At 70.0% G+C, this 54,770-nt stretch carries 54 protein-coding genes and 1 riboswitch (1 of these 55 running past the window's edge); of the genes, 23 read left to right on the top strand and 31 right to left on the bottom strand.

What is annotated here, in order from left to right:
* The 3 genes from ACWEPL_RS21385 to ACWEPL_RS21375 all read left to right on the top strand — a co-directional run.
* On the top strand, positions 1 to 51 hold the 3' end of the coding sequence (locus ACWEPL_RS21385) for a hypothetical protein (protein ID WP_185069048.1). It extends 198 nt beyond the left edge of the window; only the last 51 of its 249 coding nucleotides appear in the window; the start codon falls outside the window, past its left edge; its stop codon occupies positions 49 to 51.
* Between the two features lie 97 nt (positions 52 to 148).
* Entirely contained in the window at positions 149 to 1,003 is an 855-nt protein-coding gene (locus ACWEPL_RS21380; protein WP_452437216.1) for an N-acetylmuramoyl-L-alanine amidase, read from the top strand.
* Positions 1,000 to 2,601, top strand: coding sequence for a beta-N-acetylhexosaminidase (locus ACWEPL_RS21375; protein WP_452437215.1), 1,602 nt, complete (start codon positions 1,000 to 1,002; stop codon positions 2,599 to 2,601). The genes ACWEPL_RS21380 and ACWEPL_RS21375 overlap by 4 nt, the downstream gene beginning before the upstream one ends.
* A 1-nt stretch (position 2,602) precedes the next feature.
* Here ACWEPL_RS21375 and ACWEPL_RS21370 read toward each other — a convergent pair whose 3' ends face one another.
* The 3 genes from ACWEPL_RS21370 to ACWEPL_RS21360 are packed head-to-tail and all read right to left on the bottom strand — an operon-like array spanning position 2,603 to position 4,886.
* On the bottom strand, positions 2,603 to 3,157 hold the full coding sequence (locus ACWEPL_RS21370; protein ID WP_452437214.1) for a GNAT family N-acetyltransferase: 555 nt from the start codon (positions 3,155 to 3,157) through the stop codon (positions 2,603 to 2,605).
* A gap of 19 nt (positions 3,158 to 3,176) precedes the next feature.
* Positions 3,177 to 4,229 (bottom strand): quinone-dependent dihydroorotate dehydrogenase, encoded by a 1,053-nt coding sequence (locus ACWEPL_RS21365; protein WP_452437213.1) that lies wholly within the window; start codon positions 4,227 to 4,229, stop codon positions 3,177 to 3,179.
* A 6-nt stretch (positions 4,230 to 4,235) separates the two neighbouring features.
* Complete coding sequence (locus tag ACWEPL_RS21360) at positions 4,236 to 4,886, bottom strand: response regulator transcription factor (RefSeq protein WP_350737450.1); 651 nt, start codon at positions 4,884 to 4,886, stop codon at positions 4,236 to 4,238.
* Between the two features lie 18 nt (positions 4,887 to 4,904).
* Between ACWEPL_RS21360 and ACWEPL_RS21355 the strand changes: the two genes are divergently transcribed.
* Together ACWEPL_RS21355 and lpdA are read left to right on the top strand one after the other, a co-directional pair.
* Positions 4,905 to 5,279, top strand: a complete 375-nt coding sequence (locus ACWEPL_RS21355; protein WP_363983950.1) for a tautomerase family protein — start codon at positions 4,905 to 4,907, stop codon at positions 5,277 to 5,279.
* Between the two features lie 20 nt (positions 5,280 to 5,299).
* Entirely contained in the window at positions 5,300 to 6,679 is a 1,380-nt protein-coding gene (gene lpdA / locus ACWEPL_RS21350; RefSeq protein WP_355207656.1) for a dihydrolipoyl dehydrogenase, read from the top strand.
* A 759-nt stretch (positions 6,680 to 7,438) separates the two neighbouring features.
* Here lpdA and ACWEPL_RS21345 read toward each other — a convergent pair.
* From ACWEPL_RS21345 to ACWEPL_RS21335, 3 genes are all read right to left on the bottom strand, one after another.
* Positions 7,439 to 7,996, bottom strand: coding sequence for a dihydrofolate reductase family protein (locus ACWEPL_RS21345; RefSeq protein WP_452437212.1), 558 nt, complete (start codon positions 7,994 to 7,996; stop codon positions 7,439 to 7,441).
* 154 nt (positions 7,997 to 8,150) lie between these two features.
* Positions 8,151 to 8,282: a hypothetical protein gene (locus tag ACWEPL_RS21340; RefSeq protein ID WP_452437211.1), complete on the bottom strand. Its 132-nt coding sequence runs from the start codon at positions 8,280 to 8,282 to the stop codon at positions 8,151 to 8,153.
* Between the two features lie 271 nt (positions 8,283 to 8,553).
* Positions 8,554 to 9,666, bottom strand: coding sequence for a helix-turn-helix domain-containing protein (locus ACWEPL_RS21335; RefSeq protein WP_452437210.1), 1,113 nt, complete (start codon positions 9,664 to 9,666; stop codon positions 8,554 to 8,556).
* A gap of 351 nt (positions 9,667 to 10,017) precedes the next feature.
* Between ACWEPL_RS21335 and ACWEPL_RS21330 the strand changes: the two genes are divergently transcribed.
* Positions 10,018 to 10,236 (top strand): hypothetical protein, encoded by a 219-nt coding sequence (locus ACWEPL_RS21330; RefSeq protein ID WP_452437209.1) that lies wholly within the window; start codon positions 10,018 to 10,020, stop codon positions 10,234 to 10,236.
* Between the two features lie 171 nt (positions 10,237 to 10,407).
* Here ACWEPL_RS21330 and ACWEPL_RS21325 read toward each other — a convergent pair whose 3' ends face one another.
* The 4 genes from ACWEPL_RS21325 to ACWEPL_RS21310 form a co-directional block, all read right to left on the bottom strand.
* Positions 10,408 to 10,629 (bottom strand): hypothetical protein, encoded by a 222-nt coding sequence (locus tag ACWEPL_RS21325; protein WP_452437208.1) that lies wholly within the window; start codon positions 10,627 to 10,629, stop codon positions 10,408 to 10,410.
* Entirely contained in the window at positions 10,626 to 10,925 is a 300-nt protein-coding gene (locus ACWEPL_RS21320) for a hypothetical protein (protein WP_452437207.1), read from the bottom strand. Before ACWEPL_RS21320 ends, ACWEPL_RS21325 begins: the two co-directional genes overlap by 4 nt.
* 83 nt (positions 10,926 to 11,008) lie before the next feature.
* A complete protein-coding gene (locus tag ACWEPL_RS21315) occupies positions 11,009 to 12,631 on the bottom strand; it encodes a DHA2 family efflux MFS transporter permease subunit (protein ID WP_452437206.1) in 1,623 nt (540 codons plus the stop codon).
* A 6-nt stretch (positions 12,632 to 12,637) separates the two neighbouring features.
* Positions 12,638 to 13,231 carry an NADPH-dependent FMN reductase gene (locus ACWEPL_RS21310; protein ID WP_363983966.1) on the bottom strand — a complete coding sequence of 198 codons (594 nt, stop codon included), beginning with the start codon at positions 13,229 to 13,231 and terminating at the stop codon, positions 12,638 to 12,640.
* Between the two features lie 106 nt (positions 13,232 to 13,337).
* Between ACWEPL_RS21310 and ACWEPL_RS21305 the strand changes: the two genes are divergently transcribed.
* Positions 13,338 to 14,063, top strand: coding sequence for a TetR/AcrR family transcriptional regulator C-terminal domain-containing protein (locus ACWEPL_RS21305; RefSeq protein WP_363983968.1), 726 nt, complete (start codon positions 13,338 to 13,340; stop codon positions 14,061 to 14,063).
* A 7-nt stretch (positions 14,064 to 14,070) separates the two neighbouring features.
* Here the strand turns inward: ACWEPL_RS21305 and purM are convergent, their stop codons facing one another.
* From purM to ACWEPL_RS21285, 4 genes are all read right to left on the bottom strand, one after another.
* The gene (purM, locus tag ACWEPL_RS21300; protein WP_449908266.1) at positions 14,071 to 15,096 is read right to left on the bottom strand and encodes a phosphoribosylformylglycinamidine cyclo-ligase; all 1,026 of its coding nucleotides are present in this window, start codon (positions 15,094 to 15,096) and stop codon (positions 14,071 to 14,073) included.
* A complete protein-coding gene (gene purF / locus ACWEPL_RS21295) occupies positions 15,093 to 16,529 on the bottom strand; it encodes an amidophosphoribosyltransferase (RefSeq protein WP_452437205.1) in 1,437 nt (478 codons plus the stop codon). The genes purM and purF overlap by 4 nt, the downstream gene beginning before the upstream one ends.
* A gap of 51 nt (positions 16,530 to 16,580) precedes the next feature.
* Positions 16,581 to 17,327 (bottom strand): SDR family NAD(P)-dependent oxidoreductase, encoded by a 747-nt coding sequence (locus tag ACWEPL_RS21290; protein ID WP_363983973.1) that lies wholly within the window; start codon positions 17,325 to 17,327, stop codon positions 16,581 to 16,583.
* A gap of 91 nt (positions 17,328 to 17,418) precedes the next feature.
* Positions 17,419 to 17,826: a MarR family winged helix-turn-helix transcriptional regulator gene (locus tag ACWEPL_RS21285; protein WP_452437203.1), complete on the bottom strand. Its 408-nt coding sequence runs from the start codon at positions 17,824 to 17,826 to the stop codon at positions 17,419 to 17,421.
* Between the two features lie 138 nt (positions 17,827 to 17,964).
* On the opposite strand from ACWEPL_RS21285, the gene ACWEPL_RS21280 reads away from it, so the two are divergent.
* A complete protein-coding gene (locus tag ACWEPL_RS21280; RefSeq protein WP_452437202.1) occupies positions 17,965 to 18,900 on the top strand; it encodes a DUF4190 domain-containing protein in 936 nt (311 codons plus the stop codon).
* Here ACWEPL_RS21280 and ACWEPL_RS21275 read toward each other — a convergent pair.
* The gene (locus ACWEPL_RS21275) at positions 18,897 to 19,343 is read right to left on the bottom strand and encodes a sterol carrier family protein (protein WP_350737399.1); all 447 of its coding nucleotides are present in this window, start codon (positions 19,341 to 19,343) and stop codon (positions 18,897 to 18,899) included. The genes ACWEPL_RS21280 and ACWEPL_RS21275 overlap by 4 nt on opposite strands.
* Positions 19,344 to 19,457: 114 nt before the next feature.
* Here ACWEPL_RS21275 and ACWEPL_RS21270 point away from each other — a divergent pair, with 114 nt between their 5' ends.
* A complete protein-coding gene (locus ACWEPL_RS21270; RefSeq protein WP_363983977.1) occupies positions 19,458 to 21,521 on the top strand; it encodes a PhoX family protein in 2,064 nt (687 codons plus the stop codon).
* A gap of 35 nt (positions 21,522 to 21,556) precedes the next feature.
* Positions 21,557 to 23,431, top strand: coding sequence for an ABC transporter ATP-binding protein (locus tag ACWEPL_RS21265; RefSeq protein WP_363983979.1), 1,875 nt, complete (start codon positions 21,557 to 21,559; stop codon positions 23,429 to 23,431).
* Here ACWEPL_RS21265 and ACWEPL_RS21260 read toward each other — a convergent pair.
* On the bottom strand, positions 23,398 to 24,816 hold the full coding sequence (locus tag ACWEPL_RS21260; RefSeq protein ID WP_452437201.1) for a DHA2 family efflux MFS transporter permease subunit: 1,419 nt from the start codon (positions 24,814 to 24,816) through the stop codon (positions 23,398 to 23,400). The genes ACWEPL_RS21265 and ACWEPL_RS21260 overlap by 34 nt on opposite strands.
* 67 nt (positions 24,817 to 24,883) lie before the next feature.
* On the opposite strand from ACWEPL_RS21260, the gene ACWEPL_RS21255 reads away from it, so the two are divergent.
* Positions 24,884 to 25,522 carry a TetR/AcrR family transcriptional regulator gene (locus ACWEPL_RS21255; protein WP_350737639.1) on the top strand — a complete coding sequence of 213 codons (639 nt, stop codon included), beginning with the start codon at positions 24,884 to 24,886 and terminating at the stop codon, positions 25,520 to 25,522.
* A gap of 10 nt (positions 25,523 to 25,532) precedes the next feature.
* Positions 25,533 to 26,279, top strand: a complete 747-nt coding sequence (locus ACWEPL_RS21250; protein WP_363983983.1) for a methylenetetrahydrofolate reductase — start codon at positions 25,533 to 25,535, stop codon at positions 26,277 to 26,279.
* Here the strand turns inward: ACWEPL_RS21250 and ACWEPL_RS21245 are convergent.
* Genes ACWEPL_RS21245 through ACWEPL_RS21235 form a run of 3 tightly spaced genes read right to left on the bottom strand, consistent with a single transcriptional unit; the run spans position 26,240 to position 30,467 of the window.
* A complete protein-coding gene (locus tag ACWEPL_RS21245; protein WP_355207748.1) occupies positions 26,240 to 27,709 on the bottom strand; it encodes an MFS transporter in 1,470 nt (489 codons plus the stop codon). The two genes, ACWEPL_RS21250 and ACWEPL_RS21245, sit on opposite strands and share 40 nt — an antisense overlap.
* Positions 27,710 to 27,758: 49 nt before the next feature.
* Complete coding sequence (locus tag ACWEPL_RS21240; RefSeq protein WP_363983987.1) at positions 27,759 to 28,421, bottom strand: Crp/Fnr family transcriptional regulator; 663 nt, start codon at positions 28,419 to 28,421, stop codon at positions 27,759 to 27,761.
* Positions 28,422 to 28,454: 33 nt separating this feature from the next.
* Positions 28,455 to 30,467, bottom strand: a complete 2,013-nt coding sequence (locus ACWEPL_RS21235; RefSeq protein ID WP_452437200.1) for an adenylate/guanylate cyclase domain-containing protein — start codon at positions 30,465 to 30,467, stop codon at positions 28,455 to 28,457.
* Between the two features lie 193 nt (positions 30,468 to 30,660).
* On the opposite strand from ACWEPL_RS21235, the gene ACWEPL_RS21230 reads away from it, so the two are divergent.
* Positions 30,661 to 31,578: a hypothetical protein gene (locus ACWEPL_RS21230; RefSeq protein WP_452437199.1), complete on the top strand. Its 918-nt coding sequence runs from the start codon at positions 30,661 to 30,663 to the stop codon at positions 31,576 to 31,578.
* Positions 31,579 to 31,630: 52 nt separating this feature from the next.
* On the opposite strand, the gene purL is transcribed toward ACWEPL_RS21230, so the two are convergent.
* From purL to purS, 4 genes are all read right to left on the bottom strand, one after another.
* Complete coding sequence (gene purL, locus ACWEPL_RS21225) at positions 31,631 to 33,880, bottom strand: phosphoribosylformylglycinamidine synthase subunit PurL (protein WP_452437198.1); 2,250 nt, start codon at positions 33,878 to 33,880, stop codon at positions 31,631 to 31,633.
* Positions 33,877 to 34,560, bottom strand: a complete 684-nt coding sequence (gene purQ, locus ACWEPL_RS21220) for a phosphoribosylformylglycinamidine synthase subunit PurQ (protein WP_355207756.1) — start codon at positions 34,558 to 34,560, stop codon at positions 33,877 to 33,879. The genes purL and purQ overlap by 4 nt, the downstream gene beginning before the upstream one ends.
* Before the next feature lie 138 nt (positions 34,561 to 34,698).
* Entirely contained in the window at positions 34,699 to 35,085 is a 387-nt protein-coding gene (locus ACWEPL_RS21215) for an ATP-binding protein (RefSeq protein ID WP_350737367.1), read from the bottom strand.
* A gap of 219 nt (positions 35,086 to 35,304) precedes the next feature.
* Positions 35,305 to 35,550, bottom strand: coding sequence for a phosphoribosylformylglycinamidine synthase subunit PurS (purS, locus tag ACWEPL_RS21210; RefSeq protein ID WP_350737364.1), 246 nt, complete (start codon positions 35,548 to 35,550; stop codon positions 35,305 to 35,307).
* Positions 35,551 to 35,783: 233 nt separating this feature from the next.
* Between purS and pdhA the strand changes: the two genes are divergently transcribed.
* The 4 genes from pdhA to ACWEPL_RS21190 all read left to right on the top strand — a co-directional run bounded on the left by pdhA (position 35,784) and on the right by ACWEPL_RS21190 (position 39,673).
* A complete protein-coding gene (gene pdhA, locus ACWEPL_RS21205; protein WP_355207761.1) occupies positions 35,784 to 36,878 on the top strand; it encodes a pyruvate dehydrogenase (acetyl-transferring) E1 component subunit alpha in 1,095 nt (364 codons plus the stop codon).
* Positions 36,875 to 37,855 carry an alpha-ketoacid dehydrogenase subunit beta gene (locus tag ACWEPL_RS21200; RefSeq protein WP_355207764.1) on the top strand — a complete coding sequence of 327 codons (981 nt, stop codon included), beginning with the start codon at positions 36,875 to 36,877 and terminating at the stop codon, positions 37,853 to 37,855. Before pdhA ends, ACWEPL_RS21200 begins: the two co-directional genes overlap by 4 nt.
* A gap of 16 nt (positions 37,856 to 37,871) precedes the next feature.
* A complete protein-coding gene (locus tag ACWEPL_RS21195; RefSeq protein ID WP_452437197.1) occupies positions 37,872 to 39,260 on the top strand; it encodes a dihydrolipoamide acetyltransferase family protein in 1,389 nt (462 codons plus the stop codon).
* A 119-nt stretch (positions 39,261 to 39,379) separates the two neighbouring features.
* Positions 39,380 to 39,673: a Dabb family protein gene (locus ACWEPL_RS21190; RefSeq protein ID WP_363983999.1), complete on the top strand. Its 294-nt coding sequence runs from the start codon at positions 39,380 to 39,382 to the stop codon at positions 39,671 to 39,673.
* Here ACWEPL_RS21190 and ACWEPL_RS21185 read toward each other — a convergent pair.
* The 3 genes from ACWEPL_RS21185 to ACWEPL_RS21175 form a co-directional block, all read right to left on the bottom strand.
* Positions 39,670 to 39,894, bottom strand: coding sequence for a hypothetical protein (locus ACWEPL_RS21185; RefSeq protein WP_192788390.1), 225 nt, complete (start codon positions 39,892 to 39,894; stop codon positions 39,670 to 39,672). The genes ACWEPL_RS21190 and ACWEPL_RS21185 overlap by 4 nt on opposite strands.
* Before the next feature lie 71 nt (positions 39,895 to 39,965).
* Positions 39,966 to 40,904 carry an MBL fold metallo-hydrolase gene (locus tag ACWEPL_RS21180; RefSeq protein ID WP_452437196.1) on the bottom strand — a complete coding sequence of 313 codons (939 nt, stop codon included), beginning with the start codon at positions 40,902 to 40,904 and terminating at the stop codon, positions 39,966 to 39,968.
* Positions 40,905 to 40,945: 41 nt separating this feature from the next.
* Positions 40,946 to 42,751 carry an acyl-CoA dehydrogenase gene (locus ACWEPL_RS21175; RefSeq protein ID WP_397372532.1) on the bottom strand — a complete coding sequence of 602 codons (1,806 nt, stop codon included), beginning with the start codon at positions 42,749 to 42,751 and terminating at the stop codon, positions 40,946 to 40,948.
* A gap of 103 nt (positions 42,752 to 42,854) precedes the next feature.
* Between ACWEPL_RS21175 and ACWEPL_RS21170 the strand changes: the two genes are divergently transcribed.
* The 3 genes from ACWEPL_RS21170 to ACWEPL_RS21160 all read left to right on the top strand — a co-directional run bounded on the left by ACWEPL_RS21170 (position 42,855) and on the right by ACWEPL_RS21160 (position 44,504).
* Positions 42,855 to 43,652, top strand: coding sequence for a class I SAM-dependent methyltransferase (locus ACWEPL_RS21170; protein ID WP_452437195.1), 798 nt, complete (start codon positions 42,855 to 42,857; stop codon positions 43,650 to 43,652).
* Positions 43,653 to 43,677: 25 nt separating this feature from the next.
* Positions 43,678 to 43,736: riboswitch (guanidine-III (ykkC-III) riboswitch) on the top strand.
* Between the two features lie 32 nt (positions 43,737 to 43,768).
* Positions 43,769 to 44,083 carry a DMT family transporter gene (locus ACWEPL_RS21165; protein WP_350737341.1) on the top strand — a complete coding sequence of 105 codons (315 nt, stop codon included), beginning with the start codon at positions 43,769 to 43,771 and terminating at the stop codon, positions 44,081 to 44,083.
* Positions 44,084 to 44,120: 37 nt separating this feature from the next.
* On the top strand, positions 44,121 to 44,504 hold the full coding sequence (locus ACWEPL_RS21160) for a VOC family protein (RefSeq protein ID WP_452437194.1): 384 nt from the start codon (positions 44,121 to 44,123) through the stop codon (positions 44,502 to 44,504).
* Between the two features lie 2 nt (positions 44,505 to 44,506).
* Here ACWEPL_RS21160 and ACWEPL_RS21155 read toward each other — a convergent pair whose 3' ends face one another.
* Positions 44,507 to 44,956 carry a hypothetical protein gene (locus ACWEPL_RS21155; protein WP_350737336.1) on the bottom strand — a complete coding sequence of 150 codons (450 nt, stop codon included), beginning with the start codon at positions 44,954 to 44,956 and terminating at the stop codon, positions 44,507 to 44,509.
* Positions 44,957 to 45,032: 76 nt separating this feature from the next.
* Between ACWEPL_RS21155 and ACWEPL_RS21150 the strand changes: the two genes are divergently transcribed.
* Complete coding sequence (locus ACWEPL_RS21150) at positions 45,033 to 45,497, top strand: N-acetyltransferase family protein (RefSeq protein WP_452437193.1); 465 nt, start codon at positions 45,033 to 45,035, stop codon at positions 45,495 to 45,497.
* On the opposite strand, the gene ACWEPL_RS21145 is transcribed toward ACWEPL_RS21150, so the two are convergent.
* Positions 45,476 to 46,018: a PadR family transcriptional regulator gene (locus ACWEPL_RS21145; RefSeq protein ID WP_452437192.1), complete on the bottom strand. Its 543-nt coding sequence runs from the start codon at positions 46,016 to 46,018 to the stop codon at positions 45,476 to 45,478. The genes ACWEPL_RS21150 and ACWEPL_RS21145 overlap by 22 nt on opposite strands.
* Before the next feature lie 69 nt (positions 46,019 to 46,087).
* Between ACWEPL_RS21145 and ACWEPL_RS21140 the strand changes: the two genes are divergently transcribed.
* Positions 46,088 to 46,861 (top strand): alpha/beta hydrolase, encoded by a 774-nt coding sequence (locus ACWEPL_RS21140; protein ID WP_452437191.1) that lies wholly within the window; start codon positions 46,088 to 46,090, stop codon positions 46,859 to 46,861.
* On the opposite strand, the gene ACWEPL_RS21135 is transcribed toward ACWEPL_RS21140, so the two are convergent.
* Positions 46,839 to 48,854, bottom strand: a complete 2,016-nt coding sequence (locus ACWEPL_RS21135; RefSeq protein WP_452437190.1) for a molybdopterin-containing oxidoreductase family protein — start codon at positions 48,852 to 48,854, stop codon at positions 46,839 to 46,841. The two genes, ACWEPL_RS21140 and ACWEPL_RS21135, sit on opposite strands and share 23 nt — an antisense overlap.
* A 201-nt stretch (positions 48,855 to 49,055) precedes the next feature.
* Here ACWEPL_RS21135 and ACWEPL_RS21130 point away from each other — a divergent pair, with 201 nt between their 5' ends.
* Positions 49,056 to 51,431, top strand: coding sequence for a lysylphosphatidylglycerol synthase transmembrane domain-containing protein (locus ACWEPL_RS21130; RefSeq protein WP_452437189.1), 2,376 nt, complete (start codon positions 49,056 to 49,058; stop codon positions 51,429 to 51,431).
* Here ACWEPL_RS21130 and mgrA read toward each other — a convergent pair whose 3' ends face one another.
* A complete protein-coding gene (gene mgrA, locus ACWEPL_RS21125; RefSeq protein ID WP_452437188.1) occupies positions 51,432 to 52,424 on the bottom strand; it encodes an L-glyceraldehyde 3-phosphate reductase in 993 nt (330 codons plus the stop codon).
* A complete protein-coding gene (locus ACWEPL_RS21120; RefSeq protein ID WP_452437187.1) occupies positions 52,421 to 54,511 on the bottom strand; it encodes a S9 family peptidase in 2,091 nt (696 codons plus the stop codon). Before ACWEPL_RS21120 ends, mgrA begins: the two co-directional genes overlap by 4 nt.
* Positions 54,512 to 54,770 lie beyond the last annotated feature (259 nt).

Here is a 54,770-nt window from a genome sequence, read left to right as displayed (position 1 = left end):
GAGCTGGCCGCCCTGCTGGAGCGCCAGGAGATCGGCGAGCGTGTCTGGTGAGGGGCTAGGGGCCCGGCCAGGATGTAGCATTCCCCGCCACTCGCCGTAGTTGGCATAAGAAGGGCTTGAGCTCCGGGCTTGCCGTAAGTTGGATGCCATGCGTGCTCTGCCAGCCTCAGCTCTCGTCGTTTGCGGCCTGATCGCCTCCGCGTGTGGCGGCACCGGCACCGGTGGCGCCGCGGCAGGTCAGGCCGCTCCCGCGACCAGCGCGGAGCAGACCGCCGAGCAGACTCCCTCCGAGCAGACTCCCGCCAAGCGGACTTCCGCCAAGCAGTCCCCGCCCGACGCCAAGCCCATGGAGGGCAAGGTCGTCGTGATCGACCCGGGCCACAACGGCGGCAACTACCGCGACCCCGCGGCCGTCAACCGCAAGGTCAACGTGCTGACCAAGTGGAAGCCCTGCGACACGACGGGCACCCAGACCAACAGCGGCTACACCGAGGCCGCCTTCTCCTTCGACGTCTCCAAGCGGCTCGTCAAGATCCTCGAATCCCGTGGGGCCACGGTCAAGCTGACCAGGACGAGCAACGACGGCGTGGGCCCGTGCATCACCCAGCGGGCCGCCATCGGCAACAAGGCCCGCGCCGACGCGGCGATCTCCATCCACGGCGACGGCGCGGCCCCCGCCAACCACGGCTTCCACGTCATCATGCCGAAGAAGATCAACGGCCCCGTGGACAAGGTCGTGGGCGCCTCCAGCAGGCTCGGCATCGACGTGCGCAACGCGTTCGCCAAGGGCACGGGCCTGCCGTACTCCACCTACATCGGCCGCAACGCGCTCGACTACCGCAACGACCTCGGCGGCCTCAACCTGTCGACCGTGCCGAAGATCTTCATCGAGTGCGGCAACATGCGCAACGCCGCCGAGGCGGCCAAGTTCCAGGATCCCGGCTTCCGGCAGAAGATCGCGCTGGCGCTGGCGAACGGATTGCAGCACTATCTCGAAACATGATTCCTCGCCCAGAGCTGCTCAGCGATCTTTCCGGTTCCTTCGAGCTGACCTCGGGCGCGACCGTGTCCGGCGACCTGGTGGACGCCGTACGCCTCGCGCTTCCGCGGCTCGACCTGCGGCCCGGCGACGCCGGTGAGATCGACGTCCGGCGGGATCCGGCGCTCGGCGAGGAGGCGTACCGGCTGACGGTGGGTTCGCGGGGCGTGGAGATCGTGGCCGGCGGACGGGCCGGGGCCTTCTACGCGGCGCAGTCGCTGCACCAGTTGCTGCCCGCCGCCTCCTACCGGTTCTCCACCGGGGCCTCGTGGCTCGTTCCAGGGGTGCGGATCGAGGACGCGCCGCGCTTCGCCTGGCGCGGGCTGCACCTGGACGTGGCGCGGCACTTCTTCCCCAAGCGGGAGATCTTCCGCCTGCTCGACCTGATGGCGACGCACAAGCTCAACCGCCTCCACCTGCACCTGGTGGACGACCAGGGGTGGCGGGTGGAGAGCAGGGCGTACCCGCTGCTGCACGAGGTCTCCTCGCACCGGCCGCGTACGGCGTCCAACTACTGGCGGGAGCCGGACACGTACGACGACCTGCCGCACGGGGGCTACTACACGCTCGACGACCTGGCCGAGATCGGCGCCTACGCCCGCGCCCGGTGCGTCACGGTCGTCCCCGAGATCGACGTGCCCGGGCACGCGTCGGCGATCCTGGCGGCGTACCCGTCGCTCGGGGCCACCGGGGAGCGGTACGACGTGCTCGACCGGTGGGGCATCTCCTCGGCGATCCTGTCGCCGCTGCCGCCGACCGTCGAGTTCCTGACCACGATCTTCGACGAGCTGGTCGGGGCGCTGGGCGAGACTCCCTACGTGCACATCGGCGGTGACGAGGTCGTGCTGGACCATTGGGGCGAGTCCGCCGAGATCACCGCGTACCGCGACTCGCTCGGGCTGGCCACCTCCAACGACCTGCAGGCGTGGTTCCTGCGGCGGCTCGCGGACGCGCTGGCCGAGCGGGGCGCGCGGGCCGTGGTGTGGGACGAGGCGTTCGTCAGCGGTGGGCTGCGGGAGGACACCGTGGTCATGCCGTGGCGGGGCATGGGGGTGGGCCGCCGGGCCGCCGCGGCCGGGCACGACGTGGTGGCGACCCCGGTGTTCCCGCTGTACTTCGACTACGCGGAGGCCTCTTCGGCGGACGAGCCCATGGCCATCGGCGACGCCACCACAGTCTCGGACGTGGCCGCCTTCGACCCCGCGCCGGCCTCGTGGACGGAGGAGGAGCGCGCCCGGGTCCTGGGGGCCCAGGCGCAGCTCTGGACCGAGCGCGTGCCCGACGCCCGCACGGTCGACTACCGCCTGTGGCCGCGGGCGTGCGCGCTGGCGGAGATCGCGTGGGCCGGCCCCACGGACGGCTTCACGGGCGGCTTCGAGGGACGGCTGGAGGAGCACCTGGGGCGGCTGGACGCGCTCGGGGTGGAGTACCGCCCGCCGGCGGGGCCGCACCCTTGGCAGCGCCGGCGCCCGCACCGGCCGGGCGTGTTGCGCGTCCAGGAGGCGATGGCCCACATCGAAGGCATGACGCACGACGCGGAGTCGACCCGCCCCAGCGTGTGACTTACAGGGCCGGGCGGTCGTTGAGGATGCGCTGGAAGAGGCGGCAGGTCTGCCACCTGCCGTCGATCTCGAGGTAGCGGTCGGCGGTGCCGTACGGCTCGAACCCGGTCTTGACCAGCACGTTCTGCGAGGCCGCGTTGTCGAGCAGGACGCTGGCCGCGATCCGGTGCAGCCGCAGCTCCTCGTCGGCCATCCGGCACACCTCCCGCACGGCGCCGGTGGCCAGGCCGCGCCCGATGTAGCCGCCGTCCACCCAGTAGCCGAGGTCGGCGCTCAGCCAGGGGCCGCGGACGATGCCGCTGAGCGTCGCGCGGCCCACGATCTCCTCGCCGTCCGCGAGCACCCAGGCCATCGCCCGGCCCTGCGCCTGATCTTCGAGCAGGCCCTTGAGCCGCTTGGCCTGTCCGTCCGCGGTGAAGAACTCGTCAGGCCTGCGGGGCTCCCACCGCTTGAGGTGGTCGCGGTTGCGGTCGTAGGCGCGTACCAGGGCCTCGACGTCCTGTTCGGCGGCCGGGCGCAGGGTGATGCCGTCCGCTAGTGGTACCTCTTCGATCATTCGCCCCACGATAAGGGATTCAGGCGGTACGGCCGATGGCGTCCGTAATGGACTTGAGGCCGTGACGGCGCACGCGCCGGGAGAGCTGACGGTGGATGCGCGAGGCCCAGAGCGGGCCGCCGTAGACCCAGCCCGTGTAGCCCTGGACCAGGGTGGCCCCGGCGAGCAGGCGCTCCCAGACGTCGTCCACGTCCTCCACCCCGCCGACCGACACCAGCGTGAGCCGGTCGCCGACCCTGGCGCGCAGGCGCCTGAGCACCTCCAGCGAGCGGCCCTTGAGCGGGCGGCCCGACAGCCCGCCGGTCTCGCCGTCGTGCCTGATCGTGGTGTTGGTGGCGATGATGCCGTCCAGGCCCAGCTCCAGCGCCAGGTCGGCGACCGCGTCCACGTCCTCGTCCGCGAGGTCGGGCGCGATCTTCACCAGCAGGGGAGTGGCACGGGGCGTGCCGTCCGCCACCTCCTTGACCGCCGTGAGCAGCGGCCGCAGCAGCGAGACCGCCTGGAGGTTGCGCAGCCCCGGGGTGTTGGGCGAGCTGACGTTGACCACCAGGTAGTCGGCCAGCGGCGCGAGCTCCTTGGCGCTGGCCACGTAGTCGGCCACGGCCTCCGACTCGGGCACCACCTTGGTCTTGCCGATGTTCACCCCGACCACGACGGGGACGCCGCGGGCGCGGCGCAGCCTGCGGGCGGCGGCGGCCGCCCCGGCGTTGTTGAAGCCCATCCGGTTGATCACCGCGCGCTCTCCGACCAGCCTGAACAGGCGCGGGCGCGGGTTGCCCGGCTGGGCGTGCGCGGTGATCGTGCCGACCTCGACGTGGCCGAAGCCGAGCGCGGCGATGCCCTCGGCGCACGCGGCGTCCTTGTCGAACCCGGCGGCCAGGCCCAGCGGGCCCGGGAAGTGCACGCCGAACGCGGTCACCCGCAGGGCCGGGTCGCGGGGCGCGAGCGCGCGGAAGAGCAGCCGCTTGACCACGGGCAGCTTTGCGAGGAGCGCGAGGGCGCTCACGGTCTGATGGTGCACGGCCTCGGCGTCGAAACGCCGCAAGACCTGCGTGAACACGAGGCGATACATCACGGGTCAGGCTACCAATCCGGCCTCGTGGGCGATGATTGCGGCCTGCACGCGGTTGCGCACGCCGAGTCTGGTGAGGATGGCGCTCACGTACGCCTTCACCGTGCCCTCGACGATGTGCAGCTCGCGGGCGATCTCGGCGTTGGACATGCCCGCGCCGACCAGGGCGAGCACCTCGCGCTCCCGGTCGGTGAGCGGGCCGACGCGGTCGCGGGCCTGCGCCCCCTTGGTCATCTTTCCGCCCGCGAAGTGTGCGATCACCCGCTGGGCGACCCTGGGCGACAGGTACGCGGCCCCGTCGGCCACCGCGTGGATCCCGGCGATCAGCTCGCGCGGATCGCCCGACTTGAGCAGGAACCCGCTCGCCCCGATGTCGAGCGCCTTGGCGATGTAGTCGTCCTCCCCGAATGTGGTCAGCATCACCACGGCCGTGCCCGGCGCGACCCGGCGCATCTCGCTCGCCGCCCCCAGACCGTCGAGCCTGGGCATGCGGATGTCGAGCAGCGCCACGTCGGGGCGGTGGCTGATGGCCAGGTCGACGGCCTGCCTGCCGTCCCCGGCCTCGGCCACCACCTCAAGCGACGGGTCGGAGGCGAGGATGGCCTTGACCCCGGCCCGGATCATGGCCTCGTCGTCGGCCAGGAGTACGCGGATCACGCCCTCTATATTGCCGATATGGCACAGGTGAAGGTGTACGGGCGCAGGGATGTGTGGGCCGGACGGCAGCGGGAGATCTCGGATCTGGTGCAGTCGTGCCTGGTGAGCGCGTGGGGCGTGCCGCCGGAGAAGCGGTTCCACCGGTTCCTGCTGCTGGAGGAGGACGACTTCGTCTGCCCTGGGCGCAGTGACAATTACCTCATCATCGAGGTGATCTGCTTCACCGGGCGCAGCGACGACGCCAAGCGGGCGCTGATCAGGGAGATCTACGACAAATCCGGCTACGAGCCCGAGGACGTGGAGATCACGATCATCGAGATGCCCAAGGTGAACTGGGGGATCCGCGGGGTGCCCGCCGACGAGCTCACCCTCTCGTACAAGGTCGAGGTCTAGCTGACGGTATGGTCCGACTCATGAGCACTCACTATGACGTCGTCGTTCTCGGCGCGGGTCCCGGAGGGTATACGGCCGCCGTCCGCGCCGCCCAGCTCGGACTGCGCGCTGCGGTCGTCGAGGAGAAGTACTGGGGTGGCGTCTGCCTGAACGTGGGCTGCATCCCGTCCAAGGCGCTGCTGCGCAACGCCGAACTGGCCCACATCTTCAACAACGAGGCCAAGACGTTCGGCATCAGTGGCTCGGTCACCTTCGACTACGGAGCGGCCTTCCAGCGCAGCCGCAAGGTGGCCGACGGTCGGGTCAAGGGCGTTCACTACCTGATGAAGAAGAACGCCATCACGGAGTACGACGGCCGCGGCACGTTCCTGGACGCGAACACGATCCAGGTGAACGGCGAGACGATCACGTTCTCCCACTGCATCATCGCGGCGGGCGCGACCACCCGGCTGATCCCGGGCACGCGGCTTTCCGAGCGTGTGGTGACGTACGAGGAGCAGATCCTCACCGAGGAGCTGCCGGAGAGCATCATCATCGCGGGCGCGGGCGCCATCGGGGTGGAGTTCGCGTACGTGCTGCACAACTACGGCGTCAAGGTGACGATCGTGGAGTTCCTCGACCGGGTGGTGCCGCTGGAGGACGAGGAGGTGTCGGCCGAGCTGGCCAAGCGCTACAAGCGGCTCGGCATCGAGGTGCTGACCTCGACCCGCGTGGACGCCATCGAGGACACCGGCGCCTCCGTCAAGGTCACCGTCACCCGCGGCGGCGAGACCCGGGTGCTCGAGGCCGACAAGGTGCTGCAGGCCATCGGGTTCCAGCCGCGCGTCGAGGGCTACGGCCTGGAGAAGACGGGCGTGGCGCTGACCGACCGGGGCGCCATCGCGGTCGACGGGCGCTGCCGTACGAACGTGCCGCACATCTTCGCCATCGGCGACGTCACCGCCAAGCTGATGCTGGCGCACGCCGCGGAGTCCATGGGCATCATCGCCGCCGAGACGATCGCCGACGCGGAGACCATGGAGCTCGACTACGTGATGATCCCGCGGGCCACGTACTGCCAGCCGCAGGTGGCCAGCTTCGGCTACACCGAGGCGCAGGCGCGCGACCTGGGCTACGACGTGAAGGTGGCGAAGTTCCCCTTCACGGCCAACGGCAAGGCGCACGGCCTGGGCGACTCGGCCGGCTTCGTCAAGATCATCAGCGACAACACGCACGGCGAGCTGCTCGGCGCCCACCTGATCGGGCCCGAGGTCACCGAGCTGCTGCCGGAGCTGACCCTGGCCCAGCAGTGGGACCTGACCGTGCACGAGGTCGCCCGCAACGTCCACGCCCACCCGACGCTCGGCGAAGCGGTCAAGGAAGCCATCCACGGCCTCGCCGGCCACATGATCAACATGTGACCGTACCGAAAGCATGGTCCTCACCCGGGAGGCGCTACGCGCCGGGCCCTGCCTCCCAAGGGGGCGAGCCCCCTTTCGATCCCCCAAAGGCGCGGTCCTCGCTGACGCTCGGGCGTGCTGATGGGGGATCGGGGCCTCGCCCCGATCCCCGGCAGGGCACCTCGCGCTCCCCCGGCTGTGGGCCGCGTCTCCCATGGGTGATTTCGTTCGGTGAGTGAGTAGCAGCAGCGTTTGACGGTCGGTTTGAACAGCGCTCGAGGCCCGATTGGGCCAGGAAAATCAGTGAGAAGCAACAGCGCCCCTTCGCCTGTTCGGCCGCCCGTATCGCGGTCAACGTGGCCGATCTTGGCAAGCTGCTTGCCGATCATTGCGGCGCTGCCCGCTGGTGCCAGGCGGCGCGCTCAGGACGCTGGTCGATGAGCCCGATATCAAGGGCGGCGCATTGCCGCTGCAGTGCCGCGGCTCTGTCCTTGCAGATCGCCACCCGCCTGACCGACGCCCGGGAGGTTATCCGAATTCGTCCTGCCCGGGAGCGCTCCAGGTCGGTGCCGAATCACACCGCCGCCGCCCGCACAACGCCCCGACACCGTCAAGGTAAAGCTTGACCAGGTCAGGAGCTACTGGGCCGATCAATGGCGAGCGAACGCCAACGATCAAGGACCAGCGGCCGGTACGACCTGGCCCGAGAACTGAACGGCACCGGGGACGGGCAGGCGCCTGCTCCTGGTGCCACCGTGACTGTGTGTCGCTTGCTGGGTCTTACTTGTCGGCTGGCACGTACACCAGTTCGAGGATTCCGGACGGGAAGGCCGTGCTTTTCACCAAGCGCAGGTTCACAGCCTGAGCCAGCTCGGGGAACAGCGGCGCGCCCTTGCCGGTGACGGCGGGCAGCACCCACAGCCGGTACTCGTCGACCACGCCGAGCTTGATCAGGGAGTGCATGAACGCGGTGCCGCCGGCGGCGACGAGGTCCTTGCCAGGCTCGGCCTTGAGCCTGGCGATCTCCTCCGCCGTGTCACCGCCGGCGATCCGGGTCTCGGGCCAGTCGTCGGCCGATTTCAGGGTGCGGGAGAACACGACCTTGGGGATCTCGTTCATGGCCTTGGCAGAGGGGTGGTCGGAGGTGGGCCAGTATCCGGCCATGATCTCGTAGGTGTTGCGGCCCATGAGGAAGGCCCCGGCCTCCCACAGTCGGCTGACAAAGTACTCCTCCTGCTTCGGGTCGTCGATGCTCATCATGACGTCCCGGATTCCGTTGTCCCCGTCAGCGCTCTTGCCGTCGAGCGAGACGTAAAAACCAAGAATCAACTTCCGCATCGGGTGCCTCCATGTGTTTCTTCCCACGCCGGGACGGTCCCAGCACGGGCCCAACACCCCCAGGGGGCGCTTGCATGAGCTCCGATCGGCGTCCACCGCTCGATCAGCTCGTGCTCAGTGATTGGTCACTCACACACTCAGACCGCCGGTTACCTCAAAACTCATCGCGCTCAGCGCCATCGATACCGCTCACTCGCAGCAGCAGGAAGCTGCTCCCGGCGGCGGCACGGTCGCGGCGCGCCCGGAGCAGGCTGGGCCGCAGGTCCTGCGCGGTGGCCACGAACATAGCCGCAGAGCGTAGCCGGGCGCCGGGACGGTCAGGCAGCAACCAAAGTCGCGTTTCCGAGGTGACCTAAGTGGCCACGGTCCGGCCGCCCGGGAGTAGCGGCCGTGCCGACCCGGCCCTGCCCATTGCGTCTCGGGTGTGACGGTGCCCCGAAGCCGGATTGGTGGGGGCGACTTCCTTATGGGGCGGCTCTCTCAACAGATATGCCGCGACGGGTATATTCGCAATGGCTGCCAGATTCAGAAAGCCGATGTATGAATGCGATGATCAGTCAAGCGGAAGGGTGCTCGGGGGGCAGCATGGACTGAAGATGCTCGCGTGCTACGCGAATATCCGAAATACGCTCCCATTTGGCCGATGCTGCAATGATCTCTTTCGCTCGTGCATTCACGCGAGCAGAGCTGATGAAGGGTAGTGCTCGGGTGAGGTTCTGCATGTATTGGCCTACAAGTGCTGGTTTGCCCCCTCGTATAGCTGTCTGTGCTTGCCGGCCGAGATATTGAGCATGAAAGAGCGGTGACCATTGCCCCATGGCCTGAGCTGCTTCGTGCAGGAGCCGGTCGGCCTCGTTGTACTGGCCCAGCTGGCTTAAGCCGATGGCCACATCGCCGCCGAGAGCAGCCTCGGCGAACGGACTCAGCCCGCGAGTGTCCAAGGCTCGATCCAGGGATTCGCGAGCTTCCCTCTGATTCCTCTTGATGCCCGCCAGCGCACGCCCCAGCCGCATATGCAGGCTGGACAGGCGGCTTGGGGAAAGGTCGGCGATTCGTAGTCCGCGCTGGGCATACTTCACCGCTCGGAACTGGTCGCCGCGATAGAGGCTGACGCGGCTCAGCACGTCATAGGCCCGCGCCCGCGCTGACGGATCCCCGGCATGGTGCGCCAGTTCGAGAGCGATCACGCCGGCATGCTCCGCCTGGGGAAGCCTGCCGGCGTCATACAGAGCGATGCTGGCCTGGTACAGCAGATCCGATGCCGCCGCTTGCAGATCGCAGCCAAGAGAGCTGGCTCGAAGGCCGTCCATTTGCTTCACATGGCCCAGGGCGCGGGCCGTGAGGGGTAGCCCTCCAAGTTCGTAGCGGCCTCGCGCCATACTGCCGGCCAGTGCTCGCACATAGTCGGGATCAAGATAAGGGTTTGAGCTGGCAGCGGACGGGACGAACACGACTGATGCCGCGGCTGCCAGGAACTCCCTGCGCTCCACAGGTCCCTCCACAGAAGGCGTAAATCGCACCTCCCAGCCGACACGCGCAAGCAACTCCTTTGCCTTGGCCAGGCCCGTATCGGCGACACCTCGGCACACGCGAGAGATCCATGCTTGCGACACACCTAACTCATGGCCGAGCTGGGCTTGGGTCCAGCCGCGTTCTTGCATGATCGCCATGAGGGCTTCGGGGGTGTCCGAACTTCCACTAGCTGAGTTTATAGCGGAGAGGTATTAGCCAAATAGTGCCCTATACCTCTGAAGAATACCCGCGCTGGCGTCGTGGAAACGGTTGGGGAAACCTGGCCGTCGGCCGGTGGCCTACATCAGATCTATTCCCGTGACGCGACGACGGAGGCGAACGGTGCGACTCGAGCTTGACGAGCTGGCGGAGAAGCTGGCCGCGCAGGAGGCGACGCAATGAGCGCTCGGGCCGAGGGCAGGCAGGAACCGAGGACCAGAGCGCCCGAGATCGGATGGAAGCCGTCCCCCGGTTCCATGACTTGCGAGAAGGGCTGGGTCGGCGCTCGAATGCTGTTCTCGATCATCGACGAGCGCTACAAGCTGACACTGCATCATCGGCTCCCCGGGCGTGACGGTCTCCCGATGGGCAGTGAGACGTTCGAGGTGAATGGCAGCACGTCCATGGAGCAGGCGCGCACCAAGGCGCACGAGCGTGCGCATGCGATCTGGGTGGAATTCCTGCGCGATGTCGTAGCGCCTCGGGCAGGGGCGAAACGGGCATCCTAGACGCCCCGGCTATGTGAGCCTGGCCGCCACGCAGTCGGGTGCTCAAAGTCCGCGACCAGCCGGCCAGACGGGATCGGCTGTAACGGTTTGCTGCCCCGGCCAAGGGATGTGAAGGCCGATCGCGTGGCTCCAGGACATCGGGCAAGAAGTCACATCGGGAGACGTCCCGTATCAAACTGTTTTTCCGCCGAGCAGGCCGAAAATCACGCCCAGACCCGCCCACGCGGCTCTCTGCAGCCATTCCGCCGTTGACGCCTGTGAGGGAGTGGGATTGGCGATGAAAAAACCTGAATAAATAGCCCCACCCACGAAGAGGACGGTAAAGCCGAGCACCACGAAGAACACTAGCCGGAAATTCCGGTCCACGGTCGTCGCGCCGCCGCCCGGGCTCATTCCGGCCCTCCTGCGTACCGGCGGGAGCGCGCCGCCGGGCTCGGCGTGGGTGGGCCGTTCCGGTCCGCATCGACCTTGATGATCAGCCCGTCTATGGGGATGACCTCTTCCTCCGTGGCCGGGCGTGCCCCCTGCGGGGACTCGAGCGTGGTCCCGGCTTTCACGATCAGGGTCAGCTCGCCGAGAGGGCGTCTGAATATGGCGTGGAGGGCCGCACGCATGCCGGAGTTGCCGGCCATCGTCAGGACCATGGCCGCGAGTCCCGCCGTGGCGAATCCCCAATAGAATCCGTTCATGACTCCCTCTGGGATCGCAGTGCCCGCTATCGGCGCGATTCCCTTTTCCCGGGCTCGGATCCCGCTGTCGCGGGAATTTTGACTCAGCCTTTCCGGGGTGAGGGCGCCGCTTCGGAGTCTGGCGGGGGCGCGGGTTGGTGATTCGGCTGGGGTGTCGCTCCGGGGTCTGGCTGGGGTGTCGGTCCGGGGTCTGGCTGGGGTGCGGGTTCGGAGTCGGGCCGGGGTGGGGTTTCGGTGCGGAGCGGGATCTCGCGGATGAGCCAGGCGATCGCGAAGGAGATCGCCGCGAGGGCCGCGGCGCCGATGAGGAGGGCGTGCAGGCCGCTGGTGACGGCCTCGCGGACGGCGTCGGCCACGGGGGCGGGCAGGCGGGGCAGCGAGCCGGGTGTCAGCTCGCCGCTCCGCTCCAGTTGTCCGGCCTGGCCGGGGCCGAGGTGGGCGGTCAGGTGGGTGCGCATCCGGGCCGCGTACAGGGTGCCGAGCACGGCGATGCCCAGGGATCCGCCGACCGTGCGCAGCAGGGTGACGGTGCCGCTGGCGGCGCCCATGTCGCGCGGGTCGGCGCCGTTGATCGTGATGAGCGTGGTGCTCTGCATCACCAGGCCGATCCCCGTCCCGATGACGAGGGTGAGCGCCGAGGCGGCCGGTGCGGGGGTGGAGGCGTCGAGCAGGAGCAGGGCCAGTGCACCTGCGGTCATGAGCGCGCCGCCGAGGATCGGATAGCGGCGGTAGCGGCCGTCGCGGCTGATGAGCCGGCCGGTGACCAGTTGCGCGGCGAGCATGCCGAACATCAGCGGCAGCAGCAGCATGCCGGCCGCCGCGGGCGAGGCGCCCTGGACGAACTGCATGTACTGGGGCAGGTAGTTGGTCACGCTGACCATGGCTGCGCCGACGAGGAAGCTGAGCACCTGGGCCAGGGTGAAGCCGCGGTCGGCGAACAGCCGGGGCGGGATGACCGGTTCGGCGGCCCGGCGTTCGACGGCGACGAATCCGGCCAGCGCGAGCGCGGAGAGCGCGCCCAGGCCGAGGACCTGGGGTGAGGTCCAGGCGTACGCGGTGCCCGCCCAGCCGGCCAGCAGGGTCAGGGCCACGATGGCGGTGGTGAGCAGGGCCGCGCCGCCGTAGTCGATGCGGGGCTTGACGCGTTCGGCGGGCGGGAGGTGGATCCGGGTGGAGATGATCAGCAGCGCCACGGCGCCGACGGGCAGGTTGACGTAGAAGGTCCAGCGCCAGCTCAGGTAGTCGGTGAGCAGGCCGCCGAGGAGCGGCCCGCCGACGTACGCGATCGGCATGATGACGCCGATCATCGACTGCAGCCGGCCGCTCTCACGCGGCGGTACGAGCACGCCGATGATGGCCAGCGCCCCGACCATGAGCCCGCCCGCGCCGAGCCCCTGCACGGCGCGGAAGGCGATGAGCTGGCCCATGTCCTGCGACAGCCCGGCCAGTCCCGACCCGGCCAGGAAGAGCGCGATCGCGCTGATGAAGGTCGCCTTGCGGCCGAACAGGTCGCCGACCTTGCCCCAGATCGGGGTGGTGGCCGCGGCGGCGAGCAGGTAGGCGGTCACGACCCAAGGGAGGCGGTCCAGGCCGCCGAGGTCGCCCGCGATCGTGGGCAGCGCGGTGCCCACGATCAGGCCGTCCAGCATGGCCAGGAACATGCCGAGCAGCAGGCCGAACACGCCGACGTAGAGGGATCGGGTCATGGCGCGTCACGCCGCGTACGGCCGGACGGCCTTGGCCTCGCGCAGGGCCTGCGCCCACCAGGCGAGCCGGTCCAGCATCACCTTGGCGGCGGGCTCGACGGCCGGGTCGACCGTCCTGCCCTCGCCGTCGAACTGCTCCCAGACGCGCTGGAAGCCGACCCCGTCGCGGATGGTGACCGCGTGCAGCTCGGCCAGGACCAGGCGCAGCTGTTCGACCGCGCGCAAACCGGCGGAGAAGGCGCCGTAGGAGACGAAGGCGACCGGCTTGGCGTGCCACTCGGGGCCGTGCCAGTCGATGGCGTTCTTCAGCGCGGCCGGGAAGCTGTGGTTGTACTCCGGCGTGACGATCACGAAGGCGTCGGCCGCCGCCATCCGCGGTGACACCGCGGCCAGCAGGTCTCTGGCCTCCTGGGAGGCCGGGGGCTCGCCGAGGACCGGGAAGACGGTCGGCAGCGGCGTCTCGACCAGGTCGATGAGGTCGGCTTCCATGTCGCCGCGCTGGTCGAGCAGGCCGACGATCCAGTTGCTCACGACCGTGCCGAGGCGGCCGTCGCGGGTGCTGCCGAGGATGACCGCGACCTTGAGCGGGCTGTCGTTCATGGGGGACTCCGTTTGTGTACGTCGTATCCAGCGAGATACAACGTACACACGAGAATGTACGTTGTCCACTTCGGATACGCTGTATCGGACACGGAAGGGGAGCCACATGGCCGTTGAGAAAGACAAACCGCGCGAACCGCTCTGGGCGCGCCTGGAACGTCCGGCCCCCGCCCCGCGGCAGACCCTCTCGCCGCAGCGCATCGCCACGGCCGCGGTGGGGATCGCCGACGCCGAGGGTCTGGACGCGGTCACCATGCGCCGCCTGGCCACCGAGCTGGGCGTCGCGCCCATGGCGCCCTACCGGTACGTGTCAGGCAAGGACGAGCTGCTGGAGCTGATGGTCGACCACGTCTACGAGGAGCTGCGGCTGCCCGAGGGACTCGGCTGGCGGGAGACGATGCGCGCCCTGGGGCACGGCACGCGCGAGATGATGCTGCGGCACCCGTGGCTGGCTCAGCTGTCCCCGCAGGCCATGCTCGCGCTCACCCCGCGCCGCATGGCCGTCACCGAGCGCTCCCTCTCGGCCCTGGCCGGATCGGGGCTCGACCCCGACACGACGATGAGCGTGTTCCGCGCCGTGGACGCCTACGCCAACGGCGCCATGGCGTACGAGATCGCCGTGCAGAGCTTCATGGACCAGCAGGGCTGGGCCGACGGGGGCGAGCTGCGCAGTGAGCTCGCCCCGCAGATGACCTGGCACATCCAGACCGGGCGTTACCCCACCTTCGAGGGCTATCTGATGACGGCCACCCGCAAGGACGACGTGCTCTGGCGGTTCGAGACCGGCCTCGAGTACGTCCTCGACGGCATCGCCGCCAAGCTGGGGATCTGAGGAACGGCTACCGGTAGCGGGCGCGGCCCTCGCCCGGCACCACTTCCCCGAGCACCCAGGCGTCCAGCCCGCGTGCCCCCAGCACCCTGACGGCCTCGTCCGCCGAGTCGGCGGCCACGATGGCCGCCATCCCGACCCCGAGGTTGAACGTGCGGTCCATGTCCTTCTGGGCGATCTGCCCGTGCCCGGCGAGCACCCCGAAGACGGCGGGCGGCGTCCAGGAGGCCCGGTCCAGCACGGCGTCGAGATGGCCCGGCAGCGACCGTGACAGGTTGCCCTCGATGCCGCCGCCGGTGATGTGCGCGTAGGCGTGCACGTCGACGGTCCGGGCCAGCTCCAGGCAGTCGAGGGAGTAGATCCGGGTCGGCTCCAGCAGCTCCTCGCCCAGCGGCCGCCCCAGCTCGGGCAGGACGGCGTCGAGCGACAGGGAGGCCTCGCGGAGCACGTGGCGTACCAGGGAGTAGCCGTTGGAGTGGATCCCGGAGGAGGCCAGCCCCAGCACCACGTCACCCGCCACGACCCGGGAGGACCCCAGCATGGCGGAGGCCTCGACGACGCCCGTCCCGGCGCCCGCCAGGTCGTACTCGTCCGGCCCCATGGCCCCGGGGTGCTCGGCCGTCTCGCCGCCCACCAGCGCGGCCCCGGCCAGGCGGCAGCCCTCGGCCACGCCGCCGACGATCTCGGCGACGCGCTCGGGCACCACCTTCCCGCAGGCGATGTAGTCGGTCATGAACAGCGGCTCGGCCCCGCACACCACCAGGTCGTCGAGGACCATGCCGACCAGGTCGATGCCGATGGTGTCGTGCTTGCCGTACCGCTGGGCGATCATGACCTTGGTGCCCACGCCGTCGGTGGAGGTGGCGAGCAGCGGCCGCTCGTAACGCAGGAGGGCCGAGGCGTCGAACAGCCCGGCGAACCCGCTGGCGTCGTCGACCACCTCGGGCCGCCGCGAGCGGGCCACCTTGCTCTTCATCAGGTCGACGGCACGCTCGCCCGCCGCGATGTCGACGCCCGCGGCCTCATAACTGCTCACGCTTTGCTCTCCAACACGAACTTGCCCACGTTGTCCTGGTCGATGGGGATCGGGTAGGAGCCGTCGAAGCAGGCCCTGCACAGGCGGTCGGCGGGGATGGTGGTGGCCTTGGTCAGGCCCTCCAGGGAGATGTAGCCGAGCGAGTCGGCGCCGAGCGAGGCGCGGATCTCCTCGACCGACAGCGACCCGGCGATCAGCTCGGCCCTGGTGGCGAAGTCGATGCCGTAGAAGCACGGCCAGGCCACGGGCGGCGAGGAGATGCGTACGTGCACCTCCTTGGCCCCGGCCTCGCGCAGCATCTTGACGATGGCCCGCTGGGTGTTGCCGCGCACGATCGAGTCGTCCACGACCACCAGCCGCTTGCCCGCGACCACCTCGCGCAGCGGGTTGAGCTTCAGCCGGATGCCGAGCTGGCGGATGGTCTGCGAGGGCTGGATGAACGTGCGGCCCACGTAGGAGTTCTTGACCAGGCCCTGCCCGTAGGGGATCCCGCTCTCCTCGGCGTAGCCGACGGCCGCCGGGGTGCCGGACTCGGGCGTGGGGATGACCAGGTCGGCCTCCACGGGGTGCTCGCGGGCCAGCACGCGGCCCACCTCGACCCTGGTGACCTGGACGCCGCGCCCGGCGATGGTGGTGTCGGGGCGGGCGAGATAGACGTACTCGAAAAGGCAGCCCTTGGGCTCGGCCAGCGCGAAGCGGCGCGACCTGACGCCGCTCTCGTCGATGGTCAGCAGCTCGCCCGGCTCGATCTCGCGGACGAACGTGGCGCCCACGATGTCGAGCGCGGCCGTCTCGGAGGCCACCACCCAGCCGCGCTCCAGCCGGCCCAGGACCAGCGGGCGGATGCCCTGCGGGTCGCGGGCCGCGTAGAGCGTCTTCTCGTCCATGAACACCAGCGAGTAGGCGCCCTTGACCTGCGGGAGCAGCTCCGCCGCCGAGTCCTCGATGGAACGCGTGCGGTCCTGCGCGAGCAGCGTGGTCAGGACTTCGGTGTCGGTCGTCGCGCGGGTGGAGCCCGGAGCCAGGCGCTGGGCCAGCTCCGGGGTGTTGATCAGGTTGCCGTTGTGGGCGAGCGCGAGGCCGCCGACGTCGGTGGAGCTCAGAGTGGGCTGCGCGTTCTCCCACACGCTCGATCCGGTGGTGGAGTAGCGGCAGTGGCCGATGGCCAGGTGGCCGCGCAGGGTGCTGAGCACCGACTCGTCGAAGACCTGGGCGACCAGGCCCATGTCCTTGTAGACGAGGATGCGGCTGCCCTCGCTGACCGCGATGCCCGCGGACTCCTGCCCGCGGTGCTGCAACGCGTACAGCCCGTAGTAGGTGAGTTTGGAAACTTCCTCGCCTGGAGCCCAGACGCCGAAGACGCCACAGGCGTCTTTAGGCGCGCGGTCATCGAGGTCCAGGTCATGGCCGAGCCGGCCGTCGCCCTTCAGCACATGCCTCAGTTTAGGTCGGCCGCTTCTGTGCTCGCACACTCGGGGGCGATATCAGGCGACGTGGCTGGATCTGCCCGCATTTGAACCGTCCCGGATGATCTCTCCGGTGAGGTTTCGGTTCGCCGCGGATCCGAGGAAGAGGATCAGCGCGGCCAGGTCGTCCGCGGTGGACAGCCTGCGGGTGGGCGTGCGGGCAGCGATGGCGTCCAGCGCCTCCTGCGACACCGGGCGCTCCCGCTCGGTCAACGTGAGCCCGGCGACGGCCACGTTCACCAGGATGCCGTCCTTGCCGGCGTCCCAGGCCAGCGCGCGGGCCATGCCGTGCAGGGCCATCTTGGCGGTGCCGTACGCGCCCGGCCCCGGCAGCCCCTCCTCGCCCGCGCCCGACGAGACGAACACGATCCGCCCGAACCCCCTGTGCCGCATCCCCGGCAGCACGGCCTGCACGAGCAGGGCGTTGGCCACCACGTTGGCGTGCATGACCGCCGACCACTCGGCCGCGGGCACGCCCTCGAAAGGCACGCTGTTGGGCATGATGGTGCCCCAGCGGACGGCGTTGGCGACGAGGGCGTCCACCTCGCCCGCCTGGGCGACCGCGGGCGCGATGGTCGCGTGGTCCTCCAGGTCCAGGTGTACGGCCGCGGCCTGGCCGCCCTCCTCCTCGATCCGCTTGACGACCCCGGCCGCCCGGTCCGCGCCCGTGTTGTAGGTGATCGTGACGCGCGCCCCGGCCTTGGCGTACGCGAGCGCGGTGGCGGCGCCGATGCCCGACGAGCCACCTGTGATCAGTACGTGCATGGAGACGATCCCTTCAAGTTAGCCGACTAATTAGCCAGCTAACTGGAGAAGCCGCCCTGGTGGCAAGGGGATTTCGCCGGGAGCGAAACGACTAATGGGTGATGGCGCGTACGAGCCGGGCCAGCAGGGTGCGCTCCTCGGCGTCGAAGCCGCACAGCAGCTCCTCGTCCAGCCGGTTCCAGATGGCTTCCACCGGCTGCTGCAGCGCCTTGCCCGCGTCCGTGAGGTAGACGCGGGTCACCCGCGCCCGGCCGGGGTCGGGCGCGCGGCGGACGAGCCCGGCGCGCTCCAGACGCTGGAGGGTCTTCGTGACAGTGGGCGGCTCGACGCCGAGCCTGGTGATGAGCTCGCCCTGGCAGAGGCCGTCCTGCCGCCACAGTTGGTTGAGCAGCAACTCCTGCCCGGCGTGCAGCCCGAGCGGGCCCAGCTCGGCGGCCAACTGGTTGCGGTGCGCCTTCATGACCTTGATCAGCGCGTACGTCAGGGTCTCCTCCAGCATGCACCCATCTTGCCCGCCGCCTGCGGTTTTGGCGCATGGTGACCCAAGTATCGGAAGCCTTTTACCGTGTCGCGTGGTTTAGCCGACCCCCTCCGCGAAAGGGTGAAGTGTCCGGCAATTGAGCCGTCGGGGAGACGTATGACCACACCTGAGGACCCGAACGAGCCCCGCCCGGGCCAGGGCCCGCGCGAAGGCCGTCCGGAAGAGGAAGAGCCCGGCCGGCACGCGCCTGAGTGGTGGCGCGACGGCGAGCCGGAGGAGGAGCGGCGGGAGCCCGCTCAGGAGGGCGAGGAGCCGATCGCTCCCGTGCCGCCCGTGGTGCCCCCGCCCGACGTGCCGCCCACGCACGAGCCCAGGCCGGGTGGTGAGCCGACCCATCCCGACCTGCCCACCTCACCCGAGACCCCGCCGCCCACGGGAGGCGACGCCGAGGCGACCCAGGTCCTGCCGCCGGCGGAGGGGGACGCCGAGGCGACCCAGGCGTACCAGATCCCCGGGGCCACCCCGACCTACCCGGGCTGGGGGGCCGCCCAGGGGGAGCCGCCGGCCAGGCCGGCGCCGTCCCGCTACGAACAGGATGACCAGCGGCCCTACCCGCCCCCGCCGCCGGACCAGGGGCCGCCCGGCGGCGGCACCCCGGGCGGGTATGCCGCCCCGCCACCGGGACAGGAGCCGACCGTCCCCGGCACGACGCCGTCCAGCCCGTACGGCGGCCCGCCCGGCTACGGTCCGCCGCCCTACGGCGTCCCCTACCAGCAGGCCCAGCCCGGCAGCGGCCTGGCCACGGCGTCGCTGGTGCTGGGCGTGGCCAGCCCCTTTCTGGTCTTCGTCTGCTTCACGGGCCTGATCACCGCCATCCTGTCGATCGTCTTCGGCTGCGTGGCGCTCGCCAAGCGCGCCGGCAAGGGCCGCGCGATCGCCGGCATCGTGATCAGCGGGCTCTCGCTGGTGCTCTTCGCGATCGTGGCGATCTGGTTCTGGCACGTGGTGCAGGAGTGCGCGCACCTGCCCAGCCCGCTCGTGGACAAGTGCGTCCAGGACAAGTTTCCCTGGATGGGCGGCACCCGCGGCTAGGAAGGCTGGAGCGGCAGATGCTCTGACAGGTCCGCCCGCGACCCGCTGGCGGACACCAGGTTCTTCGCCATCGCCTCCGCCCAGGTGAGTCGGCCCAGGGCCAGCTCCATCCAGGTGCGGCCGTCCATCTCGACCACGTTCGGCGGCGTGCCCCGGGTGTGGCGGGGGCCCTCGACGGCCTGGACGGCGGCGTACGGCGGCACGCGTACCTCCACGGTCCTGCCGGGCGCGGCGGTCGCCAGCCGGTCGAGCAGGTAGCGCACCGCCTGCCTGGCCGCGGCGCGCTCGGGCTCGAGCCCCCGGTCGTAGGCGGCCAGCACGGCGGCCACGAGCGCGTCGGGCAACGACGACGCGGGACCGTCGTAGGCGGGCTCGTCGAGGGCGACGAGCTGGGCGTCGAGCGCCGCTCTCAGCTTCTCTTGATCCAGTTTGCGTGGTGGCACCTCACCATTGTCTCCCTGGCAGCGTTCATCGAGACGGAGGTCATCGTTCACCTCCGGTTTTGACAGCAGCCGTAGCCTCCCCGCCGTACAACCGCGCACAAATATGGAGGATCTGTGGCGAACCGGAACGCGGGCGGGCGGCTGCTGCCGCTGATTTCCACCCCGCACAAGGGCGGTCGCTCCGCGATGACGTGTCAGTTCCGCTGCGGGAACGCGTGCGCGCATGACGTGGCGAACACCAGTGGCAACGCTTATTTCGGCGATGTGGTCAAGGAGGCGCTGTCGCGCCGCGGCGTGCTGCGCGCCGGCGCGCTCGGCGCCCTCGTGGCGGGCGCGGGGATCGCGGGGGCCGTGCCGGCCATGGCCGACGACCCCGAGGCGCAGGCCGCTGAGCTCGCCCGGGGCGGGAATTCCGGCGACCTCCGGTTCACCCCGGTCGCGCCGAACAAGGACGACAAGCTGACCATCCCCGATGGCTACCGCTCGTCCGTGGTCGTGCGCTGGGGCGACCCCGTGCTGCCCGACGCCCCCGCTTTCGACTTCGACAACCAGAGCGCCGACGCGCAGGCCAAGCAGTTCGGCTACAACTGCGACTACGTCACGCTCCTGCCGATGGGCCGCGACCGCGCCCTGCTGTGGGTGAACCACGAGTACACCAACGAGGCCCTGATGTTCCGCGGTTACACCGGCGGCGCCGCCGCGACCGAGGAGCAGATCAAGATCGCGCTGGCCGCGCACGGCGGCTCGGTCGTGGAGGTCGAGCGGGCCGGCGCGGGCGAGTGGAAGCTGGTCACCAAGGGCCGCCGCCGCTACAACCGTCGCATCACCGCCCAGACCAAGATGAAGTTCTCCGGCCCCGCGGCCGGCAGCGACCTGCTCAAGACGGCCGCCGATCCCGCGGGCCGCACCCCCGTCGGCATGCTGAACAACTGCTCGGGCGGCACCACCCCCTGGGGCACCGTGCTGACCGCCGAGGAGAACTTCGACCAGTACTTCGTCAACGGCGACAAGGTGCCCGAGGCGCAGAAGCCGTACATCACCCGCTACACCATCACCACCGGCACCCCGTCGGGCAACCGCCGGTTCGACCGGGTGGAGGAGCGCTTCGACCTGGCCAAGCACCCGCAGGAGGCCAACCGGTTCGGCTGGATCGTGGAGATCGACCCGTTCGACCCCGACTCCACGCCGATCAAGCGGACCGCGCTCGGGCGCTTCAAGCACGAGGCCGCCAACACCACGCTGGCCCGCGACGGCCGCCTGGTCGTGTACATGGGCGACGACTCGCGCTCCGAGTACATCTACAAGTTCGTCTCCAAGAACCGCTACATCCCCGGCTTCGACCGGCACAACCGGACGCTGCTGGACGAGGGCACCCTGTACGTGGCCAAGTTCACCGGCGACAGCCCCGCCTCCGAGATCGACGGGAGCGGCAAGCTGCCCTCCGACGGCGAGTTCGACGGCTCGGGCGAGTGGATCCCGCTGGTCTCGGGCGACAAGTCGTACGTGGACGGCATGACCGCCGTCGAGGTCCTGGTCTACACCCGCCTGGCCGCCGACAAGGTGGGCGCGACCAAGATGGACCGCCCGGAGGACATGGAGCGCAACCCGGTCACCGGCGCCGTGTACGTGGCGCTCACCAACAACACCAACCGCACCGCGGCCCAGGTGGACGAGGCCAACCCGCGCCCCTCGAACAAGCACGGCCACGTCCTGGAGATCGTCGAGCGGCGCGACGACGCGGGCGAGAAGACGTTCGCGTGGTCGCTCCCGCTGGTCTGCGGCGACCCGAACGACCCCAACACCTACTTCGCCGGCTACGACAAGACCAAGGTCTCGCCGATCTCGTGCCCGGACAACGTGGCGTTCGACCGTGACGGCAACCTGTGGATCTCCACGGACGGCAACCAGCTCGGCAGCAACGACGGCATGTTCGTGATGCCCGTGCGCGGCAAGGAGCGCGGCCACCTGCGCCAGTTCCTCACCGTCCCGTTCGGCGCGGAGACCTGCGGCCCGCTGGTGACCGCCGACCAGCGCAGCGTCTTCGTCGCGGTGCAGCACCCCGGCGAGACCGACGGCGCGAACCCCGACAACCCCAGCAGCCACTGGCCCGACGGCGACCAGCCCCGTCCGTCGGTCGCGGTGGTCTGGCACGGCCAGGGCAAGAAGATCGGCGCTTGACCTCAAGTTAACTTGAGGCAATACCGTTCCATGCCATGAGCATGGAGATGACCGCCTGGCACCAGCTGTATTCGATGAACAACCAGAAGGAGCGTCGCCCTGTCTCCAGGGCGACGCTCCGGCGTATCGGCGGGTTCGCGCGCCCGCACCGGCGGAAGTTGACGCTGTTCCTGGTGCTCAGCGTGGTGATGGCGGGCTTGGCGGTGGGGTCCCCGCTGCTCGCGGGCCGGGTGGTGGACGCCATCTTCAACAGCGAGCCGCTCGACGTGGTCGTGGTGGTGGCGCTCGCGATCGCGGGCCTGGCCCTCGCGGAGGCGGGGCTCGGGCTGCTCAACCGGTGGTTGTCGGCGGGCCTGGGCGAGGACCTGATCCTCGACCTGCGCACGGCCGTCTTCGACCACGTGCAGAAGATGCCCGTCGCGTTCTTCATGAGGACGCGCACCGGCGCGCTGGTCAGCCGCCTGAACAACGACGTGATCGGGGCGCAGCGGGCGTTCACCGACACCCTGTCCGGCGTGGCGGGCAACGTCGTGACGCTCGTGCTGACGCTCATCGCCATGATCGGCATCTCCTGGCAGATCACGCTGCTCGCGCTCCTGCTGCTCCCGGTCTTCGTGCTGCCCGCCCGGCGGATGGGCTCCCGGATCGCCAGGCTGCGGCGCGAGGCGGCCGACCACAACGCGGCCATGGGCACGCAGATGACCGAGCGCTTCTCGGCGCCCGGCGCGACGCTGGTCAAGTTGTTCGGCCGGCCCGCGCACGAATCGGCCGAGTTCGCCCACCGAGCCAGGCGGGTGCGCGACATCGGCGTGCGCTCCGCCATGACCCAGTCGGCCTTCGTCACCGCGCTGACGCTGGTCTCGGCCCTGGCCCTGGCGCTCGTGTACGGCCTCGGCGGCTTCTACGCCCTGCGCGACCAGCTCGCGCCCGGCGCGCTCGTGTCGATGGCCATGCTGCTCACCCGCCTGTACGCGCCCCTGACCGCGCTCGCCAGCGCCCGCGTGGACGTCATGAGCGCGGTCGTCAGCTTCGAGCGCGTCTTCGAGGTGCTCGACCTCGAACCGCTCATCAAGGAGAAGCCCGACGCCCGCGAGGTCCCGGAGGGCCCGGTCTCCGTCGAGTTCGACGACGTCCGCTTCGCCTACCCCTCGGCCGACAAGGTCTCGCTCGCCTCGCTGGAGGAGGTCGCCACGCTCGACTCGCGCGGCGGCGTCGAGGTGCTGCACGGCGTCTCGTTCCGGGCCGAGCCGGGCCAGATGGTGGCGCTGGTCGGCTCGTCCGGCGCGGGCAAGTCCACGATCGCCCAGCTCCTGCCCAGGCTGTACGACGTCGACTCCGGCGCCGTACGGCTCGGCGGCGTGGATGTGCGCGACCTGACCGCCGACTCGCTCCGCGACACGCTCGGCATGGTCACCCAGGACGGCCACCTCTTCCACGACACGATCAGGGCGAACCTGCTGCTGGCCAGGCCCGAGGCGAGCGAGGACGACATCTGGGACGCCCTCACCAGGGCCAGGCTGGCCACCCTGATCGAGTCGCTGCCCGACGGGCTCGACACGGTCGTGGGGGAGCGCGGCTACCGCCTGTCGGGCGGCGAGCGCCAGCGGCTGACGATCGCCCGGCTGCTGCTGGCCAGGCCCCGGGTGGTCATCCTGGACGAGGCCACGGCGGCGCTCGACTCCACCTCCGAGGCGGCCGTGCAGGCGGCGCTCGGGGAGGCGCTCGAAGGCAGGACCGCCGTGGTGATCGCCCACCGGCTCTCCACGATCCGCGCCGCCGACCTCATCCTCGTGATCGAGGACGGGCTCGTGGTCGAGCGGGGCACGCACGCCGACCTGCTCGCCGCCGGGGGCCGCTACGAGGAGCTCTACCGCACTCAGTTCGACGAGCCGACGGTCGCCATGGTCTGAGGCTCGTCGCGCCGGGTCTCGCGGCGGTCCCGCAGCGAGTAGAGGGCGACCGGGATCGCCGCCAGCACCACGACGGCCGCGATGACCAGCGTGAACTGGTACGCGTCCAGGAAGGCGAGCAGCGGAGCCCGGTCGCTGCCGCTCTGCCTGGCGCTCAGGATCGCCCCCAGCACGGTGATGCCGAGCAGCCCGAACACCTCGCGTGACACGTTCAGGACGCCCGAGGCCACGCCCGACCTGCCCTGGGGCATGCCGCCGAGGATCGCCGCCGTCAGGGGCACGAGCATGCCGCCGCCCAGCCCGTACAGCAGGAACCAGGGGGCCACGTCGGCGTAGTCGGCGTCGGCGCCCACGCCGGAGAGCAGGTAGATCGCCGTGCCCATGAGCGCCATCCCCAGCGCCACCGTGGGACCGATGCCGATACGCGCGCTGATCCGCTGCGACAGGATCGCGATCACGGCCATGACCAGGGCCATCGGCACGAACGACGCGCCCGCCTGGGTGGGGGAGAAGCCGAGCACGTTCTGCAGCCACAGGGCGCTGAAGAAGTAGATCCCGAACACGCCGAACGACCAGATGCCGCTGGTGAGCAGCCCGCCGCTGAACACCCTGGACCTGAAGAGCGAGATCGCGATCATCGGCTCGGAGGCCCGCGCCTCGACCAGCACGAACGCCACGGCCGCCGCCGCGAACACGCCGAACGCGGCCAGGATCTCCGGCGAGGTCCACCCCACGCTCTCACCCTCGATGAGCGCATATGTCAGGGCGAACAAGGCGAGGGCGGAGGTGGCCAGCCCGGGCAGGTCGATCCGGTGCCGCACGCGGGTGAACGCGGGCCTGACCGCCCACATCCCCAGGCCGAACGTCACCACGCCGATCGGCACGTTGATCAGGTAGATCCAGCCCCAGTGCAGGTTCTGGCTGATGAAGCCGCCCGTGATCGGCCCGAGCGCCATGGAGAGCGCCCCCGCGGCGCTCCAGATGCCCACGGCCCTGCCGCGCTCGCCGGGGTCGGGGAAGATCTGGCTGATCAGCGTGAGCGCGGTGGGTGTGAGCAGCGCCGCCCCCACCCCCTGCACGGCCCGCGCGGCGATCAGCGCCGCGCCGGACGTGGCCAGCCCGGCCGCCAGCGAGGCCAGCGTGAAGACGGCCAGCCCGCCGAGGAACACCCTGCGGGCCCCGAACACGTCCGCCAGCCGGCCGCCGACCAGCATCAGCCCGGCGAAGACCAGGATGTACGAGCTCACGATCCATTCGAGACCCGAGATCGTCAGCCCGAGCTCCCGCTGGATCGTCGGCAACGCGACATTGCCGACGTTGTTGTCCAAGTAAGTCATGAATGTGCCCAAGGTCACCGCGACCAACGCCCACCACCGCACGGACATCTCCTCCTATACGCCGTACTTGTACGTCGTATAGTTGAACTTGTACGGCGTATAGTTGTCAACCGTGATGGGAAAACTGACCGCCCAGGCGATCGCGGAGCGGGCGCTGGAGATCGGTGACGCCGAAGGGCTCGACACCGTGACGATCCGGCGCCTGGCCACGGACCTGGGCGTGACCCCGATGGCTCTCTACTGGCACTACAAGAACAAGGACCAGCTGCTCGTCGGCATGGCCGACCACCTGATCGGCGGCTTCGCGCCCAAGCAGGCCGACGAACGCCCGTGGCAGGAGCAGTTCCGCGACCTGATCGAGGGGCTGATCAGGACGCTGCGCGCGCATCCCTGCGCCAAGAGCGTGATCGAGCAGATCGACCCCGTCGAGGTGCCGAACTTCCTGGCCGTCTGGGACCAGGCGCTCGGCCTGGCCCGCAGCGCCGGGTTCGGCGTCGACGAGAGCTGCCTGATCAGCAAATATCTGCTGCAGAGCGCCATCGCCATCGCCGACGCCCCCGTGCACGTCAAGACCGTCAACCCGGATGCGCTCAGGACCAAGCTGGCAGGCCTGCGGTCGCTGCCCGAGGAGACGTACCCGCACCTGGTCGAGATGGCCTCACCGCTGGTCAGGGGGACGGAGCCGGGGTTGTACGACACGTTCGGCGTCGATCTGGTGCTCAGCGGCATAGAGGCGCTCGCGCCCAAAGGTTAGAGTCTCGATCATGCCCTTTGAGCTGATCTGCGAGATCGAACCTCCCACCAAGCCCGATCTGAAGCACGTCAGGCACCAGATCGGCACCATGAGCAAGATCGCCCACTCGTTCCTCATCCCCGACAACCACATCGGGCGCGCGACGGTGTCGAGCGTGGCGGTGGCGCACGAGGTCGAGGCCATGGGCGGGCGCGGCATCGCCTGCCTCAACTCGCGCGACCGCAACCTGCTGGGCTTCCGCCGCGACCTGCTCACGGCGGCGGCCTACGGGGTGGACCAGTTCCTGTTCGTCTACGGCGACAAGCCCACGAGCGGCAACCGGACCAGCGACCTCACCGTGCGCTCGATGATCGAGGAGGCCCGGGAGTTCTCGCCGGGCATGCGGCTGGGCGCGGCGGCCTCGATGCGCTCGCTGCCCGCGTGGAAGCGCGCGGCCGACTTCCTGTTCCTTCAGGTCGGCTTCTCGCTGGAGGCGCAGCTGCGCTGGCGCGAGACCCACCCGGTGGACGTGCCGGTCTACGCGGGCGTCATGGTCCTGGCCAGCGAGCGCCACGCCAGGATGCTGGCCGCCGCCATCCCCGACATCCACCTGCCGGAGGACCTGATCGCGAAGGTGGCCGCGGACCGCATGGCCGGCGTGGAGGCGGCCTGCGAGCAGGTGCTCGCCCTGCGCGACTCGGGCGCCTTCGACGGCGTCCACCTCATCCCGGTCTCCCGCTACCGCGACGTGGAGTCCAGGCTCGCCACCGCCCTCTGAGGACGCGCCAGGGCCGCGAGCAGCGCACCCGTGAGGGCCACGGCGAAGAGCGCGGCGTACGCGCGCTGGAAGCCGTCCATGAGCTGTCCCACCGCCACCGGCGACAGCCTGGACAGGGTGCCCGCGTACACCTGGGCCCGCAGCCCGGGCCCCACGGAGGCGGTCAGGACGCTGAGCGACAGGCCGACGCTGATCACGATGCCGACGTTCATGATCATGACGCGGAACCCGTTGACCACGCCCAGGCTGCCGGTCGGCAGCGCCCGCATGACCTGGGTGGTGTTGCCGGTCAGGAACGTTCCGCTGCCGCAGCCGGCCACGAACAGGCCGATCCCGATCACCCAGTACGGCGTGGCGGGATCGGCGGTCAGCATCAGCGTCCCGAGCCCGAGAGCGCTGAGCACCGCCCCGCCGATGGACAGCGCGTACGGCGACACCCGCCGTCCCAGCAGGCCCACGATCGGCGAGGCCAGCCCGATCCCGACGGGCACCGGCAGCACGCTCAGCCCCGCCGTGAACGCGTCCACCCCCCTGGCCGCCTGGAAGTACAGCGCCACCACCAGGATCAGCGCCGAGCGGGCCAGGGCGTTGCAGAACGAGGCCAGATTCGCATAGGCCAGCAGCCGCCCGCCGAAGAGCCGCAGGTCCAGCACCGGGTTCGAGGAGCGCCGCTCGGCCAACGCGATCAGCGGCAGCAGCACCAGGAAGACCGCCGCGCCCGTCAGCACCACGGGGCTGGTCAGCCCGGCCGAGCCCGTCTCCGACAGCGCCAGCAGCACCGCCGTCAGCGCCGCGAACACCAGCACGTTGCCCAGCGCGTCCACGGGCTCCTTCGGCCGCCTGGGCATCCTGCGCAGGATCACCGCCCCCACGGTCAGCGCGGCCAGCCCGGCGGGCACGTTCACCCAGAAGATCCACTGCCAGCCCGCGGTCTCCGCGATCAGCCCGCCCAGCGTGGGCCCGGCCAGCTGCGCCACCGACAGCGTGCCGATGTAGACGCCCATGCCCTGGCTCAGCCGGTCCGGCGGGAACGCGTCCGTGATGATCACCGTGCCGTTCGCCAGGATCATCGCCGCCCCGATCGCCTGCAGCACGCGCATCGCGATCAGGAACCACACGCTCGGCGACAGCCCGGCCAGCAGCGAGGCCACCGTGAAGATAGCGAACCCCGTCAGGTAGACCTCCCGCCTGCCCAGCAGGTCCGCCACCCGGCCGAAGAAGACCAGGCTCGCGGTGTTCACCAGCAGGAACGCCAGGAGGATCCACCCCGACTCCAGGGCGTTGGCGTGGAAGTGCCGCACGACCGTCGGGAGGGCGACGTTGAGCGTGCTGCCGGCGATGCCGATGAGGACCAGCCCCAGGCTGGTGACCGCGCAGACCTGCCAGGCGTAGCGTAAGCGGCTGGCGTCGTGAGGAATGACCGCGACCATGCCCTCCACTATGACGTACGGCGTACGTACCGGATCTGGCGGGCGGGATCTAGCGGGCCCTCTTGCGCAGGCCGTCGAGGTCGTGGATGACCACGCGCCGCCGCCCGGTCTCGATGAGCCCCCGGTCGCGCAGCGTGCGCAGCGCCTTGCTGACCGCCTCGCGGGAGGCGCCCGTCCAGCCGGCCAGCTCGTCCTGCGACAGGGGCAGCGCCACGCGTACCCCGCTGTTGGTCTTCTCGCCGTAGCGGTCGGCGAGCTCCAGCAGGCGCGTGGCGACCCGGCCCGTGGTGTCGAACGCGCCGTACTCGATGCGCTTCCTGTCCGCGTCCCGCAGCCTGCCGGTGACGAGCTGCATGAGCAGCACGGCGATGCGCCCGTGGGACTCCAGGAACGACGAGAAGTCCCGCACCACGATGCCCGCGATCGGCTCCAGCGCGGTCACCGTGGCCGAGCGGGGCGATCCGTCGATGGCCGACATCTCCCCGAGCAGCGCGCCGGGACCGCGCACGGCCAGCACCACCTCGGTGCCGGCGCTCGTGTGCGACGAGCACTTGACCCGGCCCTCCGTCAGCACGAGAACCCAGTCGGACGTGTCGCCCTCGTTGATCACGGTCGTGCCGCGATCCCAGCGTCGCGGGCGACCGGCCGCGCGCAGGGCCGCGACCTCCTCCTCGGTGAGCATGGACAGAAACTCGCCGGACTCTGGCTCCATGCGCCCGATTATGGCGGTACGGGAGTCACCCTTCTATTGCAAATCAGTCAGAACATACGCATTGACGAGCTCTTCCTTGCCCTTGAGGTTGAGCGGGCCCAGAGGGTTCACCGACGCGCCACGTCCCAGTTGCCGGAGCGTCGTCTCGCCGATGACGACCGTGCCCGGCTCGGCGATGCCCTCGAGCCTGGCGGCCACATTCACGCAGTCGCCCATCGCGTTGAAGCCGCGCAGCTCCGGGCTGCCGATGTTGCCGACCAGCGCGGGACCGGTGTTGACGCCCACCCTGAACGTCGGCCACGGGACGTCGTCCACCCGCTTCCACGCCATCTCCTCGGCCACCTCGGCGGCGGCCCGCTGCATCTCCAGCGCGGCCTTGCAGGCGGCCCGCGCGTGGCCCGCCTGGGCTGCGGGAGCGTTGAACAGGGCCAGCAGCGCGTCGCCGACGAACTGCACGATCGTGCCGCCGTTGTTGAGGATGCAGGGGACGGCGGCCGTGTGGTAGCGGTTGAGCATCTCGACGATCTCGCCCGGCGTGACCTTCTCGGAGAACGTCGTGAAGCCCTTGAGGTCGGCGAAGAGCGCGGTCAGCTCCTTCAGCTCGCCGCCCAGCGCGGCCTGCGCCGGGTCGGCCAGCAGGGCGTTGGCCACGTCGGGCGACATGTACTGCCGGAAGAGCGTGTCGAGCTCCTGGTAGAGGCGGGCGTTCTCCAGCGAGATCGACAGCTGCCCGGCCAGCGTGGCGGCCAGCGCCTCGTCCTGCTGGGTGCGCCCGATGGGCACCTCCAGCACGCCCGCCAGGTGGCCCTTGACCGTCAGGGGGAAGGCCAGCAGGTTGTCACGCCTGATGGGCTCGTTGTCGGCGAACTCGTACTCGCGCGAGCCGATCTCCGTCTTGCCCTCCGCGACCAGGCCGATCTTCACGTCGCCGTACGCCTGCCGCACCCGGTCCAGGGCCGTGGCCAGGAGCTGGTCCTCGGGCAGGCCCACCCGGGTCTGGGCGCTCACGGCCACCATGGCGGACAGCCGCCCGGACAGCTCGCGCTCGTTGGCCAGCGCCTCGCCCGCCCGGTCGAGCACCGCGACCTGGCTCTCGTTCAGCCGGAACTTGCCCGACAGCCGGGCCGCGGCCAGCGGCTCGCCCCGCCGTACGTGCTCGACCAGCTCCTCAAGGGCCTTGTCGTAGTCCTGCTGGATGCGCCGCACGGTCGCCGCCAGCGTCACCGAGTCGAACAGGCCCGCGCTCGACCCCTCCCGCCTGAACTGCAGGTAGGCGCTGTAGGCCACGAAGACGAAGGCCAGCGTGAGCAGCAGGTGCCACTCCCACCAGGACAGATGCCAGTTGAGCTGCGACATCCCGGCGACCATGGCCTCGGCCAGCAGCGCGTACGCCGTGATCAGGCTGATCAGCATGGCCGACGGGCGCTTGCGGTGCAGCAGGAACATCATCACGCTCGCCGCGCCGTACAGCAGGACGCCGGGGATCGACGCCCAGGCCAGCCAGTCGACCGGGGACGCCATCGGCGGCTCGCTGAGCCGCGTCAGCCCCGGGACCAGCGACGTGACGCCCCAGATGAGCATGAAGCCGAACAGCACCCCGCGGATGAAGTGCTGGGCGTCCAGGACCTTCCTGGCCGCCGCGTCGCCCAGCGGCAGCGCCGAGGCGAACGCGAACGCCGCCGCGACGGAGAGCCCCACCTGCTGGCCCACGTCGAAGCCCAGCGAGCCGATCGGCAGGATGATGTCCGGCGTGGCCAGGCCGTGCATGAAGAAGAAGCCGGCGCTGCTCAGGAAGACCATGGACACGAGGAACAGCCGGGCGTCCTGGCGGCGCCGCGACGCCTCGCTGATCATCACTCCGAGGACCACGTTGATCCCGGCCACCGTGATGATCATCCAGAAGTGGCTGAGGTTGTGGTGCCACATGATGTTGACCTGGGGCTGGGCCAGCAGAAGCCAGAGCCCCAGCAGCGGCAGTACCAGGTGGATCCCCCAGACCACGCCGCGTACGGGCTGGGTGGCCGGAGGCAGGTAGGGGGTTGACACAGACCCGATTATCCCCCGGAGATCGACGCGGCCAATGCGTCGTTTTACTCACCGCTGTCTCCAAATCCCGTCAATCTGGTCAGTAACCCTCCGTTTCGTGATGGATACGTTATGTAGTTTCTGCCATCTCTTGGAACGATTGAAACGTGAATCTCATGGACAACATGAGCATCACTTGTTCGGAAGGACAGCCGTGGCTAACAAGTTTCGCGGTGGGCGCACGCTCACCCTCGCCGCCGTGGGGGCGCTGGCCGCCTCGCTCCTCACCGTCGGTGGCGTCGCCACCGCATCGTCGGCCGCCGGCGAGGTGCACGCCTGCGTGCACAAGAAGACGCGGTACGCCCGCATCGTCAACCCCGCCACGAAGTGCCGGAAGACGGAGGAGCGGATCCTGATCGGCGGCCCCTCCCAGACGACCATCCAGCAGGGCCAGCAGGGGGCGCAGGGCGCGAAGGGCGAGACCGGCCCGGCCGGCCCTCAGGGGCCCAAGGGCGAGATGGGCCCGAAGGGCCCGCAGGGCCTCAAGGGCGTGGACGGCCCGCAGGGTCCGAAGGGCGCGGACGGCAAGGACGGCCTCCCCGGCAAGAACGGTCAGGACGGTAAGGACGGCCTGCCTGGTAAGGATGGCCAGGACGGCAAGACAGGCCTGCCCGGCAAGAACGGCGAGGACGGCAAGAACGGCCTCCCCGGCAAGGACGGTAAGGACGGCCTCCCCGGCAAGCAGGGCGAGCAGGGTGAGCAGGGCCCGCGCGGCCCCCAGGGTCCCCAGGGGCCGCAGGGCCCGAAGGGTGACTCCGGCGACGGCGCGAGCTACACCTCCTACACCAGGACCGCGTCCCTGAACTCGACCGGCTCCGCGACGGCCACCTGCGACAAGGGCGGCATGATGACCGGCGGCGGGTTCTCGTTCGAGGCCCTCAAGAACGCCATCGTCATGAGCAGCGCGCCCAGCGGCGGCACCGGCTGGACGGTCAGCGTGGCCAAGGACGACAACGGCAACAACACCTACTCGTCCACCGCCACCGACCAGAAGACGACCACCACCACCAACCACGGCACCAACGTCAGCGGCACCGTCTACGTCGTCTGCCTGGGCCAGAAAAAGGCCTGACACGCGAAGAAGGGCCGGTACGGGCACCCCGTACCGGCCCTCCGGAAGACCGTCAGCCGAACAGCGCGGGCAGCGCCGCCGAGTGCGTCTCCCGCAGCTCCTCGACCGGCGCCTCGAACACGCCCTCGACCACCAGCGAAGCGCCTCCGGTCGTGCCGAGCCCGTAGCAGGGCACCTCGTGCCGCCCGCACAGCGACGCGAACTCCTCGTAGGCCTCCGGCCGCACCGTGACCAGCGCCCGCGCGGCGGACTCGCTGAACAGGTCGGTGAAGGCGTCCCCGCTCAGCGCCACCGAGGCCCCGACGCCCCGCGCCAGGCACGACTCCGCCAGCGCGACGGCCAGCCCGCCGTCCGACAGGTCGTGCGAGCCCTCCAGCAGCTCCCTCTTGGCGGCCTCCACCAGCACGGTCGCCAGCGCCTGCTCGGCGTGCAGGTCGGCCCGGGGCGGCAGCCCGCCCAGGTGCCGGTGCGCGACGTGCGCCCACTCCGAGCCGCCGAACTCCTCGTGCGTGTCGCCGAGCAGCACGACCTTCAGCCCTTCGGCAGTGAACCCGGACGGCACCCGCTTGGCCACGTCCTCGATGACGCCCAGCACGCCCACGACCGGCGTGGGGTGGATGGCCGTCGAGCCCGTCTGGTTGTAGAAGGAGACGTTCCCGCCGGTCACCGGCACGCCCAGGGTGCGGCACGCGTCGGCCAGGCCGCGCACGGCCTCGGCGAACTGCCACATGACCTCGGGGTCCTCGGGCGAGCCGAAGTTGAGGCAGTTGGTCACGGCCAGCGGCTTGGCGCCGGTCACGGCCACGTTCCGGTACGCCTCGGCCAGCGCCAGCTGCGCCCCCGCGTACGGGTCGAGCTTGGCGTAGCGGCCGTTGCCGTCGGTGGACAGCGCGATGCCCCGGGTCGTCGGCTCCGCGCCGGCGATGACCTCCGAGATCCGCAGCATCCCCGCGTCCGCCGGCTGGGCCAGCACGGTGTTGGAGCGGACGTAGCGGTCGTACTGGGAGGTCACCCACTCCTTGGAGGCCAGGTTGGGCGAGCCGAGGAGCTGGAACAGCGTGGCCCGCAGGTCAGCGGGCCGCTCCAGCCGGTCGGGCGTGTCGGCGTTGAGCGCGGCCTGCCCGGACGGCTCGTGGTACGGGCGCTCGTAGACGGGCCCGTCGTCGGCCGCCGTGCCCGGCGGGATGTCCACGATGACCTCGCCGTCCCAGGTCATGACCAGGCGGCCGGTGTCGGTGACCTCGCCGATGACGGTGGCGGGGACGTCCCACTTGTCGCAGATCGCCATGAAGGCCGCGATGTCGTCGGGCCGGACCACGGCCATCATCCGCTCCTGCGACTCGCTCATGAGGATCTCCTCGGGCCTGAGCGAGGGGTCGCGGAGCGGGACGAGGTTGAGGTCGACGTGCATGCCACCGGTGCCCTTGGCGGCCAGCTCGGTCGTCGCGCACGACACCCCGGCCGCGCCGAGGTCCTGGATGCCGACGACCACGTCGGCCGCGTACAGCTCCAGGCAGCACTCGATGAGCAGCTTCTCCATGAACGGGTCGCCCACCTGCACGGCGGGCCGCTTGGCGTGCGACTCGTCCTCGAAGGTCGCCGACGCGAGCACGGAGGCGCCGCCGATGCCGTCGGGGCCGGTGGACGCGCCGAACAGCACGACCTTGTTGCCCGGGCCGGGCGCGGTGGCCAGCTTGATCTGGTCCTTGCGGAGCAGGCCCACGCACAGGGCGTTGACCAGCGGGTTGCCGATGTAGCAGGGGTCGAAGACGACCTCGCCGCCGATGTTGGGCAGGCCCAGGCAGTTTCCGTAGTGGCTGATGCCCTCGACCACGCCGGGCAGGACCCGGCGGGTGTCCACGGCGTCCGCGCCGCCGAAGCGCAGCGCGTCCATCACCGCGATCGGGCGCGCGCCCATCGACATGATGTCGCGGACGATCCCGCCGACGCCGGTGGCCGCGCCCTGGTGCGGCTCGACGTAGGACGGGTGGTTGTGCGACTCGATCTTGAACGTGGCCGCCCAGCCGTCGCCGATCTCCACCACGCCGGCGTTCTCACCCATGCCCACGAGCAGCGCGTCGGACTTGGGCGCCTTGGTGGCGAACTGCTTGAGATGCACCTTGGACGACTTGTACGAGCAGTGCTCGGACCACATGACGCTGTAGATGGCCAGCTCGGAGCCGGTGGGACGGCGACCCAGGATGTCCTTGACCCGGTCGTACTCGTCCTGCTTCATGCCCAGCTCGGCGAAGGGCATCGGCTCGTCGGGCGTCTCGCCGGCCCGCTTCACATTATCGGTCATGCGTTCACCAGCTTCTTGAGGACGGAGGTGAAGAACCCGAGGCCGTCGGTGCTGGGCGCGCCGACCAGGTCCTCGACCGCGTGCTCGGGGTGCGGCATGAGGCCGACCACGTTGCCCGCCTCGTTACGGATGCCCGCGATGTCGTTGAGCGAGCCGTTGGGGTTGCCGCCGACGTAGCGCACGACCACGTGGCCGCCCGACTCCAGCGCGGCCAGGGTGTCCTCGGAGGCCACGTAGCGGCCCTCGCCGTGCTTGACGGGCAGCACGATCTCCTGGCCGGGCTCGAAGGAGCTGGTCCAGGGGGTGGCCGTCTGCTCGATCCGGACCCGCTGGTCACGGCAGACGTAGTGGAGCGAGGCGTTGCGGGTCAGCGCGCCGGGCAGCAGATGGGCCTCGCAGAGGATCTGGAACCCGTTGCAGGTGCCGATCACGGGCAGCCCCGCCCTGGCGGCCGGGACGAGCTCGTCCATCAGCGGCGCGAACCGGGAGATGGCGCCGCAGCGCAGGTAGTCGCCGTAGGAGAAGCCGCCGGGCAGGAAGACGGCGTCGACCCCCTTCAGGTCGTGGTCGGCGTGCCACAGCGGCACCGCCTCCGCGCCCACGAGGCGTACGGCCCTGGCGGCGTCCTGGTCGTCGAGAGTTCCTGGAAACGTGACTACGCCCACACGGGCAGCGCTCATGACAGTCGTCCCCTCCGAGGAATGCGCGCGCACGCGCCACCGTCTCTTCGGGTGGACGGCGGTCTGCGGCGGTGTCTTCAGATTATCGGGTGCTGCCGGGTGGTCCACATCGGCTCGTGCGTCGGGCGGAGGCGCAGGTCAGACTGCTGCCAGCTCGCGGGGACGGGCGTCGGCCGAGTCGTCCCAGGCGAGGTGCTTGCGCAGGTGGACCGTGGTGCCACGGCCGGGCGTGATGCCGAAGGAGATCTCGTCCACCACGGAGCGCATGATCAGCAGACCACGGCCGTTCTCCGTGTCGGGTGGAGGGAAGTGCGGCGGCATCGTCGGCAGCCCGTCGCCGTTGTCCGCGATGCGCACGTCGCAGCGGCCGTAGCCGATCGCCGCGCTCACTTCGTAGCGGTTGGCAGGACCCCCGTGCCGCACCGCGTTGGAGCACGCCTCGGAGACGGCGAGGAGCATGTCCGCGATGCACGTCTCACTCACGTTGAGTGAACGCATGGCATCGCCCAGCACTCGCCTGACCATCGGAATGCCGATCGCATCCCGAGGCAGTGCCAACGAGAACTCAATATCCACCGGACTCCTCCGGGCGCCAGACCGTCACCTGGAGTAGGTTTCCCTGTGAAAACGGGGCTAACCGCAAAATCACGTTGTTGTTATTTAGTGTTGGCACGCCCGTGGCATTGTGCCGCCTCCGAACCCCGCTTTAACCGGCCAGGGGGGAATCCGGGCGGCAAATCTCCCCTAATCCTCAACCCGGACGCTGTAGTCCTCGATCACCGTGTTGGCCAGCAGGGTCTCGGCCATCTTGCGGATCTCCTCGAGCGCCGCCTCGTCGGCCGGGCCGTCGAGCTCGACCTCGAAGCGCTTGCCCTGACGCACGGCCGAGACGCCGGAGAAGCCGAGCCTGGGCAGTGCCCTGGCGATCGCCTGGCCCTGCGGGTCGAGGATCTCGGGCTTCAACATGACGTCCACGATGACGCGGGCCACTGCGTTCCTCCTGGATGAGGTGGGTGACTGGGAAGCACAGCCTACCGGCGCGTGTGGCTGTCGACACAACGGGAACGGGGAGGGCATGGGGCTTGCGCGCAGGGCTGTGACGTCTGCCACGATGTCCCCAAACGCGTACGAACCACCACCAGATGGTTCATCGCTTGGAAGGCGGGCCTCAAGGTGGCAACCCCATCGAAGACCTGCCCTGACGACCGCAACAGGAGTGGCACGTGACAGCCGAAGCCTCTCGTGGTGCTGCAGACGCACCTCCGGAGCTCGTCCAATTGCTCACCCCCGAGGGCGAGCGGGTTGAGCACCCCGACTACGACATCGACCTGACCGATGAGGAGGTCCGGTCGCTCTACCGCGACCTGGTCCTCGTACGGCGCATCGACCTGGAGGCCGTGGCGCTGCAACGCCAGGGCGAGCTGGGCATCTGGGCCTCGCTGCTGGGCCAGGAGGCGGCCCAGATCGGCTCGGGCCGCGCATTGACCGACTCGGACATGGCCTTCCCCACCTACCGCGAGCACGGCGTGGCGTGGTGCCGCGACGTCGATCCGGTGAAGCTGCTGGGCCTGTTCAGAGGCGTGAACCACGGCGGCTGGGACCCCAAGGAACACAACTTCCACCTGTACACGATCGTGATCGGCAGCCAGACCCTCCACGCGGTCGGCTACGCGATGGGCATCCAGCGCGACGACGCCAGCGCCGCCACGATCGTCTACTTCGGCGACGGCGCCACCTCGCAGGGCGACGTGAACGAGTCGTTCATCTGGGCCAGCGTGTTCAACGCGCCGATCGTGTTCTTCTGCCAGAACAACCAGTGGGCCATCTCCGAGCCCCTGGAGAAGCAGACCCGCATCCCCCTCTACCGGCGCGCCTCCGGCTTCGGCTTCCCGGGGATCAGGGTGGACGGCAACGACGTGTTCGCCTGCCTGGCCGTGACCAGGAAGGCGCTGGAGGCCGCCCGCACCGGTCAGGGGCCGACGCTCATCGAGGCGTTCACGTACCGGATGGGCGCCCACACCACCACCGACGACCCGACGCGCTACCGCGTGGCCAGCGAGCTGGAGGCGTGGAAGCTCAAGGACCCGATCGAGCGGGTCAGGTCGTACCTGTTCAAGAACGAGCACGCCGACCCGTCGTTCTTCGACTCCGTCGACGCCGAGGCCGACCAGCTCGGGGCCGACCTGCGCAGGCGCTGCCTGGCCATGCCCGACCCCCAGCCGCTCGACATCTTCGACCACGTCTACCGCGAGCCCCACGCCCTGATGGACCAGGAGCGCGCCCAGTACGCCGCTTACTTGGAGGGGTTCGCCAAATGACCGTGATGAGCCTGTCCAAGGCGCTCAACGAGGGCATGCGCAAGGCCATGGAGGACGACTCCAAGGTCCTCATCATGGGTGAGGACGTCGGCAAGCTGGGCGGCGTCTTCAGGGTCACCGACGGCCTGCAGAAGGACTTCGGCGAGGACCGCGTCATCGACACGCCGCTGGCCGAGTCGGGCATCATCGGCACCGCGATCGGGCTGGCGCTGCGCGGCTACCGGCCGGTGTGCGAGATCCAGTTCGACGGGTTCGTCTTCCCGGCCGCCGACCAGATCATCACGCAGCTCGCCAAGATGCCGATGCGCTCGCTGGGCGCGATCAAGCTCCCGGTCGTCGTACGCATCCCGTGCGGCGGCGGCATCGGCGCGGTCGAGCACCACAGCGAGTCGCCCGAGGCGTACTTCACCCACACGGCCGGCCTGCGCGTCGTGTCCTGCTCCAACCCGGCGGACGCGTACACCATGATCCAGCAGGCCATCCGCAGCGACGATCCGGTGATCTTCTTCGAGCCCAAGCGGCGCTACTGGGAGAAGGCCGACATCGACACCGGCTCCACCGACTGGTGGCCGCCGCTGCACGCGGCCCGGGTCGTGCGGCCCGGGTCCGACGTCACGCTGCTGGCCTACGGCCCCATGGTCAAGACGTGCCTGGAGGCCGCCACGGCCGCCGAGGAAGACGGCCGTTCGCTGGAGGTGATCGACCTGCGCTCGCTCAACCCGCTGGACGAGCCGGCCGTGATGGACTCCGCGCGCCGTACCGGGCGGGTGGTGGTCGTCCACGAGGCCCCCGTCAACAGCGGTTTCGGGGCCGAGCTGGCGGCCAGGATCACGGAGCAGTGCTTCTACCACCTGGAGTCGCCGGTGCTCAGGGTCGGCGGCTTCTCCACCCCCTACCCGCCGTCGAAGCTGGAGGAGCACTACCTGCCCGACCTGGACCGGGTGCTCGACGCCGTCGACCGGGCCTTCGGGTACTGAGGGGGGTGGGGTTCTCATGCGACGCGAGTTCAAGCTCCCCGACGTCGGCGAAGGGCTGACGGAGGCCGAGGTCGTCCGCTGGCACGTCGAGGCGGGTGACGCGGTCAAGGTCAACCAGATCGTCGTCGAGATCGAGACGGCCAAGTCGATCGTCGAGCTCCCGATCCCCTGGGACGGGGTGGTCGCGGACCTGCTGGCCGAGGCGGGCCAGACGGTCGACGTCGGCGCCCCCATCATCGCCGTCGAGACCTCCGAAGGCGCCGCTCCCGTCTCGGAGGAGACCAAGGCCCTGGCCGAGGACATGGTGCCCACGCCTCCGGCGGAGGGCGCCGTCGAGCCCGGGGCCCACGGCAGCCCGGCGCCCAAGGAGGAGCGCCAGGCGGTCCTGGTCGGCTACGGCGTCAAGACCGGCGCCACCAAGCGCCGCCCCCGCAAGCCCCAGGCTCCCGGCATCCCGGCGAACCCGGTGGCCAACCCCTCCCGCGTGGAGGTGGACGGCGGCCCTGCCCCTGCCCCAGTCGCGCCGCCGGCCGGCCGGGTCGGCGTCCTCGCCAAGCCACCCGTACGGAAGCTGGCCAGGGATCTCGGCGTCGACCTGTCCACCCTCGCCGGCACCGGCCCCGAGGGCTCGATCACCCGCGAGGACGTCCACGCCGCTGCGGAGGCCGGGGCGGCCCCGGTCGCCGAGGTGGCGGCGGCCGAGCGGCCGGAGGAGCGCATCCCCGTCAAGGGCGTGCGCAAGATGACCGCCCAGGCCATGGTCGCCAGCGCCTTCACCGCTCCGCACGTCACCGAGTTCCTCCAGCTCGACGTGACGAACACCATGGAGACGGTGCAGCGCCTGCGCACCTTCCGGGACTTCGCGGACGTCAAGGTGTCCCCGCTGCTGCTGGTGGCCAAGGCGGTCCTCACCGCCGTCAAACGCCACCCGATGATCAACTCGTCGTGGGACGAGGCGGCGCAGGAGATCGTGGTCAAGCGCTACGTGAACCTGGGGATAGCCGCCGCCACCCCCCGCGGCCTCGTGGTGCCCAACGTCAAGGACGCCCACACCCTGTCGCTCCCCGAGCTGGCCGGGCGGCTGGCCGAGCTCACGGAGACCGCCAGGGCGGGCCGCACGCAGCCGGCCGAGATGGCCGGCGGCACCTTCACCATCACCAACGTCGGCGTCTTCGGCGTCGACGCCGGCACCCCGATCCTGAACCCCGGAGAGGCCGCCATCCTCGCCGTCGGCCAGATCAGGGACATGCCGTGGGTGGTGGACGGCGAGCTGGCGGTGCGCAAGGTGACCACCCTGGCCCTGTCGTTCGACCACCGCATCGTGGACGGCGAGCTGGGCTCGATGTTCCTGCGCGACGTCGGCGACATGCTGGAGGACCCGCTGCACATGCTGGCCTGGAGCTAGCCGGGAAAGCCTACGGCGACCGCCGGGAGGACCCCTCCCCCGGCGATCGCCGTAGGCCGGGGACACCCGCACCCATCCCGTACAGAGTCACGCCGTCGCGATCTGATACACCTGATCGCATGATTCGCCACATCGTGTTGTTCACCTGGACCGAGGCCGCGACCGACGAGCAGAAGGAGACGGTGACCACCGAGCTGGGCAAGCTGCCCGGCATCATCCCGCAGCTCCGCTCGTACACCGTGGGCCCGGACGCGGGCATCAACCAGGGAAACCACGACTACGCGGTGGTGGCCGACTTCGACGACGTCGACGACTACCTGGTCTACCGCGACCACCCGCAGCATCAGGCGGTGATCGTGGAGCACATCAGGCCGATCCTGGCCTCCCGGGCCGCGGTGCAGCTCAGCCTCTAGATCTCCGGCGGGTTGTTCTCGCGGTGCATCAGCCGGCCCTCGGAAGTGCGGCCCCTCCTGGGGGCCAGCACGACGCTCAGCACCACGCCCACGCCACCGACGATCATGAAGATGAGCCCGACGACGTCCATGTGGACGGCCTTGCCGAACACGTCGGGCTCGATCGCGAATCTCAGGATGGCGCCAAGCGTGAGGAAGAAGATGCTTACCCCGACACCCATGACGACCTCCAGGCAAACGGCGAGTACAGCCACGGTCATACCCGGGTACAGAAGATCACACCCGTAACATCTCAGGCGAGGCAGGACAAAGGCTTGCCGCCGTTGTAGGTGATCATGTCGAACACGGCGGTGGCCAGGTCGATCGGCGCGCCCAGCGGCTGCCCGTCGAGCTCGGCGTAGGCGCGGTGCAGGTTGCCCACGATGCGCTCGGAGTCCAGCAGCCCGCTCCACTCGCCCAGGTCGGCCTCCCTGGCCGCCTCCAGCGGCGACAGGCCCGCCGCCCGGCCCCGCGCCGCGGTCTCCTGCACGAACCGCAGGTAACCCTCGACCCGGTCGTACGCCTCCGGCCCGCACACCCCGCCGTGGCCCGGCACGACGGTCTCCGCCCCCAGCGCCCTGAGCTGGTCGAGCGCGTCCAGCGCCCCGGCCACCGAGCCCATCAGGACGAACGGCGTGCCGCCGTTGAAGACGAGGTCGCCCGAGAACAGCAGCCGCCGCTCGGGAATCCACACGAACGAGTCGTTCGTCGTGTGCGCGGCGTGGCCCACGTGCCTCACCTCGCACCGCAGGTCGTCGGAGTGCAGGGTGATCCGGTCGGTGAAGGTGAGGAACGGCGGCGCCACCTCCATCTCGCCCCACTCCACCTCGGGCGACCACGCGGCGCGGTAGGTGGGGACGCCGTCGGCCAGGATCTGCTCCCGCACGCCCTCGTGCCCGACGATCGTGGCCTCGGGGAAGAGCCAGTTGCCGAACGTGTGGTCGCCGTGGTGGTGGGTGTTGACCAGCGTGGTGATCGGCCGGTCGGTGACCGTGCCGATGGCCTCGCGGAAGGCCCGCGTACGGCGCTCGGTCGAGCAGGCGTCGACGCAGATCACGCCACGCCGGCCGGCCAGGAAGCCGGTGTTGTTGATCCACCAGCTCCCGTCGGGCTGGATGTAGGCGAAGACACCCTCGGACACCTCTTCGACCCGGGGCGGAGGAAGGGGATGATCGTGAGAAGTCGAGCTCATGCCGCGACCGTACTCCCTCGAAGCACCCCCGCCCCTACGGTTTAGAAGGCCTCCTCGGGGAGCTCCATGAGCTCCTGCCCGGTGGAGTCCACGATCCGGCGCTCCGTCGCCAGCCGCGGCAGGACCGTCTTGGCGAAGAACGAGGCCGCGGCCACCTTGCCCAGGTAGAACGGGTCCTCGCCGTCGGCCAGCCTGGCCAGCGCCACCTCGGCCTGCCGCAGCAGCAGCCAGCCGATCACCAGGTCGCCCAGCGCGAGCAGGAGCCGGGTGGTGTTCAGCCCGACCTTGTACACCTCGGCCGGCGCCTCCAGCGAGCCCAGCGCCCAGCCCGCCATGGTGTCGCCCATGGCCTTGACCTCGGCGGCGGCCTCCGCGAGGAGCTTGCGCTCCTCCTTGAGCCGGCCGTTGCCCGCCTCCGAGCCGGCGAACTCGCCGATCTCGGCCAGCAGCGACCCGACCGCCGCGCCCTGGTTGCGCAGGATCTTCCGGAAGAACAGGTCCAGGCCCTGGATCGCGGTCGTGCCCTCGTAGAGGGAGTCGATCTTGGCGTCCCGGATGTACTGCTCGATCGGGTAGTCCTGCAGGTAGCCCGAGCCGCCGAGGGTCTGCAGCGAGCGGGAGAGCAGCTCGTACGACCGCTCGGAGCCGACGCCCTTGACGATGGGCAGCAGCAGGTCGTTCATCTCGCTGGCGTGCCGGTCGTCGGGGTCGACCAGGAGGGTGTCCTGGAACGTGGCGGTGTAGAGCACCAGGGCCCGCATGCCCTCGGCGTACGACTTCTGCAGCATGAGCTCGCGCCGCACGTCGGGGTGGTGGGTGACGGAGACCCGCGGGGCGGCCTTGTCGGCCATCCGGGTCAGGTCCGCGCCCTGCAGGCGCGACTTGGCGTACTCCAGCGCGTTCAGGTAGCCGGTGGAGAGCGTGGCGATGGCCTTGGTGCCGACCATCATGCGGGCGTGCTCGATGACCATGAACATCTGCCTGATGCCCTCATGGACGTCGCCCACCAGCCAGCCGACGGCCGGGTGCTTGTCGCCGAACGTCAGCTCGCACGTCGTGGAGACCTTGAGCCCCATCTTCTTCTCGACGTTGGTGACGTAGACGCCGTTGCGCTCGCCCAGCTCGCCGGTCTCGAGATTCACGTGGAACTTCGGCACCAGGAACATCGACAGCCCCTTGGTGCCGGGGCCGTGGCCCTCGGGGCGGGCCAGCACGAGGTGGAAGATGTTCTCGGTCATGTCGTGCTCGGCGCTGGTGATGAAGCGCTTGACGCCCTCGATGTGCCAGCTGCCGTCCTCCTGGCGCACCGCCTTGGCCCGCCCGGCGCCCACGTCGGAGCCGGCGTCCGGCTCGGTGAGGACCATCGTGGCGCCCCACTCGCGCTCGATGGCCAGCTCGGCGAAGCGCTTCTGCTCCGGCGTGCCGACCTTCCACAGCGTGTAGGCGAAGTTGGGGCCCGCGGCGTACATGTACAGCGCCGGGTTCGCGCCCAGCACCATCTCGGCCGTGGCCCAGGCCAGGCTCCTCGGGATGCCGGGGCCGCCCAGCTCGGGGGGCAGGTCGAGGTTGGCCCAGCCGCCGTCCACCAGCGCCTTGTAGGACTTCTTGAAGCCCTCGGGCACCTTCACGGAGCTGGTCGCCGCGTCGAACACCGGCGGGTTCCTGTCGCCCTCCTCGAAGGAGTCGGCCAGGACGCCGGAGGCCAGTCTGTTGACCTCGTCAAGGATGCCCCGGGCGACCTCCTCGTCCACGTCCGCAAAGGGCCCTGTGCCGAGGATCTCGCGTCGCCCGAACACCTCGAAGAGGTTGAATTCCAGGTCTCGCACGTTGCTCTTGTAGTGGCCCATGGGGTCGATCTCCTTGAACCGAGGGGTTTTCGTACTGGCGAGTAACCTTACTCTGCAATGCTACCCGCGGGTAACCCCAGGTATGCGTGGCATGCTCGTCTCCATGGACGCCGAAGAACTCGCCGCGAGATGGCGAGAGCGCCTGGAATCCTGGGCCATCCCCGACGAGATCATGGCCAAGGTTTCTGCCGACCCCTGGAGTCACTCGCCCGAGCGGTTCGGCACCCGTACCGACAGGGCGCTGGCCGAGCCCGACGACGGCCCCACCATGTCCCGGCTCTCGGAGGCGCTGCCCGACAAGGGCACGCTGCTCGACGTGGGCTCGGGCCCCGGCGCCTCGTCCCTGCCGCTGCACGAGCGCATCGGCCACCTCTACGCGGTGGACACCTCGGCGTCGATGCTGGAGGGGCTGACCGCCCGGGCGGAGAAGCTCGGCGTGCCTGTCACGGCGATCGAGGGGCGCTGGCCCGACGTGGCCGCGCGGGTGCCCGTGGTGGACGTCACCGTCGCCGCCCACGTGATCTACAACGTCCTCGACCTGGCCGACTTCCTGCGGGCCCTCGACGAGCGCACGCAGGGGCGGGTGGTGCTGGAGCTCACGCACCGCCATCCCATGAGCTGGATGGCGCCGCTGTGGCAGCACTTCCACGGGGTGGACCGGCCGGTCCGGCCCATCGCCGAGGACTGCGTGGCGCTGGCCGCGGCGCTCGGCTACCCGGTGCAGGTGGAGGAACGGGAAGCTCCCCTGGAACGATTCACCTCGCTGGAGGACCTGGCGGCCAGCGCGTGCCGCAGGGTGTGCCTCGACCCGTCCAGGGCGGAGGAGGTCGCGGCCACGGTGATGGAGCTGGGCATGTGGCCGTTGCCGCGCGACCGATGGGTCACCATCTGGTGGGAATGATCCCGTCGAGGGCCGCGTTCTTGCTCATGAGCTGACAGCTCCCGGACGAGACGCGCCGTACCCGGAACGCCAAGACGACGCACGCACTGATGTCTCGTCCCAAGGGAGTTCTGATCATGGCGTGGATCGTCCTCGTGCTGGCCGGCGTCTTCGAAGTCGTCATGGCCCTTTCGCTCAAGCTCAGCAACGGGTTCGGCAATCTGTGGTGGACCCTGTCGTTCCTCGTCACGGCCGTGCTGAGCTTCGGCCTGCTCTCGTACGCGCTCAAGACCCTCGAAGTCGGCACCGCGTACGCCGTCTGGACCGGCGTCGGCGCGGCGGGCACCGCGGTGCTGGGCATGATCGCCATGGGGGACGAGGTCTCGCCGGCGCGCATCGTCTCGATCGCGCTGATCCTGGCGGGGGTCATCGGCCTGCGGGTGCTCGCCTGACCTTGACGTTTCGGCTCGTCACGGGTTGGGTGTCCGGGTGATCGAAATTCATGCCGTGACCATCGACGCCGCCGACCCGTACGAGATCGCCACCTGGTGGAGCAAGGCCACCGGGCTGCCGCTCGGCGAGGGTGACAAGCCGGGCGACGACGAGGTCATGCTGCGTACCAAGCAGGACCCGTTCCTGCTGTTCATCCGCGTGCCCGAGGGCAAGACCGTGAAGAACCGGGTCCACCTCGACGTCAACGGCACCGAGGGCAGGACCCGCGACCAGGAGGTCGAGCGGCTGATCGGGCTGGGCGCGACCGTCCACGACGACCGGCGGCAGCCCGACGGCACCGGCTGGGTGACGATGCTCGACCCGGAGGGCAACGAGTTCTGCGTGTGCCGGAGCCAGGCGGAGCGGGAGGCGCAGGGCTGAGCTCACCGGGCGGAATCGGCGCGGCCCCGCATGGTGAGGGTCAGGATGCCGGCGATCAGGTAGACCAGCGCGCCGTGCCACAGCGCCTGCACGCCGGAGCCGAACACCCCTTCGTGGTCGAGCACGAGCTGCACCGGGTAGTCCAGCACGGCCGTGATGGCCGCGGGCAGCAGCGCGAACTTCCACGGGTGCTTCAGCGACCAGAGGCGGGCCTGGCGGGTCACCCGGTCGCCCTCGTGCGGCTTGGAGACCGCGCCGATCGCGGCGATCAGGGCGAACAGGCTGATGCCCAGGCCCAGCGCCCACACCAGGTCGCCACCGCCCGTGAGCACGCCCAGACCGAAGCTGGTCGCGGCCACGGCGCCGCCACCGACGGCGGCGGCCTTCCAGGGGGCGCCGCGGAGCGCGGCACCCGACAGCGAGACTTCGTCTCGTCGGCTGATTTCGTTCATGTCACTCATGGTGCCTTTTCGACCCCCTTGGGGGCATCGGGGACGGACCCTGAGCGATCCCTGACATCATTCGGACATGCAGCAAAGTGAGAAAGTGCTCTTCCGCGAAGCCCGCAAGGAGGATGTGCCCGCGATCGTGGCGATGCTGGCCGACGACCATCTCGGCGCCACGCGCGAGGGCGACCCCGGCGACGAGCGCTACCTGGCGGCGTTCGAGCGGATCGACGCCAACCCGTACGACGAGCTGATCGTCGCCGAGCAGGACGGCGAGGTAGTGGGCACGATGCAGCTCACGTACCTGGCCGGGCTGTCGCGGCTGGGCGCCGAGCGGTGCCAGATCGAGGCCGTCAGGGTCGCCGCCGCCGCCCGCGGCCAGGGCCTCGGCGGCCGGATGATCAAGTGGGCCGTCGACCGGGCCCGGGAGCGCGGCTGCGCCGTCGTGCAGCTCACCTCCGACAAGTCACGTACGGACGCGCACCGCTTCTACGACAACCTCGGCTTCACGGCCTCCCACGAGGGCTACAAGATCTCGCTGAGCTGAGCCAGCATCCAGCGGCACCAGTCGGCCCGGTGCCGCTCGTAGCTCAGCCCGCAGCGCAACGTGGCGTAGTTGCCGAACCGGGGATCGCCGAAGGCGGGCGGCCCGTCGAATGACGCCTCCTGCCGCTCGTAGTCGGCCAGCCGCTCCTCGTGCGCGGCGAGCCGGTCGGCGAACATCCGCCTGACCAGCTCCGGCTCGGCCAGCCACGACGCGTACGTCTTCAGCACCAGCTCGTCGCGCTCCGGCCGCTCCCGAGGCGGCTCGGTGACCCATTCCCGCAGCGCCGCCTGGCCCTCGGCGGTCAGGTGGTAGACCTTCCTGCCCTGCGGCCCCGGCCCGTGCTCTGCCTCGAACCCGACCAGCCCTCCGGCCCGCAGCTTCTGCAGCTCGGCGTGGATCTGGCTGTGCCCGGCCGTCCAGAAGTAGCCGACGGGCCGCCGCATGGCCGCGGCGAGGTCGTACCCCGTGCGCTCGCCGCGCGCCAGCACGGCGAGGATCGCGAATCCCAGCGTTGAGGTCATGGTTCGCCCAAGGATATGGTGCTCCTACAACTATGTCAGTTCTGACATAGTTGAGCGGAAAGGGCGGCCATGCGCGCGTTGGTAGGTGTGGTGGGGCTCATGGTGGGAGTGCTGACGGCCTGCGGGGGCGCGGTCGGCACCGGTGCCGCGGCGCCCGGCCCGAGCACGGCTCCCGCGGCGACGAGTCCGGCCCCGGTTCCCGAGGCGACGACGTCGGCCCCGATTCCCACGGGGCCGAACGTCTCCGGGTGCTTCACCGAGGCGGACGGCAAGATCTTCAAGCACGACGGCGACCTGCCCGGCGTGATCACCGGCGACGGCCCGGTGGGCGTGGTCATCACCTACGAGCGCCGGGGCAACGTGTGCACGTGGCGGCCGCTGTCGGACCGCCTCGTGGCCGCCGGCTACCGCGTCCTGCTGTACGCCAGGACCTCCGCCATCCTCCCCGAGGACGGCGCCGTCGCCATGGCCAAACGCCTGGCCAAGGAGCCGGGCGTCAAGCGGATCTTCCTGGTCGGCGGCTCGATCGGCGCCACCACCGCCGTCCCCGCCGCCCTGAGGCTCGGCCCGAAGGTGGCCGGCGTGGTGGCCGTCTCAGGCGAGATCAGCGCGGAGAACGCGGCCAGGCTGACCGTCCCGCTCCTGCAGATCGGCTCCGCGAACGACGGGTACGGCGGCGCCGACGACCTGGCCACGGCGCACGCCGCCGCCACGAAGGCCCCCGACAACCAGACCATGGTCATCCCGGGGGAGAGCCTGCACGCCTCGGCCCTGTTCGCCAGCCCTCACGGGAAGGACGTGCTCGACCGGATCGTGGCGTTCATGGACCGGCACAAGGGCTGATCTCGACCAGGTTGTCGTGGAAGCCCGGCCCCATGCCCATGTCCCCGTCCCGCTCGGCCACGACCGCGTTCGGGTTGGCGCCGCCGGGGGTCAGCTTCGGCCAGCGCCCCTTCGGTGAGGCCACCACCCCGGCCGCCACGCGGTCGCTGATCTCCACGTCCGCCAGGAACTCGCCGCCGTCGTTGTGCACGCGTACCCGCTGACCGGCCACCAGCCCCCGGGCCGCCGCGTCGGCCGGGTTGACCAGCACCACCGGGTCCTTGGCGCGGCGGCGCAGCTCCGGGTTGTTGCCGAAGGTCGTGTTGAGGAACGTGTGCGACGCGGGCGTGACCAGCGCCAGCGGGTACGGCGAGCCACCCCTCGCGCCGGCCGTGTGGGACGGGGTGTACGCCTTGCCCGCCGGCGGGAAGCGCATCCTGCCCGACCGCGTCGGGAAGCCCTCGGCGAACGGCGTGAAGGGCTCGGGGTAGTTCATCCGCACCCAGCCCTCCTTGCGCAGCCGGTCCAGCGTGATGCCCTCCAGCGACGGGTGCCCGCCCGACAGCAGCTGCTCGGCCAGCTCCAGGTCCGAGTCGAACAGCGACGGCTCGGTCATCCCCATGTGCGCCGCCAGCCGCCGGAACGTCTCCGTCGTGGACAGGCACTCGCCGGGCGGAGGCTCGGCGGGCTCGTTCCAGAGCAGGTAGAGGTGCCCGTATCCGGCGTGCAGGTCCTGGTGCTCGGTCTGCATGGTCGCGGGGAGCACGATGTCGGCGTAGTCCACGGTGTCGGTGGGGAACTGCTCCATGACCACCGTGAACAGGTCTTCGCGGGCGAGCTGCCGCCTGATCGCGTTCGCGTCGGGGCTCGAGCCCGCCGGGTTGGCCGCGTACACCCAGAGGCATTTCACGTCGTCGAGCTGGGACCCCAGCTTGGTCATGACGAGCGTGCGGACGGGCTTGGCCAGCAGGTCGTCGCGGGCGTCGATGTCGAAGTGCACGTGGCCGCTGGTGGAGTACGCGATGCCGCCGCCGGGGTGGCGCCAGTCGCCGGTGACGCCGGGGATCGAGGCGAGCGTGCGCAGCGCGGTGCCGCCGCCCTGGTGCCGCTGGAGGCCCTGCGTGGCGCGGATGGCGGTCGGGCGGGTGTGGGCGAGCCGTATCCCCAGGCTGTGGATGGCGGAGGCGGGGATGCCGGTGATTTCAGCCACAGTCTCGACCGGATATTTCAGGATTTCCTGGCGGAAGTCCTCCCAGCCCTCGGTGTGCTCGGCCAGGAACTCCTCATCCTGCGCGTTCTCCGCCAGCACGACGTTGAGCAGCCCGAGCGCGAGCGCCGCGTCCGTGCCCGGCCTGATCGCCAGGTACTCGTCGGCCTGGTCGGCCGTCCTGGTGCGGATCGGGTCGATGGCGACGACGTGCGCGCCGTCCGCCCGCGCGTCCTGGATGAACTTCCACAGGTGGTGGCCGCTGGTCAGCGTGTTCGTGCCCCAGAGCAGGATCAGCTTCGCCAGCGCGAAGTTCTCGGGGTCCATGCCGCCCGGGGTGCCGTTCGTCCGCATCAGGCCGCTGCTGCCGGCCGCCGAGCAGATGTTGAGCCAGTGCTTGGAGGCGCCCAGCATGTTCCAGAACCGCCGCCCGGCCACGCCCTCGCAGCCCTGGAGGTAGCCGAGCGTGCCGGTGCCCAGGTACGGCCAGATGGCCTCCCCGCCGTGCTCCTCGACGATGCCGCGCAGCCGCACCGAGATCTCGTCGAGCGCCTCGTCCCAGGAGATGCGCTCGAACTGGCCGGAGCCCTTGGGACCGATGCGGCGCATGGGGTGGAGGATGCGGTCGTCCGCCCGGGTGTGCTCGAGGTAACGGTTGACCTTCACGCACAGGGCGCCCCTGGTGTACGGGTGGTCGGGGTTGCCGCGGAGCTTGGCGGCCCTGCCGTTCTCCACGGTGACCACCCAGGAGCAGCCATCCGGGCAGTCCAGCGGACACGCCCCCAAAACCCTCAATTCACCCGACATGGGACACAGACTACGTCCCGCACCTGGAATGACGGCAGACGCGGAAATGCGTGTAGCCTGCCCGGTGCGACGATTGCGGGGGCGATTGAGGACACTGGAAGCCTAGAGATCGCACGGTCCGGCCGGGAAGGTGCAGAATCGCTGTCGGTGGCCGAAATCAGGGAACGAGATGACACGGAGGACCTCGAGGGGGATCCAGCCGTGGATGAGTCACGCGCGGAAAGCGACGTCTACGTTGTAGAGCCGCTGCTGCCCCAGCGTCTTCGCCGCCCCTCCGACCTGCTGCGCTTCTTCGCCACGCTCATCGTGCTCGGCGCGGTCGTCCTGCTCGCGCTGGTCGCCAAGCAGACGCTCATCGGCCTGGAGGCCGACGTCAAGGAGGGCGCGCAGCTCGTACCGCTGCTCAGCAGGATCGCCGCGTTCCTCGGTGGCGCGGCCGTGCTCATCGTGCCCGCGGCCTTCGCCGTCGAACGGGTCTTCCACCGCGACGGGCTACGCGTCGCCGAAGGGCTGATCGCCGCGATCATCGGCATGGCCGGGTCGTTCCTGCTCGGGCAGTGGCTGGTCGCCGGCAACGCCGAGGACCTGCGCGTGCTGCTGACCGGCGACCGGACGATCGAGCCGGTGAACACGCTGCTCACCTCGGTCGTCGCGTACGCCACCGCCGTCCGCATCTCGCGCCGCCCCACCTGGCGCATGCTGATGTGGACCACGATCGCCCTCTACGTCCTCGCGTTCTTCTCCGGCCGGCAGATCACGATCCCGAGCGCCATCGTCACGGTGCTGGTCGGCATGGTCATCGGCTACGCCACCCTCTACGGCGTCGGCAGCCCCAACACCAGGCCGGCGGGCAGTGCCCTGGTGGCCGCGCTGCGCAAGCTGTCGTTCGCGGTGGTCTCGGCCCGCCGCATCGAGGACGACCACCAGGGCAGCCGCCGCTACGCCATCGGGCTCAAGGACGGCACCAGCCTCGACGTCACCGTGCTCGACCGCGACCGGCAGGTGGCCGGGCTGCCGTACCGGCTGTGGCGGCGCATCCGGCTCAACTCCGAGACCAGGCGCAGGGCCATCAGGTCGCTCCGGGCCGAGCTGGAGCGCGAGGCGCTCATGGCGTACGCGGCCCAGGCGGCCGGCGCGAGCACCCCCAGGCTGCTCGGCACCAGCGAGATCGGCACCGAGGCCGCGATGCTCGCGTACGAGCACATCGAGACGCGCCCCCTCGACGACGTGCCCGACGAGCAGATCGACGACGAGCTGCTCGCCCAGATCTGGGAGCAGGTGGAGCTGCTGCAGATCCAGCGCCTGGCGCACCGGCGGCTCACCGGCGACAGCATCCACCTCGACCGGGCGGGCCGCGTCGTGCTGACCGACGCGCGCAGCGGCGAGATCGCCGCCGGTGACCTGCTGCTCAGGCTCGACATCGCCCAGCTGCTCACCTACCTGGCGCTGCGCGTCGGCCCTGAACGCTCCGTACGGACGGCGGCGGCCGTCATGGGGCCCGACACGCTGGCCGCCGCCATGCCGCTGCTCCAGCGCATCGCGCTGACCAGGGAGACCCGTTCGGCCCTCTCCAAGAACAAGAACCTGCTGGCCGGCATCCGCGAGCACATCGTCGCGCTCAAGCCGCAGGGCAAGGTCGAGGAAGTACGCCTCGAACGCTTCAAACCGCGCACCCTGATCACGATCATCGCCAGCACGCTGGCCGCGTACATCGTGCTCTCCCAGCTCAGCCGGGTCGACATCTACCGGGTGGTCACCACGGCCAACTGGGCCTGGTCCGGGGTGGCGCTGGTCGCGTCGTTCGTCAGCTTCGTGGCCGCGGCCCTGATGCTGCGGGGCTTCGTGCCCGAGCCGCTGCCGCTCTGGCGTACCGTGCTCGTGCAGTTCGCCTCGTCGTTCGTCAAGCTCGTCGCGCCCGCCGCCGTGGGCGGGGTCGCGATCAACACCCGCTACCTGCAGAAGCGCGGCATCTCGCCGGCCAGCGCGGTGGCCAGCGTGGGGGCCTCACAGCTCATCATGCTGGTCTTCCACATCGCGCTGCTGCTGCTGTTCGCCTACATCACCGGCTCCACCACGACCACGTCGTTCACCCCGTCGCGCGGCCTCGTCCTGGTGCTGCTCGCGGTCGCGGTGCTGGTCGTGGTGGTGCTCGGCGTGCCGCCGCTGCGCAGGCTGGTGACCTCCAGGATGCGCAAGCTGTTCTCGAACGTGCTGCCCAGGCTGCTCGACGTGCTGCAGTCGCCGCGCAAGATGGTGGAGGCGTGCACGGGCACGCTCATGATCACCCTGGCGTTCGTGCTCTGCCTGGACGCCTGCGTGGCCGCGTTCGGCGGCTCGCTCAGCTTCACCGCCGTCGCGGTCGTCTACCTCACGGCCAACGCCATCGGCTCGGCCGCGCCCACACCGGGCGGTCTGGGCGCGGTCGAACTCGCGCTCGCGGGCGGCCTGACCGTGGCCGGCGTGCCCGCCGAGCTGGCCACCTCGGCCGTGCTGCTGCACCGGCTGCTCACGTTCTGGCTCCCGGTGCTGCCCGGCTGGGCCGCCTTCACCTACCTCCAGCGGCACGAATCCCTGTGATCAGCGGGCCGTGTAGCGCTCGGTGATCTTGTCGATGGCCTCCAGCTCGTCCTCCGTGAAGGCCGGGCCGTCCACGCACGCCACGTTGTCCTCCAACTGCCGCACGCTGCTGGCCCCGATGAGCACGCTCGTCACCCGCGGGTCCCTGAGCGTCCACGACAGCGCCATCTGGGCCAGCGTCTGCCCACGGCCCTTGGCGATCTCGTCGAGGCCGCGGGCCAGGTCGAGGTCGATCCGGTCGGCGCTGAGGAACCTGCTCGTCGCCGCCCGCGAGTCCGCCGGCACGCCGCCGAGGTAGCGGTCGGTCAGCAGGCCCTGGGCCAGCGGCGAGAACACGATGCAGCCCATGCCCGCCTCCTCCACCGCGTCGAGCAGCCCGTCCTCGATCCACCGGTTGATCATCGAGTAGGACGGCTGGTGGATGAGCAGCGGCGTGCCCAGCTCGCGCATGATCCGCGCGGCCTGGGCGGTCTGCTCGGCCGAGTAGTTGGAGATGCCCGCGTAGAGCGCCTTGCCCGAGCGCACGGCCCGGTCGAGCGCCCCCATGGTCTCCTCCAGCGGCGTCCCCGGGTCGGGGCGGTGGCTGTAGAAGATGTCGACGTACTCCAGCCCCATGCGCTTCAGCGACTGGTCGAGGCTGGCCAGGACGTACTTGCGCGATCCCCACTCGCCGTACGGGCCGGGCCACATGTCGTAGCCGGCCTTGGTGGAGATGATCAGCTCGTCCCGGTACGGGGTGAAGTCCTCGCGCAGGATGCGGCCGAAGTTCGTCTCCGCCGAGCCGTACGGGACGCCGTAGTTGTTGGCCAGGTCGAAGTGCGTCACCCCGAGGTCGAACGCGCGCCGCAGGATCGCCCGGGAGTTCTCGATCGGGCGGGTGTCGCCGAAGTTGTGCCACAGGCCCAGCGAGACCGCGGGCAGCTTCAGCCCGCTGCGACCGCTGCGGTTGTACGGCTGCCGCTCGTAGCGCCGGTCGTCGGCCTGATAGGTCATGAGGTGCCCCTCTCGATGATCCAGGAGAGCGCGAAGGCCTCCTCGCGCCAGGCGTCGTAGCGCCCGCTGCGGCCGCCGTGCCCGGCACCCATCTCCGTCTTGAGCAGGAACGGCCCGCCGTTCGCCGTCGCCCGCAGCCGGGCGATCCACTTCGCGGGCTCGTGGTAGAGGACGCGGGTGTCGTTCAGGCTGGTGATGGCCAGGATCGGCGGGTACGCGCGGCCGTCCACGTTCTCGTACGGGGTGTAGCTCTTCATGTAGGCGTAGACGTCGGGGTTGTGCAGCGGGTCGCCCCACTCGTCCCATTCGATCACAGTGAGCGGGAGCGACGGATCCAGGATGGTGTTCAGCGCGTCCACGAACGGCACCTCGGCCACCACGCCCGCGAACTCCTCCGGCGCCAGGTTCGCGACCGCGCCCATCAGCAGGCCGCCGGCCGAGCCGCCCCTGGCGATGACCCGCTCGCTCCAGCCGGTCGCCTTAAGGTGCTTGGCCACGGCCACGAAGTCGGTGAACGTGTTGCGCTTCCTGGTGAGCTTGCCGTCCTCGTACCAGCGGCGGCCCATCTCACCGCCGCCCCTGATGTGCGCGACGGCGAAGACGAACCCGCGGTCGAGCAGCGAGAGCCTCGGGACCGAGAAGCCGGGGTCGATGGAGGTCTCGTAGCTGCCGTACCCGTACAGAACGGTCGGCGCGGGCCTGGCGGAGTCCTTGCGCTTCACGATGGACACCGGGATCCTCGTGCCGTCCTCGGCCGTGGCCCACTCGCGGAACTGCTCGTAGTCGGCCGGATCGTAGCCGCCCAGCACCGGGCGCCGCTTGAGCAGGATCAGCTCGTGCGTGTCGAGCTCGTAGTCGTACACGCTGGGCGGGGTGACCATGCTCGTGTAGGCCAGCCGGAGCCGCGTCGTGGTGAACTCGGGGTTGCCCGCGGGCCCGACGTCGTAGAGCGGCTCGGGGAAGTCGATCTCGTACGCGTTCCGCTCGGCGGCCTCGATCCGCTCGCGCCGGCCCTGGACGTCGGCCGGGTACGGCAGCACGCGCAGGCCGGTCAGCCCGTCACGGCGGAAGTGCACCACGGCGTGGTCGGAGAAGGCGTCGATCTCCAGGAGCCTGGTGTCGTCCCGGTGGGCGATCAGCGGCGTCCAGGTGCCGGGGGCGTCGAGCGGGGCGGTGGCCAGCTCGAAGTTCTCGGCGTTCTCGTTGTGGAGCACGTAGAAGAAGTCGCCCGCGTGCTCGACGCCGTATTCGACGCCGGTCTTCCTGGGGCGCACGACCGTGAACTCACCGGCGGGATCGGTGGCGTCGAGAATGCGCACCTCGCTGGTGATCTTGCTGCCCGCGCCGAGCACGAGGTATTTCTCGCTGCGCGTGAGGCCGATGCCGACCCAGTAACGCTCGTCGGACTCCTCGTAGACCAGCACGTCCTCTTCGGTGCCGAGGGTGTGCCGGTAGACCTGGAACGGGCGCCAGGCGTCGTCGACGCGCGTGTAGAAGAACGTCGAGCCGTCGGCCGACCAGGCACCGCCGTAGAAGATGTCGGTGATCTCGTCGGGGAGCAGTTCGCCTGTTTCGAGGTTCTTGAACTTCAGCGTGAATCGCTCGTCGCCCTTGAAGTCGGTCGAATAGGCCAGCATCGTGCCGTCGGGCGAGACGGAGCTGGTGCCGATCGAGAAGAACGGGCTGTCGCCGGCGAGCTCGTTGCCGTCGAGAATCACCTCCTCGCGTTCGAGCGTGGCTCCCGGGGTGATCTCCGGAGGCGCGTCGCTGTCGGCCGGGACCCGGCAGGAGACGGCGTACTGCTTGCCTTCCGAGGTGCGCGAGAAGTACCACCAGGAGCCCTTGCGGCTGGCCACCGAGAGGTCGGTTTCCTGCGTGCGGCCCTTGATCTCCTGGAACACCTGCTCCTGGAGATCGGAGAGGTGAGCGGTCTGCTGTTTGAGAAACTCGTTCTCCGCCTCCAGATAGGCGGTGGTATCGGGATCTTCCTTGTTGCTCAGCCAGGCGTACTCGTCGATGACGGTGTCACCGTGGTGGGTGCGCTCAGTCGGAACCTTCTTCGCCACTGGCGGCGTGTTACTGCTCACGTGGGGAGTCTATGTTCGGGCGTGATCGATCTGTGTCCGTCGTACGCGGCGATCCGGCACGAGGGGTCGGGAGCGCTGCTAATCTTGAAGAGCCGAAGCAGTCCGGCACAAGCCTTCTTCCTCCTCCATCACGGCGGACGTGCGCGTCCACTCGTGAGGGCTGGTAAGTTAGAGGGGTTGTCCCGGAAGCGGGGCGGGTCTTAATTCCAGCAGGTCGAGCAAGTCGGGTCAATTTGACAGGGACTTGAACGGCTGAAAG

This window comes from Nonomuraea sp. NPDC004186, assembly GCF_053603495.1.
The sequence above is the reverse complement of the archived record's forward strand: the minus strand, read 5'-3'. Positions and strand labels throughout refer to the sequence as shown.

Bases quoted from the DNA above. Each gene is read 5' to 3' on its own strand.
- ACWEPL_RS21380 (WP_452437216.1), top strand. From the start codon at position 149: ATGCGTGCTCTGCCAGCCTCAGCTCTCGTCGTTTGCGGCCTGATCGCC.
- ACWEPL_RS21375 (WP_452437215.1), top strand. From the start codon at position 1,000: ATGATTCCTCGCCCAGAGCTGCTCAGCGATCTTTCCGGTTCCTTCGAG.
- ACWEPL_RS21370 (WP_452437214.1), bottom strand. From the start codon at position 3,157: ATGATCGAAGAGGTACCACTAGCGGACGGCATCACCCTGCGCCCGGCC.
- ACWEPL_RS21365 (WP_452437213.1), bottom strand. From the start codon at position 4,229: ATGTATCGCCTCGTGTTCACGCAGGTCTTGCGGCGTTTCGACGCCGAG.
- ACWEPL_RS21355 (WP_363983950.1), top strand. From the start codon at position 4,905: ATGGCACAGGTGAAGGTGTACGGGCGCAGGGATGTGTGGGCCGGACGG.
- lpdA (WP_355207656.1), top strand. From the start codon at position 5,300: ATGAGCACTCACTATGACGTCGTCGTTCTCGGCGCGGGTCCCGGAGGG.
- ACWEPL_RS21345 (WP_452437212.1), bottom strand. From the start codon at position 7,996: ATGCGGAAGTTGATTCTTGGTTTTTACGTCTCGCTCGACGGCAAGAGC.
- ACWEPL_RS21340 (WP_452437211.1), bottom strand. From the start codon at position 8,282: ATGTTCGTGGCCACCGCGCAGGACCTGCGGCCCAGCCTGCTCCGGGCG.
- ACWEPL_RS21335 (WP_452437210.1), bottom strand. From the start codon at position 9,666: ATGGCGATCATGCAAGAACGCGGCTGGACCCAAGCCCAGCTCGGCCAT.
- ACWEPL_RS21330 (WP_452437209.1), top strand. From the start codon at position 10,018: ATGCTGTTCTCGATCATCGACGAGCGCTACAAGCTGACACTGCATCAT.
- ACWEPL_RS21325 (WP_452437208.1), bottom strand. From the start codon at position 10,629: ATGAGCCCGGGCGGCGGCGCGACGACCGTGGACCGGAATTTCCGGCTA.
- ACWEPL_RS21320 (WP_452437207.1), bottom strand. From the start codon at position 10,925: ATGAACGGATTCTATTGGGGATTCGCCACGGCGGGACTCGCGGCCATG.
- ACWEPL_RS21315 (WP_452437206.1), bottom strand. From the start codon at position 12,631: ATGACCCGATCCCTCTACGTCGGCGTGTTCGGCCTGCTGCTCGGCATG.
- ACWEPL_RS21310 (WP_363983966.1), bottom strand. From the start codon at position 13,231: ATGAACGACAGCCCGCTCAAGGTCGCGGTCATCCTCGGCAGCACCCGC.
- ACWEPL_RS21305 (WP_363983968.1), top strand. From the start codon at position 13,338: ATGGCCGTTGAGAAAGACAAACCGCGCGAACCGCTCTGGGCGCGCCTG.
- ACWEPL_RS21290 (WP_363983973.1), bottom strand. From the start codon at position 17,327: ATGCACGTACTGATCACAGGTGGCTCGTCGGGCATCGGCGCCGCCACC.
- ACWEPL_RS21285 (WP_452437203.1), bottom strand. From the start codon at position 17,826: ATGCTGGAGGAGACCCTGACGTACGCGCTGATCAAGGTCATGAAGGCG.
- ACWEPL_RS21280 (WP_452437202.1), top strand. From the start codon at position 17,965: ATGACCACACCTGAGGACCCGAACGAGCCCCGCCCGGGCCAGGGCCCG.
- ACWEPL_RS21265 (WP_363983979.1), top strand. From the start codon at position 21,557: ATGAGCATGGAGATGACCGCCTGGCACCAGCTGTATTCGATGAACAAC.
- ACWEPL_RS21260 (WP_452437201.1), bottom strand. From the start codon at position 24,816: ATGTCCGTGCGGTGGTGGGCGTTGGTCGCGGTGACCTTGGGCACATTC.
- ACWEPL_RS21255 (WP_350737639.1), top strand. From the start codon at position 24,884: ATGGGAAAACTGACCGCCCAGGCGATCGCGGAGCGGGCGCTGGAGATC.
- ACWEPL_RS21250 (WP_363983983.1), top strand. From the start codon at position 25,533: ATGCCCTTTGAGCTGATCTGCGAGATCGAACCTCCCACCAAGCCCGAT.
- ACWEPL_RS21245 (WP_355207748.1), bottom strand. From the start codon at position 27,709: ATGGTCGCGGTCATTCCTCACGACGCCAGCCGCTTACGCTACGCCTGG.
- ACWEPL_RS21240 (WP_363983987.1), bottom strand. From the start codon at position 28,421: ATGGAGCCAGAGTCCGGCGAGTTTCTGTCCATGCTCACCGAGGAGGAG.
- purL (WP_452437198.1), bottom strand. From the start codon at position 33,880: ATGACCGATAATGTGAAGCGGGCCGGCGAGACGCCCGACGAGCCGATG.
- purQ (WP_355207756.1), bottom strand. From the start codon at position 34,560: ATGAGCGCTGCCCGTGTGGGCGTAGTCACGTTTCCAGGAACTCTCGAC.
- ACWEPL_RS21215 (WP_350737367.1), bottom strand. From the start codon at position 35,085: ATGGTCAGGCGAGTGCTGGGCGATGCCATGCGTTCACTCAACGTGAGT.
- ACWEPL_RS21200 (WP_355207764.1), top strand. From the start codon at position 36,875: ATGACCGTGATGAGCCTGTCCAAGGCGCTCAACGAGGGCATGCGCAAG.
- ACWEPL_RS21195 (WP_452437197.1), top strand. From the start codon at position 37,872: ATGCGACGCGAGTTCAAGCTCCCCGACGTCGGCGAAGGGCTGACGGAG.
- ACWEPL_RS21190 (WP_363983999.1), top strand. From the start codon at position 39,380: ATGATTCGCCACATCGTGTTGTTCACCTGGACCGAGGCCGCGACCGAC.
- ACWEPL_RS21185 (WP_192788390.1), bottom strand. From the start codon at position 39,894: ATGGGTGTCGGGGTAAGCATCTTCTTCCTCACGCTTGGCGCCATCCTG.
- ACWEPL_RS21180 (WP_452437196.1), bottom strand. From the start codon at position 40,904: ATGAGCTCGACTTCTCACGATCATCCCCTTCCTCCGCCCCGGGTCGAA.
- ACWEPL_RS21175 (WP_397372532.1), bottom strand. From the start codon at position 42,751: ATGGGCCACTACAAGAGCAACGTGCGAGACCTGGAATTCAACCTCTTC.
- ACWEPL_RS21170 (WP_452437195.1), top strand. From the start codon at position 42,855: ATGGACGCCGAAGAACTCGCCGCGAGATGGCGAGAGCGCCTGGAATCC.
- ACWEPL_RS21165 (WP_350737341.1), top strand. From the start codon at position 43,769: ATGGCGTGGATCGTCCTCGTGCTGGCCGGCGTCTTCGAAGTCGTCATG.
- ACWEPL_RS21155 (WP_350737336.1), bottom strand. From the start codon at position 44,956: ATGAACGAAATCAGCCGACGAGACGAAGTCTCGCTGTCGGGTGCCGCG.
- ACWEPL_RS21150 (WP_452437193.1), top strand. From the start codon at position 45,033: ATGCAGCAAAGTGAGAAAGTGCTCTTCCGCGAAGCCCGCAAGGAGGAT.
- ACWEPL_RS21145 (WP_452437192.1), bottom strand. From the start codon at position 46,018: ATGACCTCAACGCTGGGATTCGCGATCCTCGCCGTGCTGGCGCGCGGC.
- ACWEPL_RS21140 (WP_452437191.1), top strand. From the start codon at position 46,088: ATGCGCGCGTTGGTAGGTGTGGTGGGGCTCATGGTGGGAGTGCTGACG.
- ACWEPL_RS21135 (WP_452437190.1), bottom strand. From the start codon at position 48,854: ATGTCGGGTGAATTGAGGGTTTTGGGGGCGTGTCCGCTGGACTGCCCG.
- mgrA (WP_452437188.1), bottom strand. From the start codon at position 52,424: ATGACCTATCAGGCCGACGACCGGCGCTACGAGCGGCAGCCGTACAAC.